Annotated in this window: 48 protein-coding genes (2 of these 48 only partly in view); 32 read left to right on the top strand and 16 right to left on the bottom strand. The window is 66.3% G+C overall.

What is annotated here, in order from left to right; translation table 11 throughout:
• Positions 1–3, bottom strand: the 5' portion of a protein-coding gene (locus tag ESB00_RS00735; RefSeq protein WP_246026384.1) for an LTA synthase family protein. Its footprint begins 2,040 nt before the window's first position; 3 of the gene's 2,043 nt are visible here — the first part of the coding sequence; it begins with the start codon at positions 1–3; its stop codon lies off the left edge, out of view.
• Positions 4–369: 366 nt separating this feature from the next.
• Between ESB00_RS00735 and hisG the strand changes: the two genes are divergently transcribed.
• From hisG to ESB00_RS00690, 9 genes are all read left to right on the top strand, one after another.
• A complete protein-coding gene (gene hisG / locus ESB00_RS00730; protein WP_129045821.1) occupies positions 370–1,272 on the top strand; it encodes an ATP phosphoribosyltransferase in 903 nt (300 codons plus the stop codon).
• A 48-nt stretch (positions 1,273–1,320) separates the two neighbouring features.
• Positions 1,321–2,616 carry a histidinol dehydrogenase gene (gene hisD / locus ESB00_RS00725; protein WP_129045820.1) on the top strand — a complete coding sequence of 432 codons (1,296 nt, stop codon included), beginning with the start codon at positions 1,321–1,323 and terminating at the stop codon, positions 2,614–2,616.
• Positions 2,613–3,677, top strand: coding sequence for a histidinol-phosphate transaminase (hisC, locus tag ESB00_RS00720; RefSeq protein ID WP_129045819.1), 1,065 nt, complete (start codon positions 2,613–2,615; stop codon positions 3,675–3,677). The genes hisD and hisC overlap by 4 nt, the downstream gene beginning before the upstream one ends.
• A complete protein-coding gene (gene hisB / locus ESB00_RS00715) occupies positions 3,670–4,737 on the top strand; it encodes a bifunctional histidinol-phosphatase/imidazoleglycerol-phosphate dehydratase HisB (protein WP_129045818.1) in 1,068 nt (355 codons plus the stop codon). Before hisC ends, hisB begins: the two co-directional genes overlap by 8 nt.
• Positions 4,737–5,333 carry an imidazole glycerol phosphate synthase subunit HisH gene (gene hisH, locus ESB00_RS00710; RefSeq protein WP_129045817.1) on the top strand — a complete coding sequence of 199 codons (597 nt, stop codon included), beginning with the start codon at positions 4,737–4,739 and terminating at the stop codon, positions 5,331–5,333. Before hisB ends, hisH begins: the two co-directional genes overlap by 1 nt.
• On the top strand, positions 5,333–6,058 hold the full coding sequence (hisA, locus tag ESB00_RS00705; protein ID WP_129048246.1) for a 1-(5-phosphoribosyl)-5-[(5-phosphoribosylamino)methylideneamino]imidazole-4-carboxamide isomerase: 726 nt from the start codon (positions 5,333–5,335) through the stop codon (positions 6,056–6,058). The genes hisH and hisA overlap by 1 nt, the downstream gene beginning before the upstream one ends.
• A 127-nt stretch (positions 6,059–6,185) precedes the next feature.
• Positions 6,186–6,953: an imidazole glycerol phosphate synthase subunit HisF gene (gene hisF, locus ESB00_RS00700; protein WP_129045816.1), complete on the top strand. Its 768-nt coding sequence runs from the start codon at positions 6,186–6,188 to the stop codon at positions 6,951–6,953.
• A 123-nt stretch (positions 6,954–7,076) separates the two neighbouring features.
• The gene (gene hisIE / locus ESB00_RS00695) at positions 7,077–7,691 is read left to right on the top strand and encodes a bifunctional phosphoribosyl-AMP cyclohydrolase/phosphoribosyl-ATP diphosphatase HisIE (RefSeq protein WP_129045815.1); all 615 of its coding nucleotides are present in this window, start codon (positions 7,077–7,079) and stop codon (positions 7,689–7,691) included.
• Positions 7,692–7,821: 130 nt separating this feature from the next.
• Positions 7,822–10,665: a M16 family metallopeptidase gene (locus ESB00_RS00690; RefSeq protein ID WP_129045814.1), complete on the top strand. Its 2,844-nt coding sequence runs from the start codon at positions 7,822–7,824 to the stop codon at positions 10,663–10,665.
• A 34-nt stretch (positions 10,666–10,699) separates the two neighbouring features.
• Here the strand turns inward: ESB00_RS00690 and ESB00_RS00685 are convergent, their stop codons facing one another.
• Positions 10,700–11,257, bottom strand: coding sequence for a YceI family protein (locus tag ESB00_RS00685; protein WP_164975965.1), 558 nt, complete (start codon positions 11,255–11,257; stop codon positions 10,700–10,702).
• 66 nt (positions 11,258–11,323) lie between these two features.
• Between ESB00_RS00685 and ESB00_RS00680 the strand changes: the two genes are divergently transcribed.
• Complete coding sequence (locus tag ESB00_RS00680) at positions 11,324–11,797, top strand: Mpo1 family 2-hydroxy fatty acid dioxygenase (RefSeq protein WP_129045812.1); 474 nt, start codon at positions 11,324–11,326, stop codon at positions 11,795–11,797.
• Between the two features lie 48 nt (positions 11,798–11,845).
• On the opposite strand, the gene ESB00_RS00675 is transcribed toward ESB00_RS00680, so the two are convergent.
• The 4 genes from ESB00_RS00675 to ESB00_RS00660 all read right to left on the bottom strand — a co-directional run bounded on the left by ESB00_RS00675 (position 11,846) and on the right by ESB00_RS00660 (position 15,700).
• Positions 11,846–12,310 (bottom strand): hypothetical protein, encoded by a 465-nt coding sequence (locus tag ESB00_RS00675; protein ID WP_129045811.1) that lies wholly within the window; start codon positions 12,308–12,310, stop codon positions 11,846–11,848.
• A gap of 53 nt (positions 12,311–12,363) precedes the next feature.
• Positions 12,364–13,782: a TonB family protein gene (locus ESB00_RS00670; protein ID WP_129045810.1), complete on the bottom strand. Its 1,419-nt coding sequence runs from the start codon at positions 13,780–13,782 to the stop codon at positions 12,364–12,366.
• Positions 13,779–14,915, bottom strand: coding sequence for an energy transducer TonB (locus ESB00_RS00665; protein WP_129045809.1), 1,137 nt, complete (start codon positions 14,913–14,915; stop codon positions 13,779–13,781). The genes ESB00_RS00670 and ESB00_RS00665 overlap by 4 nt, the downstream gene beginning before the upstream one ends.
• Positions 14,916–14,995: 80 nt before the next feature.
• Entirely contained in the window at positions 14,996–15,700 is a 705-nt protein-coding gene (locus tag ESB00_RS00660) for an energy transducer TonB (protein WP_129045808.1), read from the bottom strand.
• A gap of 138 nt (positions 15,701–15,838) precedes the next feature.
• Between ESB00_RS00660 and ESB00_RS00655 the strand changes: the two genes are divergently transcribed.
• The 5 genes from ESB00_RS00655 to ESB00_RS00635 all read left to right on the top strand — a co-directional run bounded on the left by ESB00_RS00655 (position 15,839) and on the right by ESB00_RS00635 (position 23,436).
• Positions 15,839–16,693, top strand: a complete 855-nt coding sequence (locus ESB00_RS00655) for a hypothetical protein (protein WP_129045807.1) — start codon at positions 15,839–15,841, stop codon at positions 16,691–16,693.
• Between the two features lie 147 nt (positions 16,694–16,840).
• On the top strand, positions 16,841–18,370 hold the full coding sequence (locus ESB00_RS00650) for a glycine--tRNA ligase (protein WP_129045806.1): 1,530 nt from the start codon (positions 16,841–16,843) through the stop codon (positions 18,368–18,370).
• 83 nt (positions 18,371–18,453) lie between these two features.
• The gene (locus tag ESB00_RS00645) at positions 18,454–21,822 is read left to right on the top strand and encodes a DEAD/DEAH box helicase (protein ID WP_129045805.1); all 3,369 of its coding nucleotides are present in this window, start codon (positions 18,454–18,456) and stop codon (positions 21,820–21,822) included.
• Positions 21,823–21,831: 9 nt separating this feature from the next.
• Positions 21,832–22,329 (top strand): DUF1643 domain-containing protein, encoded by a 498-nt coding sequence (locus tag ESB00_RS00640; RefSeq protein ID WP_129045804.1) that lies wholly within the window; start codon positions 21,832–21,834, stop codon positions 22,327–22,329.
• Between the two features lie 180 nt (positions 22,330–22,509).
• Positions 22,510–23,436 (top strand): nucleoside hydrolase, encoded by a 927-nt coding sequence (locus ESB00_RS00635; RefSeq protein ID WP_164975964.1) that lies wholly within the window; start codon positions 22,510–22,512, stop codon positions 23,434–23,436.
• Here ESB00_RS00635 and ESB00_RS00630 read toward each other — a convergent pair.
• The 3 genes from ESB00_RS00630 to ESB00_RS00620 all read right to left on the bottom strand — a co-directional run bounded on the left by ESB00_RS00630 (position 23,420) and on the right by ESB00_RS00620 (position 32,761).
• Positions 23,420–30,268, bottom strand: a complete 6,849-nt coding sequence (locus ESB00_RS00630; protein WP_129045802.1) for a beta strand repeat-containing protein — start codon at positions 30,266–30,268, stop codon at positions 23,420–23,422. The genes ESB00_RS00635 and ESB00_RS00630 overlap by 17 nt on opposite strands.
• A 191-nt stretch (positions 30,269–30,459) precedes the next feature.
• On the bottom strand, positions 30,460–31,683 hold the full coding sequence (locus tag ESB00_RS00625; RefSeq protein ID WP_129045801.1) for a hypothetical protein: 1,224 nt from the start codon (positions 31,681–31,683) through the stop codon (positions 30,460–30,462).
• Positions 31,684–31,702: 19 nt separating this feature from the next.
• Positions 31,703–32,761 carry a polysaccharide deacetylase family protein gene (locus ESB00_RS00620; protein ID WP_129045800.1) on the bottom strand — a complete coding sequence of 353 codons (1,059 nt, stop codon included), beginning with the start codon at positions 32,759–32,761 and terminating at the stop codon, positions 31,703–31,705.
• A gap of 162 nt (positions 32,762–32,923) precedes the next feature.
• Here ESB00_RS00620 and ESB00_RS00615 point away from each other — a divergent pair, with 162 nt between their 5' ends.
• Together ESB00_RS00615 and ESB00_RS00610 are read left to right on the top strand one after the other, a co-directional pair.
• Positions 32,924–34,237, top strand: coding sequence for an MFS transporter (locus tag ESB00_RS00615; protein WP_129045799.1), 1,314 nt, complete (start codon positions 32,924–32,926; stop codon positions 34,235–34,237).
• 9 nt (positions 34,238–34,246) lie between these two features.
• Complete coding sequence (locus ESB00_RS00610) at positions 34,247–35,125, top strand: hypothetical protein (protein WP_129045798.1); 879 nt, start codon at positions 34,247–34,249, stop codon at positions 35,123–35,125.
• A 90-nt stretch (positions 35,126–35,215) separates the two neighbouring features.
• On the opposite strand, the gene ESB00_RS00605 is transcribed toward ESB00_RS00610, so the two are convergent.
• Positions 35,216–35,605 (bottom strand): hypothetical protein, encoded by a 390-nt coding sequence (locus ESB00_RS00605; protein WP_129045797.1) that lies wholly within the window; start codon positions 35,603–35,605, stop codon positions 35,216–35,218.
• Between the two features lie 318 nt (positions 35,606–35,923).
• The gene (locus ESB00_RS00600; protein WP_129045796.1) at positions 35,924–37,603 is read right to left on the bottom strand and encodes a putative transporter; all 1,680 of its coding nucleotides are present in this window, start codon (positions 37,601–37,603) and stop codon (positions 35,924–35,926) included.
• Between the two features lie 144 nt (positions 37,604–37,747).
• On the opposite strand from ESB00_RS00600, the gene ESB00_RS00595 reads away from it, so the two are divergent.
• From ESB00_RS00595 to ESB00_RS00555, 9 genes are all read left to right on the top strand, one after another.
• Positions 37,748–38,296, top strand: a complete 549-nt coding sequence (locus ESB00_RS00595) for a hypothetical protein (RefSeq protein ID WP_129045795.1) — start codon at positions 37,748–37,750, stop codon at positions 38,294–38,296.
• A gap of 142 nt (positions 38,297–38,438) precedes the next feature.
• Positions 38,439–39,020 (top strand): DUF4202 domain-containing protein, encoded by a 582-nt coding sequence (locus tag ESB00_RS00590; protein WP_129045794.1) that lies wholly within the window; start codon positions 38,439–38,441, stop codon positions 39,018–39,020.
• Positions 39,021–39,121: 101 nt separating this feature from the next.
• Complete coding sequence (locus tag ESB00_RS00585) at positions 39,122–41,176, top strand: adenylate/guanylate cyclase domain-containing protein (RefSeq protein WP_164975963.1); 2,055 nt, start codon at positions 39,122–39,124, stop codon at positions 41,174–41,176.
• Positions 41,173–41,664 (top strand): SH3 domain-containing protein, encoded by a 492-nt coding sequence (locus tag ESB00_RS00580; protein WP_129045792.1) that lies wholly within the window; start codon positions 41,173–41,175, stop codon positions 41,662–41,664. Before ESB00_RS00585 ends, ESB00_RS00580 begins: the two co-directional genes overlap by 4 nt.
• The gene (locus ESB00_RS00575; protein WP_129045791.1) at positions 41,661–42,800 is read left to right on the top strand and encodes a M48 family metalloprotease; all 1,140 of its coding nucleotides are present in this window, start codon (positions 41,661–41,663) and stop codon (positions 42,798–42,800) included. Before ESB00_RS00580 ends, ESB00_RS00575 begins: the two co-directional genes overlap by 4 nt.
• A 171-nt stretch (positions 42,801–42,971) precedes the next feature.
• Positions 42,972–43,526: a DUF1810 domain-containing protein gene (locus ESB00_RS00570; RefSeq protein WP_218938650.1), complete on the top strand. Its 555-nt coding sequence runs from the start codon at positions 42,972–42,974 to the stop codon at positions 43,524–43,526.
• A gap of 179 nt (positions 43,527–43,705) precedes the next feature.
• The gene (locus ESB00_RS00565; RefSeq protein ID WP_129045790.1) at positions 43,706–44,359 is read left to right on the top strand and encodes a DUF2959 domain-containing protein; all 654 of its coding nucleotides are present in this window, start codon (positions 43,706–43,708) and stop codon (positions 44,357–44,359) included.
• A 309-nt stretch (positions 44,360–44,668) separates the two neighbouring features.
• Complete coding sequence (locus ESB00_RS00560) at positions 44,669–45,349, top strand: hypothetical protein (protein ID WP_129045789.1); 681 nt, start codon at positions 44,669–44,671, stop codon at positions 45,347–45,349.
• A 202-nt stretch (positions 45,350–45,551) separates the two neighbouring features.
• Positions 45,552–46,829, top strand: a complete 1,278-nt coding sequence (locus ESB00_RS00555) for an AmpG family muropeptide MFS transporter (protein ID WP_129045788.1) — start codon at positions 45,552–45,554, stop codon at positions 46,827–46,829.
• A gap of 1 nt (position 46,830) precedes the next feature.
• Here ESB00_RS00555 and ilvA read toward each other — a convergent pair whose 3' ends face one another.
• Positions 46,831–48,057, bottom strand: a complete 1,227-nt coding sequence (ilvA, locus tag ESB00_RS00550; RefSeq protein WP_129045787.1) for a threonine ammonia-lyase — start codon at positions 48,055–48,057, stop codon at positions 46,831–46,833.
• A gap of 220 nt (positions 48,058–48,277) precedes the next feature.
• On the opposite strand from ilvA, the gene ESB00_RS00545 reads away from it, so the two are divergent.
• The 6 genes from ESB00_RS00545 to gndA all read left to right on the top strand — a co-directional run bounded on the left by ESB00_RS00545 (position 48,278) and on the right by gndA (position 53,774).
• Complete coding sequence (locus ESB00_RS00545) at positions 48,278–48,628, top strand: type II toxin-antitoxin system RelE family toxin (RefSeq protein WP_129045786.1); 351 nt, start codon at positions 48,278–48,280, stop codon at positions 48,626–48,628.
• A 13-nt stretch (positions 48,629–48,641) separates the two neighbouring features.
• Positions 48,642–49,547 (top strand): CDP-diacylglycerol--serine O-phosphatidyltransferase, encoded by a 906-nt coding sequence (gene pssA / locus ESB00_RS00540; RefSeq protein ID WP_129045785.1) that lies wholly within the window; start codon positions 48,642–48,644, stop codon positions 49,545–49,547.
• Between the two features lie 196 nt (positions 49,548–49,743).
• A complete protein-coding gene (gene dnaN, locus ESB00_RS00535; protein ID WP_129045784.1) occupies positions 49,744–50,868 on the top strand; it encodes a DNA polymerase III subunit beta in 1,125 nt (374 codons plus the stop codon).
• A gap of 55 nt (positions 50,869–50,923) precedes the next feature.
• The gene (locus ESB00_RS00530; RefSeq protein WP_129045783.1) at positions 50,924–51,805 is read left to right on the top strand and encodes a hypothetical protein; all 882 of its coding nucleotides are present in this window, start codon (positions 50,924–50,926) and stop codon (positions 51,803–51,805) included.
• 79 nt (positions 51,806–51,884) lie between these two features.
• Positions 51,885–52,187 (top strand): hypothetical protein, encoded by a 303-nt coding sequence (locus ESB00_RS00525; protein ID WP_129045782.1) that lies wholly within the window; start codon positions 51,885–51,887, stop codon positions 52,185–52,187.
• An 84-nt stretch (positions 52,188–52,271) separates the two neighbouring features.
• Complete coding sequence (gene gndA / locus ESB00_RS00520) at positions 52,272–53,774, top strand: NADP-dependent phosphogluconate dehydrogenase (RefSeq protein WP_129045781.1); 1,503 nt, start codon at positions 52,272–52,274, stop codon at positions 53,772–53,774.
• Positions 53,775–54,040: 266 nt separating this feature from the next.
• On the opposite strand, the gene ESB00_RS00515 is transcribed toward gndA, so the two are convergent.
• The 4 genes from ESB00_RS00515 to ESB00_RS00500 all read right to left on the bottom strand — a co-directional run.
• Positions 54,041–54,838: a hypothetical protein gene (locus ESB00_RS00515; protein ID WP_129045780.1), complete on the bottom strand. Its 798-nt coding sequence runs from the start codon at positions 54,836–54,838 to the stop codon at positions 54,041–54,043.
• A gap of 27 nt (positions 54,839–54,865) precedes the next feature.
• Positions 54,866–55,564 carry a class I SAM-dependent methyltransferase gene (locus ESB00_RS00510; protein WP_129045779.1) on the bottom strand — a complete coding sequence of 233 codons (699 nt, stop codon included), beginning with the start codon at positions 55,562–55,564 and terminating at the stop codon, positions 54,866–54,868.
• A gap of 211 nt (positions 55,565–55,775) precedes the next feature.
• Positions 55,776–56,102, bottom strand: coding sequence for a hypothetical protein (locus tag ESB00_RS00505; RefSeq protein ID WP_129045778.1), 327 nt, complete (start codon positions 56,100–56,102; stop codon positions 55,776–55,778).
• A 23-nt stretch (positions 56,103–56,125) separates the two neighbouring features.
• Positions 56,126–57,335: the 3' portion of a multicopper oxidase family protein gene (locus ESB00_RS00500; protein WP_129045777.1), read on the bottom strand. 1,016 nt of this gene lie beyond the right edge of the window; only the last 1,210 of its 2,226 coding nucleotides appear in the window; its start codon lies off the right edge, out of view; it ends in the stop codon at positions 56,126–56,128.

The raw sequence follows: 57,335 nt of genomic DNA, 5'->3' as shown, positions 1-57,335 counted from the left end.
CATGAGCATGCCGCATTCTGCCAGCGGGATATGAATACCCCATTAACGGATGATGAATTTCATTTCATCTGCCCGGAGCCGGTTACCCCGGGAAACTGCACCCTGTCGGCAGGAAATGACTTGCCCCGCACCCCTTTCCCGGCCTTTTTCGGATTCTCGAATGAATCTCCACCACCATCACCACCACGTTTGACGCCTTCCCGGCGCGGGAAGGCCACGATGTGCCTTCCTGGGTGATGAAAAGACTTTTGAAACCCCGGCTGGCATGTCCCGCCGGGGTTTTTAATTTCCCGGCATAAGGCCGACCCGCGCTTGGCTCCCCGAAGCCCTCCCTTTTCACTCTCCCTTTCACTTTTTACTTTTCCGCCCATGCCTCCCGCCAATCTGCCCAAAGACCGCCTCCGCCTCGCCGTGCAAAAGAGCGGCCGCCTCCACACCGATTCCATGGACCTGCTCAAGGCCTGCGGCATCAAGATCAAGTCGCCCAAGGAGAAGCTCCTCCTCCACGCCGACAACTTCCCGCTCGATCTGCTCTTCGTCCGCGATGATGACATCCCGCAGCTCGTCATGGACGGCGTCTGCGACCTCGGCATCGTTGGCCAGAACGTCCTCGAGGAGTCCGCCCTCGAGCGCGGCACGGCCAACGCCTACGTGTCCGAGCGCGTGCTCGACTTCGGCGGCTGCCGCCTCGCCATCGCCCTCCCTGAGGAGCGCCCCTACGCGAGCGTCAAGGACCTCGCCGGCCTCCGCATCGCAACTTCCTACCCGCAGCTGACCAAGCGCTACCTCGCGCAACAGGGCGTGTCAGCCGACGTCGTCACCCTCAGCGGCTCCGTCGAGATCGCCCCGCGCCTCGGCCTCGCCGATGTCATCTGCGACCTCGTCTCCAGCGGCTCCACCCTCGAGGCCAACAAGCTCCGCGCGGTCGAGACGATCTTCAAGAGCACCGCCGCCCTCATCCGCAACGCCCGTCCCCTCAACGCCGAGAAGGCCCACGCGCTCGAGATCATCCTCCGCCGCCTCGACGGCGTGCAGAAGGCCGCCGGCACGAAATACATCATGCTCCACGCCCCGAAGGCCAACCTCGCCGCCATCAAGGCCCTCCTCCCCGGCTCGGAGAACCCCACCGTCCTGCCGCTCGCCGGCGACGATTCCAAGGTCGCGCTCCACGCTGTCTGCTCTGAGGACGTCTTCTGGGAAACCATGGACGCCCTCAAGAAAGCCGGCGCGAGCAGCATCCTCGTCCTCCCGATCGAGAAGATGATGCTCTGAGCCCAAAACTGTAGGGCGGGGTCTCCGAACCCCGCCTCTGCCGCCGCCATGAAACCCGTCGTCTGGAAATCCCTAACCGCCTCCGCCCGCACCGCCGCGCTCCAACGCCCGGCGCAGAAGGCGCAGAAGCGGACCGCCGTCATCGTCGCGGGCCTCCTCGCCCTCGTCCGCCGCGGCGGGGACCGGGCCCTGCGGAATATCACAGCGAAGTTTGACGGCGCGAAACTTACTTCGCTGCGCGTGAGCGAGGCCGAATTTGCCGCAGCGGAAATGGCGCTCAGTCCCGCCGACCGCGCCGCCCTGCGCCGCGCCTACGCCAACATCCGCAAGTTCCACCTCGCCCAGCGCCCGAAGTCCGTCCGCGTCGAGACCATGCGCGGTATCGTCTGCGAGAAAGTCTCGCGACCCATCGAGCGCGTCGGCCTCTACGTCCCCGGTGGCAGCGCCCCGCTGTTCTCGACCGCGCTGATGCTCGGTGTGCCGTCGCAGATCGCGGGTTCGCCGGTGCGCGTGCTCTGCACCCCGCCGGGCCGCGACGGCAAGATCAGCCCGTGGATCCTCGTCGCCGCGCGTCTCTGTGGCATCACCGAGGTCTTCAAGCTCGGTGGCGCCCAGGCCATCGCGGCCATGGCCTACGGCACCGAGTCCGTCCCGAAATGCGACAAGCTCTTCGGCCCGGGCAACAGCTTCGTTACCGAGGCCAAGCTCCAGGTCTCGCGCGACGACGCCGCCATCGACCTGCCGGCCGGTCCGTCCGAGGTCATGGTCATCGCCGACGCCTCGGCCGACCCGGCCTTCATCGCCGCCGACCTGCTCTCGCAGGCGGAGCACGGCCCCGACTCCCAAGTCGTGCTGGTTTCATTCTCCGCAAAAATCGCCGCCCGCGTGCAGGCCGAACTCGCCGCGCAACTCGCCGTGCTGCCGCGCGGCGCCATTGCCACCGAGGCCCTGAAGAAAAGCCGCGTCCTTCTCGCCGCTTCGCCGGCCGAGGCGGTCGAAATCGCCAACCGCTACGCGCCCGAACACCTCATCCTTCAGGTGAAGAACCCGCGCGCCCTGCTCCCGCAGATCTCCACTTCCGGTTCCGTCTTTCTCGGCGCATGGACGCCCGAGTCGCTCGGCGACTACGCCAGCGGGACCAATCACGTGTTGCCCACCTACGGCTGGGCGCGCGCCTGCTCCGGCCTCGGGCTCGCGGATTTCCAGCGCACCATGACCGTGCAGGAAGCCAGCCCCCGCGGTCTTAAGCAGCTCGGCCCCGTGGTCGAACGCCTCGCCACCGCCGAAAACCTGATCGCCCACCGCCGGGCCGTGACCGTCCGCCTTCAAAAACTCGCCCGATGAGCCCCGTCGACTCCGTTCTCCAACTCGTCCGTCCCGACATTCTCGCGCTCGCGCCCTACAGCTCCGCGCGCAAGGAGGCCAAGGGCGGTCGTGTCTGGCTCGACGCCAACGAGAACCCCGAGACGCCTTCCGCGCACAAGCCGCTCCTCAACCGCTACCCGGAGCCGCAGCCGGCCGACCTCGTCGCCACGCTCGCCGCGCTCTACGGCGTGTCGCCGGCGCAGTGTCTGGTCACCCGCGGTTCCGATGAAGGCATCGATCTTCTTCTGCGCACCTTCTGCCGCGCCGGGCAGGACGCCATTCTCTTCACGCCCCCGACCTACGGCATGTATGTCGTCGCCGCCGGCATCCAGGGCGCGCGCTGCCTTACGGTGCCGCTGATCCGCGAACAAAATTTCGCGCTCGATACCGCCGCCGTGCTCAAGGCCGTCACGCCGGAGGTGAAGCTCGTCTTCCTCTGCTCGCCCAACAACCCGACCGGCGGCCTGCTCGACCGCGCTGAGGTGCTGTCGGTCGTCAAGACGCTCGCCACCCGCGCCGTGGTCGTGGTCGATGAGGCCTACGTGGACTTTTCCGGTCAGCCGAGTCTCGCGGCCGAGATCGGGGCGAATCCCAACCTCGTCATCCTGCGCACGCTCTCCAAGGCGTTTGGCCTCGCCGGCGCCCGCGTCGGCACGACCATCGCCGACCCGGCGGTCATCGCCGTGCTGCAGAAGGTCCTCGCCCCCTACCCGGTCCCCACGCCCGTGCTGCAGGCGGCGCTGGCGGCGCTTTCGCCGAACGGCCTGGCCGCTTCGCGCGAGTCCGTCGCCGCCATCGTGGCCGAGCGCGCCAGGCTCGCCGCTGCGCTGGCGAAACTGCCCGCCGTGAAGCGCGTCTGGCCGAGCGACGCCAACTACCTGCTCGTTGAGGTCGCCGACTCCGCGAAGACCATGGCCGCCGGCCGCGCCGCCGGCGTCATCTGGCGCGACCGCAGCAAGGATGTCCCGAACACCGTCCGCATCACCGTCGGCACCGCCGCGGAAAACCAAGCCACCCTGGAGGTCATGTCCCGTGTCTAAGAAAATCCTCTTCATCGACCGTGATGGCACGCTCATCACCGAGCCCGCCGACTTCCAGATCGACTGCCTCGACAAGTTCGCGCTCGAACCCGACTGCATCGCCGCGCTCCAGCGCCTGCGCGACGCCGGCTGGACCTTTGTCATGGTCACCAACCAGGACGGCCTCGGCACCCCGAGCTTCCGCGAGGAGGAATTTCGCCCGCTGCAAAACCTCCTGCTCCAAATTCTGCAGTCCCAGGGCATCGCCTTCGAGGCCGTGCGCGTGTGCCCACACACCGTCGCCGACCGCTGCGACTGTCGGAAGCCCAAGGTCGGGCTCGTGCTCGACTACCTGAAGGACACGTCCTGGTCGCGCGAAGAGTCCTACGTCATCGGCGACCGCGATACTGACGTGCAGTTGGCGCAAAATCTCGGTGTGCGCGGCCTGCGCTACAATCCGAAGACCCTCGGCTGGACCGAAATCGCCCGCCAGATCGCCGACGCCCCGCGCCGCGCCGTGATCGCCCGCCAGACGAAGGAGACGAAAATTTCCGTGAGCGTGGACCTCGACGCCGTCGCACCGGCGAAATTCGCCACCGGACTCGGGTTCTTCGACCACATGCTCGACCAGATCGCCCGCAATGCGGGCATCAGCCTGGTCATCACCTGCGCGGGCGACCTGCACATCGACGAGCACCACACGGTCGAGGACGTCGGCCTCGCGCTCGGCGCGGCGCTCAAGCAGGCGCTCGGTGACAAGCGCGGCATCGGCCGCTACGGCTTCACGATGCCGATGGACGAGGCCAAGGCCGAGGTGGCGATCGACCTCAGCGGCCGGCCCTACTTCGTGTTCGAGGCGAACTTCCCGCGCGAGAACGTCGGGCAGTTGCCGACCGAGCTCGTGCCGCACTTCTTCCAGTCGCTCGCGACCACGCTCGGGGCGACGCTCCACATGTCCGTGAAAGGCGACAACACCCACCACATGATCGAGGCCCTCTTCAAGGGCTTCGGCCGCGCGCTGCGACCCGCCGTCGCCCGTGGTGCCGGCAGCGAAATCCCCAGCACGAAAGGAGTGCTCTGATGCTCGCCATCGTCGACAGCGGCGGCGCCAACATCGCCTCGGTGCGCTTCGCGCTCGAGCGGCTTGGCGTCCAAAGCGAACTCACGGCCGACCCCGCGGTCATCCGCGCGGCGGAGCGCGTCATCTTGCCCGGTGTCGGCTCGGCCTCCGAGGGCATGAAACGCCTGCGCGCCAAGGGGCTGGTCGATTGCGTCCGTGGACTCACCCAGCCGGTGCTCGGCGTCTGCCTGGGCATGCAGCTCCTGTTCGAGGAGTCCGAAGAAGACGGTGGCGTGGAGACGCTCGGCCTCATCCCGGGCAAAGTCGCGCTGCTCCCGAATTCGCCCGGCATCACCGTGCCGCACATGGGCTGGAACACGCTCCTCACCGGCCGCAAGCCCGCCCTGCTCGACGGCGTCGAGCCCGAGGCGCGATTTTATTTCGTGCACAGCTACGCCGCCCCGGTGAACGCCTTCACCGTCGCCAGCTGCACCCATGGCACGCCGTTCACCGCCATCGTCCAGCGCGGCAACTTCTCCGGCGCCCAGTTCCACCCGGAGCGCTCCGGCCCCGCCGGCGCGCGCCTGCTCCAGAATTTCGTGGAGGGCCGCGTATGATCATCTACCCCGCCATCGACCTTCGCGGTGGGCGCGTGGTGCGCCTGACCGAGGGGAAATTCGACCAGGAGAAATCCTACGGCGACGACCCGCTCGCGGTCGCAAAGGAGTTCGCCGCGGCCGGCGCCACCTGGTTGCACGTCGTGGATCTCGACGGCGCCAAGGATCCGACCAAACGCCAGACCCCGCTTGTCGAAAAGATCGCCCGCGGCAGTGGCCTGCGCATGCAAACCGGCGGCGGTATCCGCGAGGAAGCCCAGATCGCCGCGCTGCTAGCCGCCGGCGCCCAGCGCGTGATCGTCGGCAGCGTCGCCGTGAAGCAACCGGCGCTCGTTCACGACTGGCTGCGAACGTTCGACCCCGAGAAAATCATCCTGTCGCCCGACGTCCGTCTCGACGCGGCCGGCGTGCCGCGCGTGGCCGCCGCCGGCTGGCAGGAGAGCACGGGCGTCGCGCTCGACGATTTCCTGAACGGCTTCCTCGCCTCCGGCCTGAAGCACATCCTGTGCACCGACATCAGCCGCGACGGCAAGCTGACGGGACCGAACACCGCGCTCTACGCCTCGCTCGTGCAGAAATTTCCCTCGCTTCAGATCCAGGCCTCGGGCGGCGTGTCGTCGCTCGACGACCTCCGCGGCCTCAAGCCGACCGGCAGCTCCGGCGTCATCGTCGGACGCGCGCTCTACGAGAAAAAATTCAACCTGCAACAGGCTTTGGCCTGCTGAAGAAATCCCAAACGCCAAAGGTCCAGATGCCAATGTATCCTCAAAGCAGCGGAACCACGCCCATTCTCGAAATCTCTCGTTTCGGATTTCTTTGGCGTTTGGCGTCTGGCGTTTGGAATTTTCCCCCATGTTAGCCCGCCGCATCATTCCCTGCCTCGACGTCCGCGACGGTCGCGTCGTCAAGGGCACGCAGTTCCGCGACCACGAGGACGTGGGCGACATCATCGAGCTGGCCTCGCGCTACCGCGACGAGGGCGCCGACGAGCTGGTGTTCTACGACATCACCGCCAGCAGCGACGGCCGCACGGTCTCGACCGAGTGGGTCACGCGCGTGGCCAAGGTCCTCGACATCCCCTTCTGCGTGGCCGGTGGCATCCGGTCGCTCGACGGTGCCCGGGAGATCCTCCATGGCGGCGCGGACAAGATCTCCATCAACTCCCCCGCCCTCGAAAACCCCGCCCTCATCGGCGAGCTGGCCCGCGAGTTCGGCTCGCAATGTGTGGTCGTCGGCATCGACAGCCGCACGGAAGACGGTGACTACTTCGTGAAACAATACACCGGCGACCCGACCAAGACGCGCGCCACCCGCTGGCGCACGCTCGACTGGGCCGTCGAGGCGCAGAAGCTCGGCGCCGGCGAGGTCGTGCTCAACTGCATGAACCAGGACGGCGTGCGCCGCGGCTACGACCTTGTGCAGCTGAAGGCCCTGCGTGCCCTGCTGCACATTCCGCTCGTGGCCTCCGGGGGTGCCGGCGAGATCAGCCACTTCAATGATGTGTTCCGGATTGCCGGCGTGGACGGTGCGCTGGCCGCCTCCGTCTTCCACAAGGGCGTCATCGCCATTCCCAAGCTCAAGGAACAGCTCATCGCCGACGGCATCCCGATCCGACCATGACCCAAGCCTCCCGTCATCCTGAGCGCGGCGAAGAATCCAGCGGATCATCCGCCCGCGGTCATTTCCTGGATCCTTCGCTCCGCTCAGGATGACACGCATCGTGTTTTTAATTTTTCCGTTCCCATGAAACTCCCGAAAATCGACTGGAAGAAGACCAACGGCCTCGTGCCCGCCATCGTGCAGGACGCCGCCACCCTGCAGGTGCTCATGCTCGGCTACATGAACGCCGAGGCGCTGAAGAAGACCCTGCGCACGAAGAAGGTCACGTTCTTCAGCCGCACCAAGGACCGCCTCTGGACGAAGGGCGAGTCGTCCGGCCACTTCCTCAAGGTCGTGAGCGTCGAGGTGGACTGCGACAACGACACGCTCCTCGTGCAGGCCAACCCCGTGGGCCCGACCTGCCACCGCGGCACCGTGAGCTGCTTCGGCGACGGCGCGCTCGTGGGCGGCGTGGGCTTCCTCGGCCACCTCGAACAGTTCCTCGACGAGCGCATCAAGGGCGGCGACACGAGCAGCTACACCGTGCGCCTCGCCAAGGAGGGCGTGGGCCGCGTCGCCCAGAAGGTCGGCGAGGAGGGCCTCGAGACCGCGCTGGCCGCCGTGGCGGGCAAGCAAAAGGACTTCGCCGGCGAAGCCGCCGACCTGCTCTACCACCTCATCGTGCTCCTGCGCGTGAAGAAGCTGCGCCTGGCCGACGCCATCGCCGTCCTCGAGAAGCGTCACGCCCCGAAGAAGTGAGGAAAGCCGCGGGCCGGGTCGCCCGCGCCCCGGGGTTTGGGTCAATGCAGCCCCGGCCCCTGCGCCGTGGTCCCCAAAACCCGGAGTTGCGCCGGGACGCGAGTCGCGCACCTTCAGGGCGTTCCGCCCCATGAAGTCACCGTTGTTGCGAACGCTGCTCCTGCTCTGCCTGCTGACCGGTTCGATCCTTGCCGCGGTTGACCCGCGCGCCGGACGCTGGGCCCACGAGGGCACGGCGCACAAGCCCGATGAGCGCGTCGTCTGGGGCCGGCTCGACAACGGCCTGCGCTACGCCCTCCTCCCGCACCGCGGCGTGCCCGGCCAGGTGTCGATGAAACTGGTGGTGCTGGCCGGGTCGGTGGACGAGCGGGAGGATGAGCTCGGCATCGCCCACTTCACCGAGCACATGGCCTTTCACGGCAGCGCCGAGATGAACGAGCTGCAGATGCTGGCGTTCTTCCGGCGGCTGGGCGCGGAATATGGCTCCGACATCAACGCCTTCACGACCTTCGACAACACGATCTACAGCCTCGATTTTCGGGAAAACGAACCGCGCTTCCTCGCCGACGGGCTGCGGTTCTTCCGCGGCGTGGCCGGCAGCATCACCTTCGAGTCCGCCGTCATCGACCGGGAGCGCCGGGTGATCTTCGCCGAGAAGCGCAACCGCGGCGGTCTCTCGGAACAGCAGGTGGACGCCACCATGCCGGTGATCTTCCGCGGGGTGAACTTCGCGGAACACTCCCCCATCGGCACCGACGAGACCCTGCGGAGCCTCCGCCGCGAGCAGTTCCTCGATTTTTATCAGCGCTGCTACCGGCCCGACCTGATGACCGTGGTGGTCGCGGGCGACTTTGACCCGGTGGCGCTCGAGGGCGTCATCCGGGAAAAATTCGCCTCGTTGGTTAAACCCGCGACGCCGATTCCGGCGCGTCCGCCGGGCAAGCCCGAGCTTCGGGCGTTGCGCGCCGGGGTGTTCCGGGTCTCGGGCATCGGCTCGGCGGAAACCCTGGCCGCGAGCGCCGGCCCGCTTCCGGCGAAAATGGATCCACGCGAGGCCGTGCTCCACCAATGGCGCAACTCGGTCGCGCTCGAGCTGTTCGCCCGGCGCCTGGGCCACCAGGTTCCCGGCGCGGGCAATCCGCAGGCGTCCTACGAAACCATCATGGGCTTCGAATCGGTCGTCGCCTCGGTGCAGGTGCCCGGCGACGCCTGGTCGCAGGGCCTGCTCGGCGTGGACCAGGCGGTGCGCGATGTCGTGAAACGCGGCTTCACCGCCGCCGAGGTCAACGAGCTGCGCACGCGCTACCTGGAATACACCCAGCACCAAATCTCCCTGCTGCCGGTGATGGAGCCGGCGGAGCTTTGCTCCGACCTCGCCGACTCGATCGCGGAGGGCGCGGTGTTCTTCGGGCCCGCCACTGAACTTGCCTGGACCAGCGAGTGGCTGGCCGGTCTCAAGCCCGACGAGCTGAACCGCGCCTTCCGCTCGCTCTGGAACCTCGACGCCATGGCCTTTCACGTCGGTGGCGACGTGGACATCGAGCTGAAACCCGCCGAGGTGCTTAAAACCGTGCAGAAACACCGGCGCGGCGAGTTGTCCTACCTCCTGCCGCCCGCCCCGAAGGACGAACCCTTTGTGCTGAAGAAACCGGGTCCGGCGTCCACCATCGCCGAGACCCGCAGCGTCCCGGAACTCGGCGTCGAGCTGCTGCGGCTTTCGAACAACGTTCGCCTGAACTTCATTCCCACCAAACACGAACCCGGCCTCGTGCAGGCCATCGTGCGCGTGGGCGACGGCCTGCTCACGATGCCCGGCAAGCAGCCGGCGCTGAAGGAATTCGGCCTCAACACGCTCATGGGCAGCGGCACGATCTACTACCAGACCGACCAGCTGGCGCAGATCATCGACCGCAAGCTGCTGAACTTCAGCTTCGACCTCGCCGACAACGACGCCTTCGCCTTCCGCGGCCTCATGGCCACCGCCCAGGTCGAGACCTTCCTCGGCATCGTCACCGAGATCATCCGCAGCCCGAAGTTCAACCCCTACGCCCACCAGGAGCAGCGCGCCCTCGCCGCCATCGGCCGCATCAGCTCGATCATGGGTTTCCAGGAAGGCCTGCGGCAGATGAACGACCACCTGTTCCAGGGCGACGCCCGCTTCATGTCGGGCACGTTCAAGGATTTCGCCTCGCTCGGCGCCGCCGACGTGCAGCGCTGGATGGAGCCGCCGCTGACCACCGGCTATGTCGAGGTGACCGTCGTGGGCGACGTCTCGCGCGACGCGCTGCTGCAGTCCCTCGGACGCACCCTCGGCACCCTCGGTCCGCGGGCCGCGGCCAAGGACCGGTCCCTCGCCCCGCAGCCCGTGAAGGTGTCCGCCCCCGCCGGCGTGAAGCGCTTCGAGTTCATCGGCGAGCTCAACCTCGGCCTCGTGCAGGGCAACTGGCCGGTCACCGGCCGCATCACTTCGCGCGACAATGCCGCGCTCCAGGTGCTCAGCAAGCTCCTGGAGTTCCGCATCCGCGAGCAGGTGCGCGACGGCTACGGTTTCTCCTACGGCCCGAGCGCCAGTTTCAACCCCTTCGGCGGCTTCGAGAACTTCGGCCTCATGGAAGCGACCGTGGACTGCACGCCCGCTGACGTGCAGCAGGTCGCGCAGGTGGTGGAGGCCACCGCCGCCCGGCTCGCGGCCGGCGCGACCGCCGAGGAGTTTGCCGGCGGCGTGGGCATCGTGCGCAGCCAGCTCCGCCGCGGCTTCAAGGACAACGGATTTCTTCTCAGCCTGTTCAAGCGCGCGCAGGAGAAGCCGGGCCGCGTGGACGAGATCCTCGCGCTGCACAACGGTCTCGTGGAGCAGCTGACGCTCGAGGAAGTCAACGCCTGGGCCGCCCGGGTGCTGCCGGCCGCCAACGCCCGCACCGCGATCGTCGTGCCCAAGCCCTTTGTGGGCGTGTTCGAAGGAACGAAGATGTGAAGGGCAGGATCTGCCGGCTGACCGGCCCGGTCGCTTACTTGGCCGCTTCGCCCGGCGTGCCGGTGAACTTGAAACGGATCTTCACCTCGGGGTCCACGGTCAGCACGCCGAGCTTGCGGTATTTCTTCAAGCCCCAGTTGCGGTGATCGATCGTCGCCTCGCCCGTGATCACATGGGCGCCCTCGGCCTGGACCACGTTGACGGGAAATTCCACCAGGTGCGTCTGGCCATGAAAGGTGAGGTTGCCCGAAGCCTGGCCCTGGCCGGACGGCGTGAGCGCGAGGATGCCCAGTTCGAAGCGGCCGGTGGGGTCGCCGCCGCCGAGCCAGGCGATCATGCCGGTGTCGCGTTCGGCCTTGCCGGTCTTGAGGTCGGCAAAACGAAACGTCAGGACCGCGGTCTTGATGCGATCCTTGTTGTCCACGGTGGCGCGCAGATCATAGGCGTCGAGCCGGGCGGTGAAGGAGTCCACGGTGGCCTTCACGTCCACGTCCACGTAGGAGCGGGTGCGGTCCACCTTCAACGGGCGCTCCGCCGCCACGAGGGCGAGGGGCAGGAGCAGCAACAGGGCGAGCGTGCGGATGCTTCTCATGGGCGGGCAATATGGCGCTCGCCCCTCCGACCGCAAACGCGCAGTTTGGTGCGCCCCCCGCCCGCCATGAGCCGTCCCCGCAAGACCGCCGACCAGTGGTTCGCCGATTATGGCGACAGCCATCAGCACGACACCAACGAGCTCATCCACTGGATCTGCGTGCCGGTGATCTTCTTCTGCGTGGTGGGCTTCATCCGTTCGCTGCCCGTGCCGGGGGCTTGGCCGGCCTGGTTCACGTGGGACTTGCCGGCGGCTTTGGGCGTCCTGGTTTTCTATCTGCGTCTGTCCCCGCCGCTGGCCGTGGGCCTGCTGCTGTTCATGGGGCTGTGCCATGGCCTGCTCCAATGGCAGGCGGCGGTTTGCCCGGTGCCGCTGTGGAAAACCTGCCTCTTTCTTTTCGTGGTCGCGTGGATCGGCCAGTTTATCGGCCACAAAATCGAGGGAAAGAAGCCGTCGTTCTTCAAGGACCTGGTCTTTCTGCTCATCGGGCCGGCGTGGCTGCTCCACTTCGTCTACAAACGGCTCGGACTGAAATATTGAGTTCATTCTGGCCACCGGCGCGGTGGCCATCCCGCCTCGCGGTCTTTTTCAGCCCCGGCCGCCGCGCAGCAGGAAGACATGGGCGAGGTCGTTTTTCTCGAACTCGGCCCAGTAACGGTCCTCGATCTTCTTGAGCTGTTCGTCGCGCGATGGCGGGGGCTCGACGCCGGGGGTCTCCATCGTGCGCTTGGTCTGCTCGCCCGCGAGATCGCGGTCGGCAAGGCGCTGCACCAGCTCGTGCCAGAAGACATCGTTCTGAAACTCGCTCTGGATCTCGCGCACGCGGTCGTCCTCGGCGAGCTTGGGCGCGGGCTGGAGCGTGCCGTCGGCCCGCTCTTCCACGAGATCGGCGCAACCCATCGCGGTCGCCATCTCCATCAGGCGCTGGTCGAGGGCGAAGTAGCGCTTCGCGGCGGCGGTATCCTCGCCCTGGTAGGCGGTGACGGTCCACATGCCGAGATGCACCAGCTCGAGGAGCTGGCGGTATTCCTTCGCGGTGAACGAGGCTTTCATGGTCTTGCCACGCTTGCCCCGCCCGGCGCACCCGCAAGCGCGAAGTGGGCGGGTTATTTTTCCGGCGGCTTGAAGCCCACGGGAATACGCACCCGGACATCCGTCGGTTGGCCGTTTCTCACCGGCGGCTCGAACACCCACTGGCTCACGGCGGTGGCCGCCGCCCAGCCGAAGGCCTCGTCGGTGGCGGACACCACCAGGGGCAGGCGCGCCCGTCCGTCGCGATCTATGATGAACTCTATCAGGGCCTCGCCCGACGGTTTCCGCTCCAGCAGGGCCTGCGGATAAACCGGAAAGCCGCGCCAGAGCGGCTGCAGTTTTCGCTCCAGCCCGGCTGGGCCGGCAATGCCCTCGGCGCCCGGCTTCAACCGGGCGCCCAAGCGGAACTCCGCCAGGTCGGAACGCTGGGCAAACTCATGAACCGCGCGGATCCGGACGGCCACCGGGCCCTGGTCGTTTTGTGCCGGCTGGAAGGCCCAGGCTTCGATGGCGGCGGTGAAGGCGCCGCCGAAGTCCGGATGGGTGGCGTTCAGGATTGCGATCTCGCGCGGAGTGCCCTGGGCATCGACGGTGAACTCCGCTGTGCAGCTTCCGCTTTCGCCCGCCAGCCAGCGCCCCTGTGGAAACACCGGCGGAATGAGCATTTTCAACTGGGGCTGTCGCACCAGAGATTCACCGCCCATCACCGTCAGCCCGTTGGCAGCCAGGACATCCGAGGGTTTTGCCCCCATGCTGCCGAAGACCACCGGATACTGCACGCGGGACGACTTCACCAAGGGTCCCTGCCGGGCCGGCGTGAAGCCCGCCCGGGCGATGGCGCGAAGCGAGGTCTCCACGAAGGCCGGATGGGTCGCCCACAGGACGCGCGGCTGACTCACCGCGCCCGCGGCATCCACCGTGAACTCGATGTGCACCTCGCCGGGCAATCGCCGCTCCTCGAGCTCGGCGGGATATTCGGGCTCGATGCTGCGGTCCGCTGCGGCCGGGGTCTCCTTGACCGGGACCGGCCACAACACCTGCGGCGGGAAAAGCGGGGCGTTTTTCTGTTTCAGCTGCGCGAGTTCGAACACCACCGGCACCCGCATGGCCGAGGCGACCGGCGTGCCGTGCTCCAACGCGGGCTTGAACTTCCATTTTTGCACCGCCGCCAGCGCGGAGGCGTTGAACCGCGGGTCCGCACTCTCATGAACCGTTTCCCGCGAAACACTGCCGTCCACCTCGACGACAAACTCAACCACCACGGTGCCCTCGGCCTTGGCCTTGCGCGCCTCGGCCGGATATTCCGGCCGCACCCACTCGGTCATTAGGGCGGGGCCGAAGTCCGCGGCCGCGGGTGCCGTCTGCGCCCGGAGTGGGAGTCCCACCAGGCAGGCCAGCCCGATCAGGCCGGCCCAAAGACCGAGCGGAGCGAAAACGGAGTGCAGGCGCAAAAGCACGGGCCGGTTGCATCCTGGCCGGGCGGGCGGGTTCATGGGGTTTGGTCCGGAGTCGGTAGGTTTTCCGGCGGCGCTTCATTCGTTGAGGCCGGGGCAGTTTCGTGGGTAAATTCAATCGGGATACGCACCCGGGTGATGACGGGTTTGCCGGCTCTGCGCGGCGGTTCAAAGCGCCAGGTAGCGACCGCCTGCGCCGCTGCATAGCCGAACTCCGGCAGCGTGCTGGAGACGATGCGCGGCAGCTCGGCGTCGCCGTTGGGCGCAATGAAGAACTCGATCACCGCCTCCCCGGGCTGGCCCTTGCGCCGCAACGCGGACGGGTAAACCGGCGGCCGTCGGGAAAGTGGCTTGGGCATTGCGTCCAATTGGTTGGATGGGACGATGTCCCCGGGCTTTTTCTCGAGCTTTTTCAGGATCGTGAGCGCCTCCTCGGTCAGAGGCACGTTGCCATAATTGTTGGGCCTGAAATCATGCCGCATGGTGAGCGCGGCGTAACAGGGCTGTCCCTCCTGGTTTTTCGGCGGGGTGAACCGCCACGTATCGATCATCGCCTGCGCCGCCAGCCCCAACTCCGGCAGTCCGGCCTGCAGCACTTGGCTGGCGCTGACCCGACCGTCGGGACCAATGATGAACTTGATCTCGCTAACGCCGGATTTGCCGGCCTGCAGGACCTCGAAAGGATAAACGGGAAAAGCGGTGGTGACCGGCTGGGGTGCCGTCGTCCAGCGCAGCTCCGGCGGGAGTTCCTCGGGATTTTTCAACCTAGGCACATACCACAGCCCGGCCGGCGTGTCGCCGTCATCCAAGGTGAATTCCAGGCGCTGACGGGCCAGCGCGTTAACCTTCTTGCCGTCCATCTCTCCGGGGTGGAACCGCCACTTCAGGATCGCTTCGATGGCCGGTCGCTCAAACCAAGGGTTGTTGGAACGCATCACCACCGGGTTAACGACGTGCCCCTCGGTGTTGATGACGAAGGAAACCTCGACCAGTCCCTCCAGACGTGACCGCTCCATGTTTGTCGGATAAGGCGGTGCCTCGCGCTTGATCGGGCGTGGCAGCGTGCCTTTCTCGATCAGCTCCTTGACGGGCACGATGCGGTCATCGGCAAACGCCGCGAGCGCAAGGCTCACCAGCAGGAGGGTAGTTTTAAACGGGCGTGATACGGTCATGGTAAACCTGGCCCGTTTACGTGGGAATGGCTAAACCTGCCTCGCCCACACGAGGCAAGAGCAGACCGCGGCAAAACCGCCTACTTCTTCTCCGCCGGCGCAACAGCCGGGGCCGCGGGCGGGAGCTTGGCGCGCACGGCGGTGAAGGCGCCGAGGCTCGGGCGGGGCGCCACGCGCCACATCCAGTCGGCTTCCTTTTCATCCACCGAAAAATTGATGGCCACGCGCCAGCGCGACTCGACGGCAGCGCCGTCTTTCTGTGCGGGGGCAAACTGCCACTGCTGCACGGCGGCGAAGGCCGCGTTGGCAAACTCCGGGTGCGAGGACCGCAGCACGGACGCCTGCTTCACCGCGCCGTCGGCGCCGATGACCAGTTCCACAATGGCACCGCCGACCGTGCCGCTGGCGGCGAGGTTTTCCGGATAGGCCGGCAGCGGGGCCGCCTTGAGCGCGGGCTTGGGGGCCTCGTTGGCCGCGGCACCTTCGTCGCCCTCGACCGGGAAATTGAAGGGGGCGCGGGCCTTGAACTTGACCGGCTTGCCGTCCTTGCCCGTGCGCGGGGCCTGTTTGACCTCCTCGGCGAGCCGCAGCGCGATCTGGTCGAGCACGCGCGCGCCGCTCGGGTCGTCGCTCGACACCACCTTGCCCTCCTCGGCGACGCCCTGCTCGTCAAAAGTGATCTCGACCACCACCTTGTAACCGGGGGCGACCGCGGTTTGGGCGCGGGCCGTGAGCAGGCTCGACGCAATGGCAATCAGGAGGAGGAAACGCAGGAGAGGTTTCATGGGGGTGACGTTGACTGACAGCTGAACGGAGCAACCGCAGCTGGCAATGGGATACTTCGCCGGACGGGTCCCGCCTTGCCACGCCCGCGGGAACCACGGACCATGCGGATGGTCTGCATCTGCTGCCCACCCTGCCCCATGCGCCGCGTCACCCCCGCGTTTGTTCTCCTGTTCCTGTCTCCTGCGATCTGCGGCGCGGGCCTCTGGGACCTGATCCGCAGCCACCGTGAGCTCGAGGTCATCACGGTGACCGAAGTCTCGACCGAGAGCGGCTTCCGGCCCGCCGCCAGCCGTGACCAGCCGCATTACTACGTCGCCGCCAGTCTCGGTTACCGCGATCTGGGCGGGCAGATTGCCGGGTTCAAGCAGCCGCCGACCGAACTTGTGTTGCGCCTGATCTCGGCGGAACTGGCCAAACAGGGCTACCTGCCCAGCACCTCCCGCTCGGGCCCGCCCACCCTGTTGCTGTGCTACACCTGGGGCACCCTCAACGCCGAACGATTCTACGGCCCCGACCCCTCTCGCCCGCCGCTCCAGGTCAACCGCGGCCAGATTGTCCGGTTTCTCGGCGGCCACAAAATCGGTCTCGACCAGGCCTTCTTCAACCCCCTGACCGCCCCGATGGTCGGCCTCACGGCCAACAGCTATGACGCCCGGAACCTGCTGGAGGTGGCGGAGGAGGATTTCTACGTGATTGTCGTGTCGGCCTACGATCTGGATGCCGCGCTGGAAATGCGCCGCAAACCGCCCCTGTGGACCACCCGCATCGCCGCCCCCTCCTTGGGTTTCAGCCTGGCTGACGTCATGCCGGCCATGCTCGCCATCGGCGGACAGCAGTTCGGCCGCGAGACCCCGCGCCCGGTCTGGATCAACGCCGACGACAAGTTCACCCCCAACGTGAAGCTCGGCGAACTGCAGCTGGTCGAATACCTGAAGAGCGACCCGTTGCCCGTGACCGACGCCTCCGAGACGAAGGTGGAAAAGAAGCCCTGATCGAAACCCATGGTCGGTGGCGGAGCCGTCGCGGCTCAGGTTTTCCTGGCCAACCGCGCGCCCAAACCCCGGCATTGACCGGCCCCGGGCCGCTCTCTTTGCTGACCAACTGCTCCCCACATCCAGTTGGGGGCGCTCCTTACCACCATGTCCACTCCCTCCGCCGAAAACCCGAATCTCATGGAAGCCCTCGTGTCGCTCGCGAAGCGCCGCGGCTTCATCTACCAGTCGTCCGAAATCTACGGCGGCCTCAACGGTTTCTTCGACTACGGCCCGCTCGGCGTGGAGCTCAAGCGCAACATCCGCGACTGCTGGTGGCGCGACATGGTCCACCGCCGCGACGACATCGTCGGCATCGAGACCTCGATCATCATGCACCCCAAGGTCTGGGAAGCTTCCGGCCACGTCGCCGGCTTCACCGACCCGCTCGTGGACTGCAAGGTGAGCAAGCAGCGCTACCGGGCGGACCAGCTGTTCTGGTCGCCGGTCGTCGTGGACGGCAAGGTCGCGGGCTACGTCTCCGCGCTCGAAAGCGAGAAGACCGCCGAAGACCTCCAGGCCGCCGCCGAGTCGTTCAAGCGCAAGAAGGCCCTCCAGGGCGCGCTCGCGCCGGTCGTCGCCAAGGACTTCACCGAGGCCGCCGAAACCGAGATCCCGCTGATCCCCTCCCCCGCCACCGGCGAGCCCGGCAGCCTGACGCCGCCGCGCGCGTTCAACATGATGTTCGAGACCAATGTCGGCGCGCTCAAGGACGCCTCATCGGTCGCCTACCTCCGCCCCGAGACGGCGCAGGGCATGTTCGTGGACTTCAAGAACGTCATCGACACCACGCGCGTGAAGCTGCCCTTCGGCATCGCCCAGGTCGGCAAGTCGTTCCGCAACGAGATCACGCCGCGCAACTTCATCTTCCGCTCCCGCGAGTTCGAGCAGATGGAGATGGAGTATTTCATCCACGAGCACGCCGACTGGGCCAAGGCCCACGAGGAGTGGATCACCTGGTGCGAGAAATGGCTCAAGAGCATCGGCCTGCCCGAGTCGCACCTCTCGCGCTACGCCCACCCGAAGGAGAAGCTCGCGTTCTACTCACGCGGCACGGTGGACATCATGTTCAAGTATCCCTTCGGCGTGCAGGAGCTCTGGGGCATCGCCGCCCGCGGCAACTACGACCTCACGCAGCACGCCAACGCCAGCGGCAAGCCGCAGGAGATGTTCGACGAGGCCACGAAGAAGAAGTTCGTCCCGCACGTCATCGAGCCCGCCGTCGGCACCGACCGCATCTTCCTCGCCGTGCTCACCGCCGCCTACGCGGAAGAGGACGTGAAGGACGAGAAGGGCAACGTCGAGAAGCGCACCGTGCTGCGGTTCTCCCCGCGCATCGCCCCGGTCAAGGTCGCCGTGCTCCCGCTCCTCAAGAACAAGGAGCAGCTCACCGACCGCGCCAAGGCCCTCTACGCGAAACTCAAGCGCAACTACGCCGTGCAATACGACGACGGCGGCGCCATCGGCAAACGCTACCGCCGCCAGGACGAGGCCGGCACGCCCTGGTGCGTGACCATCGACTTCGACACCATCGAGAAGCCCGGCGACACCTTCACCCTCCGCGAGCGCGACAGCATGAGCCAGAAGCGCATCACCGAGGCTGAGCTGTTCGCCCTTCTCGCCGAGCAGGTTTACTGAGAGGTGGAGCGCGTTGCCCGTTCGACGAGCTCAGGGCCTTGAGCCTGCCGAAACGGCTCCCCAACGCGCTTTCGCCCTCGCCCATGCCGCCCAATCCCCGTCAACCCGCCGTGCGCTCGGTCCGCACGCCGCAGGCGCTCACCGCGCTGCGCGGCTGGCTGGGCACGTTTCCCGCGGAGACGCGCGAGGTCGGCGGCGACCTTTACCGCCGCAAGGCCGTGAAGGAGGTCTGGTCCGAGGCCGACCACTTGGTGAAAGCCGAGGTGGACATCGGCAGCGAGTTGCTCGGGATCACGTTGTTTCTCACCCGCGGCGCGTGGACCTCGCGCTGTTCGTGTCCGGTGCTGGACCGCTGCGAACACGTCTATGCCGCCGGCCTCGCCTGGCTGGCCGCGGTCGAAGCCGGCCAGCTTGACGGCCGCCGCCCGACCATTCCCCTGCTGCCGGCGGACCGTGCCGCCGAGGCGAAACCTGCCGCTCCGATCACGCCCAGCAGCGAACCCGTGCTACCGGCCGGTCTCGCCGCCTGGTTGCGCGCCCTGCCCGCACCGGGTGAAAAACCCGCGGGCGGGCCGCTGCAACAGATCGCCGGCCTGCGCGTGCGGCTCGAACCCACCGGCAAGTGGCAGCTGGAAGTCCGCGTGGCCGACGAGCCGCGCTGGAAACCGCCGGCCAAGCGTCTGCTGGCCGATATCGCCGCGTCGCGCCCGGCAGATTTCGAGCACCTGCCGCCGGCCGAGGCCGCGCTTGGCGCCGCCTTCGCCGCGGAATGCCGCCTCGACGCCCGCACCCTCACGCCGCGCCTGTCGCTCTCCGAGGAAACTGTCGTCGGTCTCCTGCGCACCACGGCCGCGCGCGCCGCCCTCGTGCTGCCCGACGGCAGCCCCTTCGCCGTGCAGCCGGAACCGCTCGCGTTCCAGGCCAGCGCTGCGCCGGGCAAGGCCGACCGGCTCGACCTGCATCTCGTCACGCCCGACGGACGCGTCGCCGCGGGCGCACGACTCATCGCGCCGCGCCCGGAACCGCTTTACCTGTTCGACGGCTTCGTCTGGCGCGGTCCGCCGCCGGCCCCCTCCTCCCAGCTGCCGACCGCCGCTCTCAACGACGCCCGCATTTTGCCCCGCCTGCGCGCGGCGGGCATTCGTCTGCCCGCCGGCCTGTCGGCCGAGATCCGCACCGTCGTGCTGCGTCCGCGCCTGCGCTGCTGGCTCACACCCGCCTACGAGGAGAACGAGCGCGACTTTCACGCGCAACTCGTCGCCCGCGCCGAGAACCCGCCCTGCGAACAGCGTTGGACTGAGAACGCCGGCTGGCAATGGAGCCCGCAAGGCCTGCCGCCACCACGCGGCCCGGGGGAGCCACTGCTCGAGTTCGATCTCTCCAAGGCCCAGGTCGTGAGCGGGAGCTTCGCGTCGTTTCGCCTGGTGTGGGACGGCTGGGCCGAGGCGTGGACGCGGCCCGTGTCGGACAGCTTTCCCGACGAGTTCATCGACTGGCACGAGGCACTGCCCGATGACGTCGAGCTCGATGTGTCGCCGGAACTCGCTGCGTTGCTCGGCGCGCCGTTGCGCGCGCACCTGAAACTCGGCGTCGCCCCCGCCGGAGGAAACAAGGAGGACTGGTTCGACCTGTCCGTCGGCGTGAAGATCGAGGACACCACGCTCACGCCCGAGGAAATCGCCCTGCTGGTGAAGGCCCGCGGCAAATGGGTCAGCCTGCCGAAACACGGCTGGCGCCGCCTCGACCCGTCTCTCGCCATCGATCCTCTTGCCGCCGTCGCGCTCGAACGCCTGGGCTTGAGCCTCGACGAAGTCATCGCCACGGGGCGCGCGACCAACCACCGCCTGCACGCCCTGCAGCTCGCCGCCGCGTCTGAGCCATTCGTGGGTGAGGACGCGCTGGTCATTCATCAGCTGAAAGAGCGCCTGACCCGTCTGGCCGCGTTGCCACCGCCGGCGCTTCCGGCCGGACTGCGCGCCGAGCTGCGTCCCTACCAGCGCGAAGGCTTCCAGTTTCTTGCCCACCTCTCCCGCCACGGCCTCGGCGGCATCCTCGCCGACGACATGGGCCTCGGCAAAACCGTGCAAACCCTCGCCTGGCTCCTCCACCTCGTGGAAACCGCGAATGTTCGTATTACGAACATTGTCAGCTCGCGTCCGCCCGAGGAAACCCAACCCAATGTTCGTAATACGAACATTGGGCTGGAGGGCATGCGGCCGTTCCGTTGCCTCGTGGTCTGCCCGAAGAGCGTGACGCACGGGTGGCTGACGGAGGCGGCGCGTTTTGCGCCGGAGTTGGAGACGGTGGCGTTTGACCCGGTGAACCCGCGGGCGGTCGCCGAGGCGATTGATGCGCCCGGGCGGACGGCGCCGCGCGTGCTCGTGGCCAATTACGCGCAGCTGCGGCTGCACGCCACGGCCTTCCGCGGGGCGGAATGGGACGCGGTCGTGCTCGACGAAGGGCAGTTCATCAAGAACCCCGGCAGCCAGGTGGCCATCGTCGCGCGTTCGCTGCAGGCGCAGCACCGCCTTGTGCTCACCGGCACGCCAATCGAGAACCGGCTCACGGACTTGTGGAGCTTGTTCGCTTTCGCGCAGCCCGGCCTGCTCGGCGACCAGCCCGGTTTCCGCCGCCAATACCCGGAGGTCGAACCGGCCGCCCTCGCGCGACTGCACCGGCGCGTGCAACACTTCCTGCTGCGCCGCACCAAGGCCCAGGCCGCGCCCGACCTGCCCACGCGCACCGAGGACGACATCATCGTGGACCTCGAGGGCGAACAGCGCGCGCTCTACGACGCCGAGCTGAAGCGCGCCCGCGCGCATCTGATGGGCGTGAAGACGCCCGGCGAGCTCGGCGCGGTCCGCTTCCACGTGCTCGCAAGCCTGCTCCGCCTGCGCCAGATCTGCTGCCATCCCGCGCTCGTCGATCCGGCGCACGCCGCGCTGCCCAGCGCGAAGCTCGACGCCCTGCTTGAGCGCATCGAGGAACTCGCCGACGAAGGCCACCAGGTGCTCGTGTTCAGCCAGTTCACCGGGATGTTGGAACTCATCCGCGCCCGTCTCGTGGAGGCGAACATCGGTCATCTCATTCTCACCGGTGCGACGGAGAACCGCGCCGAGCTGGTGGATCAATTCCAGACCGACAAATCCAAGACCGTCTTCCTGCTCTCGCTCAAGGCCGCCGGCTTCGGCCTCAACCTCACGGCCGCAAGCTACGCGTTCCTCTACGACCCGTGGTGGAACCCCGCGGCCGAGGCCCAGGCCATCGACCGCATCCACCGCATCGGCCAGACGCGCCCCGTGATGGCCTACCGCCTGATCGCCGACAATTCCGTCGAACAGAAGATCCGCGCCCTGCAGCGCGAGAAGTCCGCCCTCGCCTCCGCCGTCATCCAGGAAGAATCCGTCGCCACCGTGATGGACCTAGAAAGCCTGCGGGAGATTTTGAGCTGAGGCCGTTCCATGGAAAACCCCTGCACCTTCTCTCCCGACCGGCGGCACCGCTATTCGCTTGTGCACCGGTGGAATCCGCTCTTCGGCGACCGGCTCATCCTGTGGATCGGGCTCAATCCCTCGACCGCCGACGAGCAGCAGCTCGATCCGACGCTCACGCGCATCCGCTCGTTCTCGCAGCGCGAGGGCTTCGACGGGTTCTGGATGGCCAACCTCTTTGCCCTGCGCACGCCCTACCCGAAGGAAATGATGGCTGACCCCGACCCGGTCGGCCCGGGCAACGATGCGTCCCTCCTCGAGGCCGCGGACCGCTGCGAACGCATCGTCGCCGCCTGGGGCGCCGGCGGGGATTTCCAAGGGCGCGCGACCGCCGTGGCGAAACTCTTCGCCGGCCGCGAACTCTGGTGCCTCGGCACCACGCAGGACGGCCAGCCCCGCCATCCGCTCTACGTGGCCGCCAAGGCGCCGCTGGTGCGGTGGCTTTCTCCGCTACAGGTTCAGCCGTAGCCGCGCTGGAGCGCAGTCCCTCGACAGGCTCTGGACCTTGAGCGTGTCGAAACGGCGACAGCGTGGTTTCTATCCGCGCCACGCTTTCGCCCCGCGATGGCGGGACTCAAGCGCAGCTACAGGCTGAACACATCCGGCGCGGGTGCTTGTCGCGTCCGTGATTCCGTCCATGCTTCCCGCATGAAACTGCTCCTGCTGGAATGCCTGCTGTTCGGTTCCTTGGTCGCCGCACCCATCCCCGTCCTCCTCGACACGGACATCGGCACCGACATCGACGACGCGTATGCGCTGGCACAGGTGTTGCGCAGCCCGGAGCTGGAACTGCTCGGCGTGACGACGGTGTCGGGCGACGCCGTGGCCCGGGCGCGACTGGCGGCGAAACTGTTGACTGTCGCCGGACGCAGCGACGTGCCGGTTTACGCCGGCCTCTCCACCGCGACCCAATACATGAAGCAGGTCGAATGGGCGGCCGGCTTCACTTCGCCGGCTTTGCACTCATCCGGCGGCATTGAGTTTCTGCGTCAGCAGATCAACGCGCGCCCGGGTGAGATCGTGCTGATCGCCGTCGGCGAGCTGACCAACGTCGCCGCGCTGCTTGAGTCCGAGCCCGGCATCGGGAAAAAGCTCAAGGCCATCGCCCTGATGGGCGGCTCCATCCGGCGTGGCTACGCGCCGGGGTCCAAGCCCGAACCCGAGTGGAACATCAAGTCCGCCGCCAAGGCCGCGCAGGTCGTTTTTTCCTCCGGGGTGCCGCTGCTCATCGCGCCGCTGGATTCCACCTCCGACCTCAAGCTGACTACCGAGCGGAAAACCCGGCTCTTTGCGCACGGCACCCCGTTGACGGATGCGCTCGCGGCGCTCGACTTCGTCTGGACGCACACGAACACCTGGAGCGCCAAGCTGCCCACCTTGTTCGACAACCTCGCCGTCACTCTCGTCGCAACGCCTGACCACGTGCTGCTCACCGCACTGCACCTCGTCGTCGAGGCCGATGGCACCACGCGTGAGGTCGCGGATCGGCCGCCCAACGCCCGCGTGGCGCTGACTTCAGATCCCGCGGCGTTTCTCGACCACTTCGTGGCGCGGCTTGTCAGTCCCGTCCGTTGAAGCGCCGGCGCCAGCGGGCCAGGCCCGCCAGCAGGCCGCCGAGGCCGAGGAGGGCGTAGGTTGAGGGCTCGGGCACGGGGCTGAAGTTCAGCAGCAGCTGGTTGCCGGACTGGACGAGCGAGAAGCTGTAATTGCTGCCCCAGTTGGTGGAGAAGCCGGCGGTGTTGAGCGTGAAGTTCTCCGGCGCGAAGCCGCTGACGAGGCCGGCTGACACCACGAGCAGCGAGTAGCTCGCGTTGGGATCCGAGAGCTGGAGCTGACCCGCGTTGCCCGCGCCATCGAGGGAGAGGATGTTGATCACAAACGGCGTGCCCGGGGTGGAGGTGACAAAGAGCGTGCCGCCGACCGAGAGGGTGTCGTAGCCCGCACCGGCCAGACCGGTGGGGTCCTGGATCTCGAAGTCGAGGAAGCTGGCGCCGGCCAGCGTGAGGTCGGAGGCGAAGGTCATCGTGCCGGGCGAGTTGCCGGGCGACAGGCCGGCCTGGGCGCCGAGGACGACGGGGCCGCTGAAGGTCGAGGCACCGGAGAGCAGGCCGCCCGAGGCGCCGAAGCTGATGGGGTTGGGGATCGTGACGCCGCGACCAAAGGCGAGTTCGCCGCCGTTGAGCGTGATCGCTCCGGTGCCCAGGGCGGTGGCGTTTTCGGCCAGGAGCACGCCCTGGGTGATGGTGGTGCCGCCGGTGAAGGTGTTGGCGCCGTGGAGCGTGACCGTGGATAACCCGTCCTTGGTCAGGCTGCCCGCGCCCGTGATGGTGCCGTGGTAATCATTGGTTTCGTAAACAAAACCGGAGTCGTGCGCCCCGAGGCGGAGATTCACGCCGTTGTCGATCTGCACGGTGCCACCGGCATCGGGATCACTCAGCAGCGCACCGAGCACAGGACTGCCGGCACTGAAGTGCGCGGTGGCGCCGCTCCCCTGAAGGAAGAGCCGGTTGTCGGTGCTGCCGCCGACGGCGGCGGCGTTGGCAAACTCGAGCACACCCTGCTCGACGAGCATGTCGCCCACGAAACTGTTGGTGCCGGTCAGGCGAATGGTGTTGGCGCCCACTTTCAGCAGGTTGCCAGAACCCCCGATCTGGCCGGACAGGGTGCCCACGGACTGGGTGGTGGCGAGGCGGAGGTCGATGCTGTAGTTTTCGAGGAACAGGTTGTTCGCCACGGACGGCGTGTTGAGCAGAAGCTGGTGGACCTTGAAATCGTTGTAGTAGGGAATCCTCACCGTCAGCGTGCCGGTGCCGAGCGCATTGGCGTGGCTGAGAACCAGCTGGCCGCCGGAAAAGTAGGTGCCGCCGGTGTAGGTGTTGTTCCCCGCCAGCTCGACCGTGGGAAGCGCGCCATGGACCTCGGTGAGGGTCCATTGCTGCTTTTCATTGCCGATGCGGACGATCCCGCTGCCGCCAAGGGTCGAGTTGACCGTGAGCCGGCCGGTGCGGTAGGCGGCGAAGTTGTAGCCGCTGTTCAGGGTCGGCCACGTGATGGTGCCGTCTATGATCGCACTGGTAGCCGTGCCGAGATAGATGTCGGTGCTGGTGTTGAAATAGGAAAGGTCCGGCGAGGTGATGGTGCGGGGAGCCTGGACGTCCACGGAGTCAAACCCCACGACCGCGTGGGTGGTGCTGGGGGAGAAGTGCGACAGGAAGCTGCCCACCGTGATTGCGGGATCCTCGTAGCCGAAGTAGGCGCCGATCGAGGGGTGCGGGGCAAAGTGCTGGCCCGCCGGCAGGGAGGCCGCGGTGGCGAAGATCACGCCGGTCCCGTTGACCGAGGTCTGGCCGGTGTAGGTGTTCGTGCCCGTAAGCCGCAGCAGCAGGGGCGCCGAGGTGTTGTCCATCCGCAGCTGGCGGTCGCCAGTGAGGGCGGAAGCCACGGTGAGCACCCCGCTGCCGTTGCCGGCAAAGCGATACACGTCGTCAAACGGGGTGATGGTGCCCGTGAGGATGGCCGCGGTGGACGAGCTCAGGTAGGGATAACTCAGCCCACGCAGATCAATGTTGGCCGAGAAAACCTGCGGTGCGTTTACGTCCGGACTGTCGAAACCGATGACCTGGCCGTAACCTTGGCTGAACCGGTCGATGTAGGCCGTCTGGAGGTTGGCGGCCGGCGTGGCCAAGCCGATGTAGCCTTCGGAATAGTTGCTTAACTCACCGATGGTCGGCAGCGAGGCGAGAGAGTCAAAGATCACCTGCCCGTTGCTTACCGTGGTGCCACCCGTGTAGGTGTTGGCGCCGGCCAGCCAGATCCTCGTGTTGTTGTCGTTGCCCATCTCGAAGATCAGCTCGGCGTCGCCGCTGATCCCGCCGTTGAAACGCAGGAGCGGCAGCGTCGGCCGGTCGTCGGAGGTGTCGGAAACGTAGGCGTAACCGAAGGTGGTGTTGATCGAGACGGGGCCGTTGAGGGTGAGGCTGTGGTTCCCGGCCACGCGCAACCGGGGGGCGTCGTAGGATTCCGCGTCATCCAGCAGGGTTATGGAGTTCGCCAGCGTGCGCGGCCCCCCGGAGGTGTAGAGCTGGGCGTCCGGATGAATACTGAATGAGCCAGAGCCGAGGGCGTTGTCGTGCCCGAGGCCCAGGGTGCCGCTCCGGAAAACCGTGCCGCCAGTGTAAGTGTTGGCCGCGGTCAGGGTCAGGAGATCGCCCGCGTTGCGGTCGATGAAAAGTGTGCCTGCGCCGGAAATCGTGCCGGCGAGGGTTGTGTAGTTGTCACCAACCAGGGCCAGAGAACCGTTCAAGACGATGTTTTGGGTGAATTTCGCGCCCTGCTCGAACGGCTCGAACCGCGGTGCACCGTGGATTGGGTCCTGCGGCGTGGGAAACGAATTGGGCTGGACGGTCAGCGGCCCGGAGCCGAGAGAACGCGGCCGGGCGGAGAGGGTGCCCGCGTTCAACACGGTGCCGCCGGTGTAGGTGTTGAGACCGGTGAGCGTAACCTTCGAGAACTGGTCTTCGTCGTGCGGTGTCCGCATGGTGCCGAAGGACGCCGGGTCGCCGATCACGACCTGCAGGGAGCCGGTGAGATTGGAATCCACGGTGAGGCCGGCCCCTTTGTAGGCCGCGAAGCGGTAGGCGGACGCCCCGACGGGCAGGGTGATCGGGCCTCGGAGGGTGGCGGTGGTGGCGGTGCCCAGATAGAGTCCGGCTCCGAAGGCGCTGAGGTCGATGGCTCCACCCACCACCCGCCCGTAACCCACGAGGTCATCGAAACCCACCATGCCGGTGTTGGTGCCGGGGGCGAGCTTGGCCAGAAATGCCGCCGGGGTGAACTGCTGTTCGGCGCTGCCCACGTAGCCGCCCGTGCCGAGTTGCAAGCCACTGATGTAGTCGGCGGCATGTACATCGAAGATCACGGCGGAGTTCGTCGCCGTGAGCGGGCCGCCAAAATAATTGCTGTTCTGCAACCAAAGCGTGAGCGGTTGCCCGGCGGGCGAGTTGACGTCCACGGATTTCAGCGCGTCGGTGAGGGTGGATTTGACCACCAGCGTGCCGCCGCCGCCGCCGAACAGATAGTCACCGTTGGGCGTGATCGTGGCGCTGGATTCGAAGGTGCCGAACGTGGCCGAACCCAAACGCAGGCCGGGAGCGAAGCCGGTGAGGTTCACCTCGTCGGTCACGCTGTCGAACCCGTCCACACCCAGCGTGCCGGTGGAGGCCGGGTCGACCCGGGTGGCAAAGCTGGACCAAGGGCTATCGGCGCCGGAGCTCACACCGGCGTAGGCGCCGGAAGCGACATGGATGCTTCCGCTTGGGTTCGTGGTGAGGGCCGTTTCTTCGTCGAAAACGATACCGCCGGCCGTGATCGTCGTGCCGCCGGTGTAGGAGTAGGTTCCGCCGGCCAGCGTGAGATAACCGGGGCCGCCCTTGATCACCCGCGCGCCGGGACCGGAGATGCCGCCCATGAACACGGCGTCGATCGGCTGGTTGACCGTGAGGGTGGAGTTGGCCGCGAGCTGCACGTTACCCGCGCCGTAGTAGTTGGCGGCCCTGAGTCCGCCGATGGTCGGGGCGGCGGTGGTGAAAATCGCCGTGCCGCCGCCCGCCTCGCCAAAATCAAGCAGGCCGGTGCCGGCGGCCTGGTTGTGCGCAAAGATCATCGTGCCTTGGTTGATCTCCACGCCGCCGGAAAACGTGTTGGCGCCGGTGAGGGTGACGGTGTTGTCGGAATCCTTGAACAGCGAGCCAGAGCCGCTGATCGTCCCGCCCAGCGTGAAGTTGCGGTTGCCGGGCGAGTTGTAGTCGTCGTAGCCAAACCAAATGTCGCCGCGCAGCTCCAGCGGCCCGTCCAACACGAGGGGGTTGTTCAAGGTGATGTCAGGCGCCAGGGCCGTCAGTACGCCGCCCTTGGCTGTGACCGTCACCGCCCCGGAGCCGATGGCCGCACCGTGGATGAACCCGACGGCACCTCCGGAGAGCGTTGTGCCGCCCGTGTAGGTGTTGGTGCCGAGCAGGGCGGCGTCGATATCTTCGATCCTGACCGAGCCACCGCCGCTGAGGGTGCCCTCGATCTTATGCGCGAGCGGGCCTTCGCCATAATTGTTGGAGAGCAGGCCGAGCGTCGCCCCGGTGGCAATCTGCACGCCGGTGCCGGGATCCGTTTCCAGCCATTTGATGTCCGTGTTGGCGGCGATCGTAATATTGCCGCTCGTGAGGGTGACGCCCTGGGCCAGTGCGTTCGGGCGGTTGTAAACCACCGCGCCCCCGGGGGCGGCCTCGATGTCGAGCCAGCCCAACGCGCGGGCGGTGCCGGCGAAGGTCAGGGTGCCGGCGCCAAGATAGAGAAAACCGCCGCCGTAACTGTAACCGCTGAGGAGCGTGCCAGTGAGCGTCAGATTCGCGGTGGAACCGGCGGTGCTCAGTTTCACCGGGTCGTAATTCTCGAACCGGAAATCGTTGTTCAGGGTGAAGTCACCGGTGTAGGTCAGGCTGGTGGCGTATTCCCCGACCAACAAACGGCCGGTGCCGAGGGCACTGGCATGGCCCAGGATGAGGTCGCCGGTTTGCCACCGCGTCCCTTGGGTGAAGGTGTTGGCTCCGTTAAGCCGAACGGAACCGCGGATGCCGATGGGAGCATCCGACAGACCAATCAGCAGCCCGCCGATCGTGGCGTCGGTGAGCACCGAATCCACCGTGAGCTGGGCGCCCTTCAGGCCCGTGAGTCCCAATGCGGTGGTTCCGGAGGTAAGCGTGCCCGTGAGCGTGGCCCCGGTTGCGGTGCCGATAAATAGATGTTCGTCGCTGTTCAGCCCGGCCAGCGCACCCGTGAGGTCGATGGCATCGGCGAGGGTGCGCGGGGCACCCGGATTGGTGGAATCTACCCCGAGCACGTGCTCGGTGGTCTGGAGATCGAGCCGGCCGAGGAGCGCCTGCGGAGAAAGCGCGGAATTTTCGGTGACGCCGGCATAGGCGAAGACGTGACTGCCGGAGCGCTGGTCGAGATGGACGGTCACCCCAACGGGCAGGGCGTTCGCGCTGTCGAATATCACCACGCCGCTGTCCACGTTGACGTCACCGTTGAAGGTGTTGTTGCCCTGCAGGACAACGGTCGTGGGCGTCCAGTAGCTGGTCGTGGTGATGTCCACGCCGACGTTGTCGGTGAGGTTCGAGGCCACGGTGAGCTTGCCGCCGCCGTTGCCGAAGCCGTAGTTGGCGGTGCCGTCGGCGGCAGTGAAGATGTTGCCGGTGAGGATGGCCGAGGTGGTGGTGCCAAGGCCGAGCGGTCCGACGAGGCTGGTCAGATCGATGTCTTCCGCAAAAGTCTGCGTGGCGCCCAGCGAATCGAAGCCGATGGTGCCGGTGTATAGCTCGTTGTTGAGGCGGTTGAGAAACGCGGTCTGCACGCCGGTGGTGAAGGCCACGCCGGCGTAGGCGTTGGTCTCGGCGCGGATCTCACCGGCCGTCGGCACGGACGCGGCGGTCTCGAACAGCAGCGTGGCGCGGTTGGCTCCCTCCACGACCGTTTCACCCGTGTAGGTGTTGGTGCCCGACAGTCGCACGGTGCCGTGGGTGATGTTGAGTTGGGTGCCCGGCGTGAGTTCGCCGATGTTGCCGGTGACGATGAAGCCGCCGCCCATGCCGGTGAGACCCCCCAGCGTGATTGGACCGGTCAGGGTGAGCTGGTTGGTGTTGGACCCAAAGGAGCCCGAAACCTGCATGGGGTTGTTGAGGACGTAGCCTTCCGCCGCCTGGATCGAGGTGTCGGTCAGATAAAGCGGACCGCCCGCCAAGGCGCTGACGTGATTGAGCACCAGGTTGACGTTGTACGTCTCGAAACCGCCGGTGAAATTGCCGGGGCCGTTCAGCGTGAGGGTGCCGGTATTCCATGATGGCGTTGCATAGTAGGAAAGAGGCAGGAAGCGGAATCGCCCTGCACCACCGGCTGCACCATTGAAGGTGACATACTGGGCTGTCCAATACTGGTCGGTGGCGAAATTCAGCATGATGCCCGCATCAAAAATGAGCGTGCGGGCGTAGCCGCTGTTGTTGCTGGTCTGGCCGTAGGACCCGCTGGTCGGCGAGAAAGTCAGCGTCGTCGCCCCGGCGCTGCCAAACCGGTAAGTTGTGCCTGGATACGACGCGTCTAAATTGAGCGAGTTGAGTGTCAGGCTCCCGCCGGGAAGTGTGATCAGCTCGGTGCCGTTGGAGACCGGAAGGTAAAGCCGGGCGTTGCCGTCGTTGAGCGGAACGGTGCCGCCAACCCAGTTGGCGGTGTTGTTGTAGTTGTCGTCGGTGGCCCCGCCAGTGGTGATCCAAGTATAGGTGACTACTTGAGCGCCCGCCGTGGCCGCAGCGACCAGCCATAGAATTGCGCGCAGCAGCGTGTGCAGTGGTTTGCTGTGCATGACTTTGTAGTAGGGAAATATCGGAATGAATACAAGTTGCAGTTACTGGCCCGAATGGGCTAACCCGCGCACCCTCAATGCGTGGCAAAATGGCTTGGGGAGGCCATTTAACCCCGAAACGCAGTCCCTGCCCTCCTCCGGCCACACCTCGTTCATCAGGACGATTCCGCCAGACCGGCTGCGGGGATGGCTTAATCGGTGCCCCGCTCCAGTTTCGCGCGGAGTTCGGCAATGAGGGCGTCGGTGTCCTGGATGAACTCACCCAGCTTCACCAGGATCGGGCCGAGGTGCTCGGGCTTGATGAGCTTCTCTTCGTGGCATGATTCCACGGCGCGCAACGCATCTTCCAGGTAACCGCGGGCGCGTTTCAGACGGACGATGGTGTGCGCGCAGAACTCGATCTCCGGCGGCCAATATTTTCCGTTGAGCGCGCCGGCCAGCTTGGGCCCGGCGATCAACGTGGCGTCGAGCAGCTCGGTCACGGGGTGTTCCTGGCCCGCGTCCTCCGGGCGCCACCCTTCGGCCTGGGCGGCTTCGCGCAGTTGCAGGGCAAATTCCGTGACGCGCTCCACCAGCGGATGTTCAAATTCCAATTCTTGCTCCAACTCGGGATCGGGGTTGGTCAACGCCTCCTCGCCGGCGCGGTTCATCTCCTCGATCCACTCCGCGTTGCGGGCGAGCTGCTCGGGTGTGGGTTCGGGCCGGCCTTCCTCGCGGTGCAGGCGGTCGATTTCCTCCTCGAGTATCCGGTCATAGGCTTCTTCGCCCTCCTTGCGCAAACGCGCCTCGATGCGGTCGGCGAGCTTGTCGCTCCGGGCCTGTTCGGCCTCAGCTTCCTCCTCGGTCTGGGGCCGTTCATCCCACTCGGCCGGGGTGTCGTCCACGATCTCGCGCTCCGCCGCGCCCGCCGCTGCGGCCAGGCGGTCCATAAAGCCGGTCAGCGCCGCGCCGTTGGCCTTACGCTGCACCTCTTCCTCGGCCTCGGACATCTCCCAGGCGGGTTCGCCGACGATTTTCAGGTCGAAGGTTGCCGTCTCGATGACGACGCGGCCGTTGCGCTCGCTGATCCATTCCAAGTAAAGCGCGTTGCCCCAGTGCCAGGGCATTTCCCGGCCGGTCTTGTAGTAGAGGTGCAGATCGCTGAGCGGGACGTCGGGCACCTTGACTTTGCGCGAGGCGCTGATGTCGCCGACGGTGCCGCGTTGAAGCGGTGCGAGTTTATCCAAAGCGCCGGGCTTGGGCTGCGGATTCGTGAACTCCAGCCGCCGCCCCGCCAGATCGCGCCAGCAGTTGCCTTCCAGCTCGAGCACGACCGGCTCGTCGCGACCGACGAACCAAAGGCGTCCCGTCACGCGGCCGCGCGTGCGATTGTCGATCTCGCCGCGCACCACCGCTTCGTCAATCCGCCAGGCCATGATGGGTCGGCCCGCTGGTTTACCGCAAAGGCTGCGGGGCGCGGAGCCACTCGATCAGCTGCTTGCCGGTGACGAAACGCACCTCGGGTTTCGTCAGCGCGTAGGTGACAAAGTCCTCCATGGCCTTGCGGCGGTCGGGCTTGTTGGCCGGGTAGAGCGCGGTGTGGCCGCCGACCATGAAGGGCGCGCGGTTGCCGGCGAGGCGGAGGTCGAGAGTGTATTTGAGGATGGCGAGGAACTCCGGGCCGTCGCACTTCGCGGCCTCGAGCACGTTCCAGTCGAGGCCGGTGATCTTGTCGGTCGGCTCCCCGGAGCCACCGCCGTAGCCGACCTTCAGCGCCGCGCCGATGCGGGCGCGCAGACCGGGCTTGGCGCCGTAGCGCGCGCAGTCCGTGTCCGACGGGATCATGAAGACGTGGATCGGTATTTCCCAGAGGCCGGGGTGGTTGCCCACCCGCTTGGGCGAGCCCACGGGGTGGTCGGCGGCGTTGCCGGGGCTGCCGTGGTCGAGCGTGTAGGGCCAGAGAAAGTTGGTGCCGTCCTGGCCGGGCTGGTCGCCCTCCTCAATGGAGCTGTCGTAGAGCTGTCCCTCGGCGGCGAGCGCCTCGAAGGTGGCCGCATTGTAGGCGAGGTAGGGTGTGCGAAAACCCACGATGCCGGCGGCAGGGATGCCGGTCTCGTTGAAGGTCGCTTCGCAGGCGGCCATCTCGGCGCGCCACTTCGCGGTCGTGAAGGCGCTGCCGTTGTCGTGGTTCTGGGTGTGGTTGGCGATTTCGTGGCCCTCGTTGAGGGCGCGGTGGTGGATGGAGATGAGCGTGCGATCGTTCCAATACTTGCCGTTGCTGAAGAAGATCGCGCGCACGGGATTGCCGCCGGCATCGCGCTTGTCCTTCAGGGTGTCCACGAACCACGTCATCGGCTCCGTCTGCGGGTTGTCGTCGAAGCCGAGGAGAATGAACTGCGGCGCCTGTGCGACGGCGAGGCCGCCGGGCGGCTGGGGCGCGGGGGCGAGCGAGTCGGCGGCGGCGTAGGCGGAAAGGGCGGTCATGAGCAGAAGGGGCAGGAGACGGAGGTTCACACCCGACAGGGAATCCACGACCCCGCGCCGGAGCAAACGTGTTTCGTGATTCGCGCCGCTCTACCGTTTGCGCAGGGGCGTGCCGACGGTCGGCTTGCGTTCGCCGCCCCCGCCGGTCTGGATGCCCGCGCCCCGTTACCCTTCCCCACTCCGTTTCGCTCCATGAGCAATCCTGCCGCGCCCGCCTCCACCCCTGTTCGCAATCCCTGGCTTTGGGTCCCGTCGTCCTACCTCGCGGAGGGCATTCCCTTCGCGATGGTCATCTGGGTCGCCGGCACGATGTTCAAGGACCTCGGTCACACCGACGGACAGATCACGGTCGCCACCGCGAGCATCGGCATCGCCTGGTCGTTGAAGCCGTTTTGGGCGGCCTTCCTCGACATGTATCGGACGAAGAAGTTCTTCGTTCTCCTCATGGAGGTGCTGATGTCCGGCTTGCTCGCCGGCATCGCGGTGTGCCTGCCGCTGCCCAACTACTTCCAGATCACCATCGCAATTCTGTGGGTGCTGGCGTTCATGTCGGCCACGCAGGACATCTGCGTGGACGGCATCTACCTCACCTCGCTCGACGAGAAGAAGCAGGCGGCGTTCATCGGCGTACAGGGCGTGTTCTGGAACGTCGGCAAGCTCTTCGGCACCGCGCTCATCGTGTGGGCCGCCGGCTCACTCAAGGAAGACCATGGCTTGTCCGTCACCGCCGCCTGGAGCTGGGCCATCGGCCTCTCGGGGGTGACCCTGGCTCTCCTCGCCGTCTACCACTGGTTCATGCTGCCCACGGGTTCGATCACCGAGCGTCCCAAGGGCGTGGGCGATATCGCCACCACGTTTCTGGACACCATCGTGGATTTCTTCAAAAAGCCCAGCATCTGGGGCATGCTGGCGTTCGTGTTTCTCTACCGCAGCTCCGAGGGCTTGCTGCTGCTTGAGGGCCGCCTGTTCCTCCAAGCCACGCCCGAGCACGGCGGCATTGGCCTTTCGCTGAAGGAGCTGGGTGTCATCGACGGCACCATCAGCACCTTCGTCAGCCTTGGCGCGGGCCTGCTGGGCGGCGCGTTCATGGCGAAGTTCGGCCTCAACCGGAAGACGCTCATCTTCATGGCGCTCTGCCTGAACCTGCCGCACATCACCTTCGTGATCATGTCGCAGCTCGCCGGGCCCGGTCACACGCTGTCGCTCTGGACCATCGGCACGCTCGTGACCATCGAGAAGTTCGGCTATAGCTTCGGCTTCGTGGCCAACATGCTCTACATGATGCAGCAGATCTCGCCGGGCCGCTACCACATGACGCACTATGCGTTCTGCACGGCGCTGATGAACCTCATGCTTGTGCCCACGCAGGCGATCAGCGGCCCGCTGGCCGATCACTTCGGCTACAAGACCTATTTCATCATCGTGATGTTCGCGGCGATCCCCTCGGTGGCGGCGGCGTGCTTCGCACCTTTCCCGCGCAAGCCCGACAACGGTCATCCGGTCTGAGCAAAATCCATGCGCGCCTTTTTGCTCGCGACTCTGCTGACGTTCGCCGCCTCGACCTCCGCCGCCGATTGGCGAAAAACCAAATGGCAGGGCGAAGCCGCTTGGGAATCCTCTTCTGCCGGCTGGCGGGCGGTGGTGTCCGTGGTCCGCGCGCGGCTGATGCACTTTGGCCCCGACGGCAGCGACATGAACCTCCTGCTCGCGCCCGCCACGCGCGCCAATCCCAACCGCCTCGGCGGGCACCGCGTGTGGCTCGGGCCGCAGGCCGAATGGCCCGGCGGCTGGCCGCCGCCCGCGGCGTGGGAATACCGCGAACCCGCCAGCATCGGGGTCGAAGACGAGACGCTTCGTTTCGTGATGCCCGCCACCAACGACGCCTGGCCGCAGCTCACGCGCACCTACCACTGGGACGGCGCGGTGCTCGTGTGCGGGGCGGAGTTCACGGGCGGCACCCGCCCGGCGCAGATCGTGCAGATTTTCCAGGTGCCACCCGGTATGACCGCGGAGGCCGCGGTGCGCCCCGAGGCGGCATTCCCCGCCGGCTTCGTGCGGCTGCCCTCGACGGCCGGTCCGTTTGCCGCGCGCTTTGCACCGCCAGCCCACGCTTCGCTTGCAGGCGACATGCTGACGCTCAAGCACACCGGTGTTGTCGGCAAATACGGGTTTCGTCCGCAGGTACTAATCGGCCGGCTCGACGGTTATGCGCTCACGGTGAGCCGCGGCGCGCAGACCGGCGAGATCGTGGGCGAGCCCGACGAAGGGTTTCACACGCAGGTGTATCTCAGCGGCGCCCACGAGGCCTTCGGCGAACTGGAGCAGCTCTCGCCGCTCTTCGCGGCCGGCAAACCGGCTCGTTTCGAGGTGCGCTTGAGCGGACGAATGCCCTAGTGCCCCACCTCTCGTAGCCGCGCCTGAGTCCCGCAACGCGGGGCGAAAGCGTGGACGCCCGGACCGCCTTGTCGCCCGGCTTCAAGGCGGCTACTCGCGATGCGCCACCTCGGCCAGTATCTCCCGCAGCTTGGTTTTCTCGGGGCGGTAGTCGGCGCGCGGCGTGAAATTCTCCCGGGTGAGCGCGAGACCGCTGATGCCGGCGACGAGGAAGCTGCACCAGCCCGGCGGCGGCTCGCTGCGGCTGCCACCCGCCACCTGCCAGGCCAGCAACACCACCGTGCCATCGCGCAGGCGCCCGAGGGCGTGCGGTTCCACGAGGCGCACATGGTCGTGGTAAATGAACTCCAAATGGCGGCGCGCACGAAGCGCGGTGCGGATCACGGTTTCAGGATCACGCGCCGGCTCCTCCGCCGGACCGCGCACGCCGAGTGCCAGTCCGGCGACGACTGCGGCCCAGAGGAAGCCGCGCCGGTTCATGCGCGGGAGTATTCGACTTGAAAAGAGGCCTTCAAGCCGGGAGATTTTTTAACCCCTAAATGGATTCCGCAAAGGAGTAATCCTTGGCGGTGTGTGGTGACTGATCGTCACCATGGATTGTTTCCCGGGCCGGCTTAGCGCCGGCTTTGCATGGTCGGCAATTTCAGCCACAACGAAGGTTGGGTGACTGATCCTGGGCTGCCAGCAGGCAGCAACAGGAAGCAGACCCCAAATACAAATCCGGAGGCGATCAGCCGGAGGGGACAGAGTGGGTTCCGCCGTTGGCGGAACCTCATTAGTGGTTACAAACCTTCGTTCTCACCCGCCCGCCGCCTGGTAGAGCAGGAACACGATGAGCTGCGCGGAAAACACGCGCAGGAGCATCACGAGCGGATAGACGGTCGCGTAGGAAACGGCCGGGGCGTCGCTGCCGGTGCTCTGCTGGGCGAAGGCGAGCGCGGGCGGGTCGGTCATGCTGCCGGCCAGCAGGCCGCAGAGCTCGGCGTAGTTGAGTTTCTTCCAGGCCCGGGCCAGCAGGCCGATCAACAGCAAGGGCACGGCGGTGATGAGCGCACCGTAGAGCAGCCAGGAGAGACCGTTGCCGCCCAGGAGCACCTCGACGAACTTGTCGCCCGACTTCAGGCCGACGGCCGCGAGGAAGAGCGTGATGCCGACCTCGCGCAGCATGTGGTTGGCGTTGGTCGGCAGATACCAGACCAGCGGGCCGGTGTTGGCGATGCGCGAGAGGAGAATGGCCACGACCAGCGGGCCGCCGGCGAGGCCGAGCTTCACGGCCGCGGGCAGACCGGGGATCGCGAGCGGAATGGCGCCGACAATCACGCCGAGCGCGATGCCGAGGAAGAACGGGATCGGCTGCGGCGAGTTGAGCGCCTTGTTGGAATTGCCGACCGCGGCGGCCACGGCGTCGATCCGCGGCTCCTCACCGACCACCATGAGCACGTCGCCAAACTGCAGGCGGAAACCCGGCGTGGCCGTGAACTCGATGCCGCCGCGCGTGACGCGCGTGACCACGACGTCCTGCTCGGCGAGCACTTCCAACTCGCCCAACTCGCAGCCATAGACGTCGCTGCGCGTGACGATCAGCCGGCGGTTGGTGACCGCACCCGGCATCGTCTTGAGATCAATGCCCGCATCGGCGCCGACGACCACGCGCAGCTCGTCGAGTCCTTCCTCGGGACCGACGGCGTGCAGGATGTCGCCGATCCGCAGGAGGGTTTCGGGTTTCGCGACCTCGACCTTGCCGGAGCGGGAGAAGCGCGACACGACCACGCCAGAGCCGGCGAGACCGGGCACCTTGCCGAGCGGGCGGCCGACGAGGTTGGGATTGCGCACCTCGAAGTTGCGGGTCGCGGGCTTGGGGCGGGCCGGGGCGTGCGCGGCCTCGGCGGCGGCGACCTCGGCCTTCACATCCACACGGAAAATGGTCCGCACCAAAATCATCGTCAGGATGATGCCGACAATGCCGAAGGGATAGGCGACCGCATAGGCGAGGCCTTGCACGGCGGCGGCGGTGTCCGCCGTGCCGACCTGTTTCAGCGCCTGCTGGGCCGCGGCCAGACTGGGGGTGTTGGTGGTGGCGCCGGAGAGCAGGCCCACGCCCGCGGGCAGTTCGACGCGGCCGGTCTTGATCAGGACCACCGCAACCACGGCACCGAGCAGCACGATGGCGGCGGCAAAGCCGTTGAGCATGAGCCCGCGCGACCGCAGCGAGCCGAAGAAGCCCGGACCGATCTGCAGGCCGAGCGTGTAAACGAAGATGATCAAGCCGAACTCGCGCACGAATTCCAGCACGTGGTGGTCCACCGTCAGCTTGAAGTGCCCGAGGAGCAGGCCGGCGAACAGCACGCCGGCCACGCCGAGGCTGACACCCCCGACGCGGATCTTGCCGAGCGCCGACCCGGCGGCGCCGGCCACGCCCAGCAGGATGACGGTGCGGGCGACGGATTCTTCGGTGAGCAGGTGCGTAAGCCAGTCCATGGTAAAGGCCGCTAGGTTACCAAGCCCCGGCGGCGGGCACAGCTCATTTGTTGGTGTTTTCCACGCAACCCGGGCGGGCCGCGCCTGTCATCGAGTCATAACCCCCGGCTGGAAACCCGCCGATTTTGTGTCATGTTACCCGCCATGCACCTCTCCCGTTTGCTTCCGTCCCTCATTTTGGCCGGAGGGCTGGCCTGGCTGACCGGCTGCGAATCGGCGTCCTCACCCAACGCCATCATGGACCGGGTGGATGCCAACCGCGACGTCTATGAGTCGTGGCCCATCGAGATCAAGGACGCCGTCCTCTCGGGCCAGGTGCAACGTGGCATGACGACCGACATGGTCTATGTGGCGCGCGGCAAACCCACCGAACGCATCGAGCGCGGCAACGGGGACGAGATCTGGGTGTATCGCATCCGCTCCGGCAACGACGGCGGGGGCGGCGTGCTTGGCGGGGGTGGTATCCTGCCCCGAGGCACCACCGTGAGCGTGGGCACCGGTGGTGGAGCCGGCTATCCCGGAAGCTATCCGGGAACCTACCCGGGCACGTATCCCGGCACCTACCCAAGCGGCGGCACGGGTGTCTATATCCCGCCGGTCGTGCTGGGCGGGGGCGGCAGTTCCGAACCCGACCTCGAAGAACAGATCGTCTTCCGCAACGGCAGGGTCACCCACGGCGACGGGGTGAAGTGAGCGAGGGGGGCGGAACCCGCGCTCCGCGCAGGCTCGTTTGAGCAAGCCCGCGCGAAGCGCCGGCTCCATCTTCCCACCCCATCCGAACTTTGGTGTTTTTTGTGCTTTTTGTGGCTGTCCCGCCGCCTGCATCCTGCCGCCCATGAGCTTTGCCCGCGCCCGCAAACTGATCGACGCCGCCCACGCCGGCGATCCCAAGAAGACGGCCGACGGCCGTCCCGCCGAACTCGTCTATGCCGACCGCATGGAAGCGTGGGTCGTCCGCGCCGCCGCCGAGCCCACCGACCTCCTGCGCCTCGCCGCCCGCTGCCAGCACCTCGAACGTTGGCTCGTGCCGCGCGCCACTTTTCCCGAGGGCAAGGCCGGCTACCTGAAGTGGCGCCAGTCGCTCTACAAGAAACAGGCCGACCGCGCCCGTGAACTCCTGCTGCAGGCCGGCGTATCCGCCGCCGACGCCGACGCGGCGGCAACCTGGGTTTCGAAGACGGCGATGAAGACCAATCCCGGCACCCAGGCGCTCGAGGACGCCGCCTGCCTCGTCTTCCTTGAGAACGAAATCGGGGACTTCGCCGCGCAGCACACGGAGTATCCGCGCGAGAAGTTCGTGGAGATCATCCGCAAGACCTGGAAAAAGATGAGCCCGCGCGGCCAGGACTTGGCGAAGACCATCCCGCTTCCGCCCGCCATCGGCGCGCTGGTGACCGAGGCGATCACAGGGGCGTGAAGCTGTGGCGGCGCTCTATGAGCGCCGACCCCGGGCGCCGGCGGGCACGGACCTCCGCTACAGCTTGCCTCGCGGCGGCGGAGCGGGTCGAATCCCCCGCGGTGGCCGACCCCGCACACTCCGATTTCTCCCTCCGCTGGCGCTGGCTGCTGCCGGTGGTCGCGCTCGTCGGGCTGTTCCACCTCTCGCCGCTCTCCGACGCCCTGAACCGCGGGTTCTTCGACGCCGCGAGCCGGCATCCGCTGAAGGCCCCACCGCTGCCGGACAATTCGGCGCTGGTGCTGGTGGACGAGAAAACCATGGCGGCCATGAGCGCGCAGGGGGTGCGCTGGCCGTTCCCGCGGCTCATCTTCGCCCAGCTCATCGCCTCGCTGCACCTCGCCGGCGCGGAGAAGGTCGTGGTGGACTTCACCTTCTTCGAGGAATCCGATGCCATGCAGGACCAGCTGCTCGCCGGCCTCGCCGCGGCCGCCCCTTCGGTCGTGCTCGCGCGCACGGCGGAACGGCCGCCGGTCTTCTGGAGTGAGGAGTTTGTGGCGGCGCACCCGCAGTTTTTTGGGAACAAGATGCGCACGGGATTGGTGGAGTTTCCGGCTGACGCTGACGGTGTGGCCAGGCGCTACGACCTGCCTCTTTCCCTTGCGGGCAGTGCAGATGGTGAACCAAAACGCCCGAAAAACGCCCAGGGCGGTCTCCTCCGCTGGCACGGGGGATTGCGGTCCATCGAGACCAAGGGCGTGAAGGTTTACTCGGCGGCGGACTTCATCGCGGTTGGCCGCCCGATCATCGAACGTCTGGCCAACGCCGCGCCCGATTTGGACGCGCCCGGCCTGGCGGCAGCACTGGCGGCAGAACCTGCCTTGCAGGGGCCGCTGGCCGACGCCGTGCGGGGCAAGGTCGTCTTCGTCGGCGCCAACGCCAGCGGCACTTTCGACGTGAAGCCTTTGCCCGTGGGCAAGGTCGAGCCGGGCGTCCTGATTCATTGGACCGCGTGGACCAATCTCGTGACCGGTGGCTTCATCACGGCGCTGGCCTGGCCCTTTGGGCTCGGGGCCACGCTGCTCGCCGGCGCCGCCGTCTTGCTTGCAGGGTTGAACCGCACTTCCATCATTGCGCCGGTCGGCATCGCAGTGGTGCTGACCGCGGTGCTCTTCGGCGGAGCCTATGCCGGCCTGTCGGCGGGTTGGTGGCTGCCACCCGCCACACCCGCAGCGGGCGTGGCGCTGGTGCTGCTCGGCGTGGTGGTGGAAAACTTCTGGCGCGAACAGCGGCGCAAACGCGAGATCCAGGCGATGTTCGGCGCCTACGTGGACCCGGGCGTCGTGGAAGAGCTCGTGCGCAACCCGGCGGCCATCCGTCTCGGGGGCGAGCGGCGCGAGGCCACCGTGTTCTTCTCCGATCTCGCCGGTTTCACCGACCTTTCCGAAAAACTCCCCGCCGAGCAGATGGTCGAGGTCGTCAACGCCTACCTTGAGGAAACCAGCGAATGCCTGCACCGCCACGGCGCGTACGTGGACAAGTACATCGGCGACGCCGTCATGGCCGTGCTCGGCGCGCCGCAGCAGCTGCCCGACCACGCCGTCGCCGCCTGCCACGCCGCGCTTGAGGCGCGCGCCGCTTTGGCCGGTATCAACGCCCGCTACGCCGCCAAGGTCGGCGTGACGCTGGAAGTCCGCATCGGCCTCAACACGGGCGACATGGTCGTCGGCAACCTCGGTTCCTCGCGGAAAAAACAATACACCGTGATGGGCGACACCGTGAACCTCGCCTCGCGGCTGGAGGGCGCCAACAAGGCCTTCGGCACCGGCATCCTGCTCGGTGAGGAAACGGCCCGGCGCGTGCAGAGCGCGATGGTAACGCGTCCGCTCGCCCGCCTGCGCGTGAAGGGCAAGCTGCAGGCCATCGAGGTCCACACCCTGCACGGCGTCGCCGGCACCCTGCCGGCCGAAGAAAAGGAGTTTGTCGAAATCTACCGCGCAGGCTACACCGCCCTCTGCCAACGGCGTTTCGCCGAGGCCGCCGCCGCGTTCACCCGGGCGCTGGCGCTGCGGCCCGGCGACCTGACCACCCGCCGCTGGCAGTTCGAAGCCACGTCCCTCACCCAATCCCCGCCCCCGCCCGACTGGGAACCTGTCATTTCCCTGGATTCCAAATGAAAAGAACCCTCCCCGCCGCGGCCCTGCTGGCCGCCCTCGCCACCGCCTCGGCGCTCTTCGCCTTTGAGGCCGGCGGCTTCGCCTTTACCAAGCGCGCCGAAACCAAACTGCTTGCCGAGCCCAAGCCCCTAGCCGAAGCCGCGGGCACCCTGCCCTTCGGCCGGCAGGTGAAGATCGAGGAAATGCAGGGCGCGTGGCTGCGCGTCAGCGAAGGCGACACCGCCGGCTGGGTCTTCAAGGGCAACCTGGCCCTCACCAAACCCGAAGAGGTCAAAGGCCTGCTCGATGGTGTGCCGCAAGCCGCCGCCCAGACCACGGCCACCGCTGCGGCCCGCCCGCTCTCGAACGTCGTCAACCAATACGCTTCCGCCCGCAGCCTCGCTTCCGCGCAAGGCGATCTTGAGTGGGTCATCCACGAGTGCGCCGCACTCACCACCGAGGAAGTGGACGCCTACCTGCAGGCGCAGAAGAAGGGGGAATACCAATGAGCCCGCGCCGTATCATCCTTTCCCTCGCCGCGAGTCTCGTGCTCGCTGCCGCGCCGCTTTCCGCGCAGCTCGACTTCGGCAAGCTCTCCAAGGGCCTCGACAAGCTCAAGCAGGGCGTGGACACGGCCAAGGATGCCTCGAAGGTCGCCAAGGGCGTGACCGGCATCGGTCCCGAGGAGGAGCGCCAGATCGGCGACGCCGTCGCACTCGAAATCATCGCGAAATACGGCGGCGTGGTCCGCGAATCCGACGTGATGCACCGCGTGAACCTCGTGGGCCAGGCGCTGGCCCGCTACTCCGACCGGCCCGACCTCGAGTGGCGTTTCGCCGTGCTTGCTTCGGACACGGTCAACGCCTTTTCCGCGCCCGGCGGCTGGGTCTTCATCACCCGCGGGCTCTACGAGCGCGCCGACAGCGACGACACCCTCGCCGGCATCCTCGGCCACGAGATCGCGCACATCACCAACCGCCACGCCCTGAAGATCGTCGAGCGCAACGAGGCCGCGGCCGGCGGCAAGAGCCTCCTGCTCAAGCGCAGCAGCGAGGCCCGCGAGCTCAACGCCCAGGTGCAGCAGATAAACGCCCAGCTTGGCGTGGACATCGGCGGACTGGTGAAAGCCATCGTCGAAACCGGCTTTGACGCGCCGACGGAATACGAGGCCGACAAGGACGGCCGCCAACTCGCCGTGACCAACGGTTTCGCCCCCGGCGGCCTGCGCGCGGTGCTCGCGAACCTCAAGCAGACGGGCGAGAACCGGAAGACGATGTTCTCCACGCACCCGCCGCTGGCCGTGCGCATCCAGAAGCTGCCCGACGAGCCCGCGCCGCCGGCGGCGCCGAAGCCGCTGCCCGCCAAGCTCGATCCGGCCGGCAACGCCGGCATCCTCGCCCGCCTTGGCGGCGCGGTCGTGCGCTCGGTCGCGACGGATGATGCGTCTGCGTGGCACCAACACGGCGAAGGCGAGGTGCTGTTGCAGGCCCTCGGCGCCGCCGTGCAGGTCGAGTTCCGTGAAGGTGCCGTCGTGCTCGCGCCCGGCGAGTTCGTGCTCGTGCCCCGCAACCGCGAATTCCGCCTCGTCGCCCCCGCCGGCTCGCGCGTGCTCGCGATCGCGCCCGGTGCGGTGGCGTTTGACTGAGGCCTCCGCAGTTTTGGTCAGCACCGCCACGCTAAACGCCATGTTGGTTTAACCAGCAGGAGATAGCGGGCCATTCTCTCGTTGGCTCTCCATCATCCATCTCGGTCAAGTTCAGTCAGATTCAGGTCCTGCTGCCAAGTGGCTCCGGGAAAGACCAACCCTTAATCAATCATGTCCCCGTCCCTCGATCTTAACGCCAAGCTCGCACGGCTCCGCACCCTTCAGCCGATTCAGAACTCCGCAACCCTGGACGCTCTTTCCGGCATGGTCGCCGAGTGCGGACTTGAGCGTTTCGTGGATGCCCAGTCTGGATCCCTCGGCCCCCGGTTTGGCGACTATGCCCAGGCGCTACAGGAGCTCCTGGCGGGCCAGAAGCGAACGCACTGGATTTGGTATGTCTTACCCCAGTTGCGTGGCATGGGAACAAGCGAGATGTCCTTCCTGTTTGGCCTGGAATCGCGCGAGGAGGCGAAGGCCTATTTGGCACACCCGCTGTTGGGTAAGCGACTCCATGAATGCGTGAATGCGATCCGGCTGCACAAGGATGCAGCCCCCGAACGGATCCTTGGCCCCATCGACGCGATCAAGTTCCAGTCCTGCCTCACCCTGTTCAAGTCGGTAGCCGGACCGGAGTCGCTCTTTGCCGAAACCCTGAAGGATTTCTATCAGGGCCAGGACGACGGGATCACCCTCAAGCTCCTGGCTGAAGGCCGAATGCTTCTTTGAAGGCTTGGAAATCCGGCTCCACACCATCCGCCGACACGGTCGCACGGAGGTTGCCCGGCTGGTGAGCGACCAGCTCGTTTAATGAAGCAGCGGAGGCAGTGAGACCGGCCAACTCCGCTATCCCGGATTTGCTGTTGCGCCGTGGGCAACGTTGGCCGGACTTTGGTGTCATGGGCAAGATGCCATCCTTTCCTTCCTTCCTGCTGCTGGGCCTGAGCCTGGTGCTCGGCGGCTGCGCCGGTACCTACTACAAGACCATGGAGAAGCTCGGCGTGCCGAAGCGCGAGATCCTCGTGGACCGCGTGGAGGAGGCGCGCGGGGCGCAGCAGGCGGCGAAGGAGCAATTCGCCAGCGCGCTGCACGAGTTCCTCGCCGTCACCAAGGTGCCGGCCACGGATATCCAGAAAGCCTACGACGGCCTGAAGGACCAGCTCGACGACTGCGAGTCGCGCGCCACCGCCGTGCGCGACCGCATCGAGGCCATTGAGAGCGTGGCGCAGGCCCTCTTTGTCGAGTGGGGCGAGGAGCTCGCCCAATACAACAACCCCAACCTGCGCGCGCAGAGCGCCCGGCAGCTTGAGACCACCAAGCGCCGCTACGCCGAGCTGCGCCGCGTGATGGACCAGGCGGCCGCGCGCATGGAGCCGGTGCTCGTCACCTTCCGCGACAACGTCCTCTTCCTTAAACACAACCTCAACGCCCAGGCCGTGGCCTCGCTCGACAGCACCACGCGCGCCCTCCAAGGCGACATCGGCCGCCTCGTGGCCGACATGGAAAAGGCGATCAAGGAAGCCGACGCCTTCATCTCGGCGATGAAGACCGCCGGGCAGTAGGTTGGCCGCTTTAGTAGCCGCGCTGGAGCGCAGTCCCTCGACAGGCTCGGGACCCCTTCGGCTGCTGCTCAGGGCCTGAGCTTGTCGAACGGCTTGAGCTTGTCGAAACGGCGAAAGCGTGGTCCCATGCACCCACGCTTTCATCCCGCATCGGCAGGATTCAAGCGCGACTACTGCCCAAGTCCGCGCGTTGACGTGTCTGCCCGCGCTTGGTTACATGGCCCGCATCAGGTTTTCCCGGGAATTTTACCGCGCCCTGCGAAACCCGCCTCCCCGTTGCCGCCGTCTCCCGTGGAAACCACCCACCTCATGAAGACCTCCTCCCGTCTGTCCCTGATCCTCGCGGCGCTCGGCGCCGCTTTTCTCCTGACCGCCGTCCCGTCTTACGCCGCCGAGAAGAAAACCAAGGTGAAGGAGCGCGAGGGCACCTGGTCCAACAGCAACGGCAAGTCCGGCACCTTCGAGGGCACGACCACCCGCGAGAAGGGCAAGAAGACGCGCGAGGGTTCGGTCACCAACCAGGACGGCGAAACCGCCACGCGCAAATCCGAGCGCACCTGGGACAAGGCCACCGGCACCGGCGCCTCCACCCGCACCACCACCGGCCCCGAGGGCAAGACCGCCACGGTGAACAGCACTTCGCAGAGGAGCGAGGACGGCTCCGTCAGCACCTCGGGCAGCCGCACGGGTTTCAACGGCAAGAGCCAGACCTTCGAGAACACGACGACGAAAACCGAAAACGGTCGCACCAGCACGGGCACCGTCACCAACGCCGCCGGCAAGACCGCCACAACGACCGGTTCGGTTACTCACGAAAACGGGACCACGACCAAGACGCAAACCGTCACCGGTCCGCAGGGCAAGACGACCGAGCGGGAGGTTGCTTCCAAGAAAAACGAGGACGGCACCGTTACGCGCACGATCCAAGTCACCGCCCCCGACGGCGCCGTTTCCACGCGCACGGAGACGGTCACGGTGACGAAGCCGTAAGGCTGGCTTGCTGTAGGGCGGGGTCTCCGAACCCCGCCTGTTTGTGTAGGGAAGCTGCTTGCGGCGACCTCGTGCGCAAGGTCGGCGCAAGCGCCGACCCTACATGGGAATTGGCGGGGTTCAGAGACCCCGCCCTACAACCGATCGCCCGCGTGCTCCAACATTGCGCGCACGCCGCAAACCCGCACGCTGCGTCGCACCGATGGAGCCTTCCCCCCAACCGAGTTCGTGGCGCGCGTGGACGTGGGTGCCGTCGCTGTATTTCTGCCAGGCAATCCCCTACGTCGCCGTCGTGGCGCTGTCGGTGCCGATGTATAAGCAGCTCGGCGTCTCCAATGCCGAGATCACGTTCTACACGGGCTGGCTCTACCTGCCGTGGGTGTTCAAGGGCCTGTGGTCGCCGCTGGTGGACCGTTACCGCACCAAGCGGCTTTGGGTGTGGTCGCTGCAATTTTTCCTCGGCGCCGGACTGGCCGCGGTGGCGCTGAGCGTGCCGGGACCGGATTTCTTCCGCTGGACGCTCGCGCTGTTCTGGCTGCTGGCCTTCGCCTCGGCCACGCACGACATCGCGGCCGACGGTTTCTACCTGCTCGCGCTGCCGCCGCACCAGCAGGCGGCGTTCGTTGGCGTGCGCAGCACGTTCTACCGCCTGGCCAACCTCGCGGGTCAGGGCGGCCTCGTCTATCTCGCCGGCGCGCTGGAGGAATCCACCGGCAGCGTGCGCACGGCGTGGGCGTGGGTCTTTGTGCCGCCGGCGGTCCTGGTCGCCGTCGCGGGGCTTTATCACGCGCTGACGCTGCCCAAGCCCCCGGGAGACCAGCCGACCCGGGTCGTGGCGTCCGCGAGCGGGGACTGGCTCGCGACGTTCCGGACTTTTTTCGCGCGGCCCGGCATCGGCATCATCCTCGCGTTCCTGCTGCTCTACCGGCTGGGGGAATCGCAACTCGTGGCGCTCGCGCGTCTGTTCCTGCTCGATGAACGCGGCGACGGCGGCCTCGGCCTGACCACGAAGGACGTCGGCCTCCTTTACGGCACCTACGGCGTCGCCGCGCTGACCATTGGCGGCATCTTGGGCGGACTCGCGATCGCGCGGTGGGGATTGCGCCGGGTGCTCTGGCCGATGCTGGCGTGCATGCACGTGCCCAACCTCGCCTACGTGTGGCTGGCCGCCGCGCAACCGGCGTCCAACGGACTCATTGGTGCGGCCGTCGTGGTCGAGCAGGCCGGCTACGGCTTCGGGTTCACCGCCTACATGGTTTACATGATGCTCGTCGCCGATGGCCCGCACAAGACGGCGCACTACGCGCTCTGCACGGGGTTCATGGCCGCCGGCATGATGTTACCCAGCCTGCCCAGCGGCTGGCTCCAGGAACAGATGGGTTATCCGTGGTTCTTCGTCTGGGTCTGCCTCGCGTGTCTCCCCTCGGTCCTCGTCATCCCCCTGCTCAAGGTGGACCCGGCGTTCGGGAAGAAAGCGTGAGTTATTTCGCGACCGCGGGTGTAAATCCGTGTTTCCGCAAGGCGCGGTGCAATTCGCGGATGTGGGCGCGGTCGCGGGTTTCGACGGTGCAGACGGCGTTGACGGCGTGCATGTCGGGCCCGCTGAAGGCGCGGTCGTGGGCGATGTCCTTGATGCTCGCGCCGCAACCGGCGATGACCTGCGCCAGCGCGGCGAGGCCGCCGGGGCGATCGCTGATGCGCACGGTGAAACGTGTGAGGCGACCGTCGTGCACGAGGCCCTGCTCGATCACGCGGCTGAGGATGGCCGGGTCGATGTTGCCACCGCAAACGACCAGCACGACATTCTTGCCCCGGAGTTCCGGGAGCTGACCGGACATCAGCGCGGCGAGGGGCGCGGCCGCGGCGCCTTCGACGACGGATTTTTCAAGCTCGATCATGCGCAGGATCGCGAGCGCGATGGCGTCCTCGCTCACACGCACGACCTTGTCCACGTGCCGCCGCGCCAGTGCGAACGCGTTGGCGCCGACGGTGAGCGTGGCGAGACCGTCGGCCAGCGTGGCGCGCCGCGGGCGCAGCACGGGCTTGCCGGCACGAAGCGCGGCGGTGAAGTTGCCCGTCTCGGTGCTCTCGACGCCGACGACCTGCACGCGACGGCGCGCGGATTTCACGGCCAGCGAAAGGCCGGCGATGAGGCCGGCGCCGCCGACGGGGCATACGATGGCATCCACGTCGGGCACCTGTTCGAGGATTTCGAGACCGAGCGTGCCCTGGCCGGCGATGATGGCGGGGTCGTCGAAGCCATGGATGTAGGCGAGTTGTTCCGCCGCCACGAGGGCGTTGGCCCGGGCGCGGGCCTCGGCGAAATCGCGGCCGTGGATGAGCACGCGGGCGCCGAGGCGGCGGCAGGTGCTGACCTTGATCAGCGGCGCGTAGTCGGGCATGACCACGGTGACCGGAATGCCGAGCAGCCGGCCGTGATAGGCAAGGCCGAGCGCGTGGTTGCCGGCGGAGGCGGCGATCACGCCGCGTTTCTTCTGCGCGGGCGGAAGCTGGAGCAGCGCGTTGCGCGCACCGCGTTCCTTGAACGAGCCGGTGCGCTGGAGGTTGTCGAGTTTGCACCAGAGGCGGGTGCCGGTGATCTCGGACAACGGGATGGATTCCGGGCAGGGGGTTTCAACCACTCCGCCGGCGATGCGGCGGCGGGCCGCGCGGATGTCGGCGGGGGTGACGACTGAATCCTGGGGCATGGCCGCAGCATGCGCCAACAGCGGGCGGGGGCAATCTCGATGGCGGGGTGAGATCACGGTCTCGCTTGTCGAATGGCGGGCCGGGCTGCGGCCGGCGAATAGCGTTGCTGTCAGGGGGCGGTGGGTTACAGACCTGCCGTTCACAACGTTCGGAACCGGGCTGATGACTGCGGGTCAGGCGCGCCGGGTCCCGCCACCACACCGCCTAACTTTCTCCACCATGTATCAGGTCACTTTCTCCGATCAAAGCATGCGCGAGCTGAACCGGCTCGACAAGCTGGCCCAGCTGGAGGCGATCGAGCCCATCAGCAAGGTCCGCCCCGCCGATCTGGCCAACCCGCGCGAGCCGCTCGGCCGGTTCACCCGCGGGGAACACACGTTCTACCGCCTGCGGGCCGGCGAGTTTCGGTTCTATTTCACGGTTTCCGACGACAAGCTTCACACGCACTACATCCTGCACAAGGACTCGCTGGAGGACGCCCTCTTCCGCATGAAGCTCCCGGTGAGCGAGAAGCAGCTTTTTGAACAGGATTCCAAGTTCTGGAAATACCTCGAAAGCCTGACCAAGTAAGGCGCGCCCGGCCATGTCCGACCTGCAGCAACGCGAGAATCCCTACAACGTCACGCAGGCGAGCCGGATTTATTTTCTGCCCAACCTGATGACGGCGGGGAACCTGTTTTGCGGGTTCGTCGCGGTCATCAAGTGCATCCAGGCCCGGTTGATGACGGATGGCGGCGAATACGCCCTGCTGCACCCGGGTTTGTCGGCGCTCGAGCTCTACACGCAGGCGGTGTGGTTTATCCTGCTGGCGGTGGTCTTTGACTCGCTGGACGGCCGTCTGGCCCGGTGGGGCGGGCGCACCTCGCTCTTCGGGGCGGAGTTTGATTCCCTGGCGGATGTGGTGTCGTTCGGCATGGCGCCAGCATTGATGACCTTCTTCCTGATTCTGGCGCCGCGCGGTGACTACCAGTGGTTCCGCGAGCTGGGCTGGTTCATCGCCTTCATCTACCTGCTTTGTGGCGCGGTGCGGCTCGCGCGTTTCAACGTCATCACCAATCCCCTCCTTCACCGCAACGATGCGGAATCGCACAAGGATTTCGTGGGCCTGCCCATCCCCGCGGCCGCCGGCACGGTCGCCTCGCTCGTGCTCCTGCTGGTCAATCTGGCCAAGAACGAGCGCGAACTCCGCCAGCTCACCGTGGCGCTGCCGCTGCTGCTGATCCTCGTGGCGTTCCTGATGGTCAGCACCATTCGCTACCCGAGCTTCAAGCAGGTGAACTGGGAGACCAAGACGCGCTTCCGCACCTTTGTGCTCGTGGTCATAATCGCGGGCCTGGTCGTCAAGCTGCGGGAGGTTGCACTGGTGTTCCTGTTCCTGGGTTATATCGCCTACGGACTCTTCGCCCACTACCAGCGCGCCGCCCGCCACGCCCAGATGCGGGCTCTTCGCCGGAAGGTTGTGAAAATGAAGCAGGGCGAATCCGAATAACTTTATCCTGTGAACAAACGGCGTGTTGTCCCCAAGCTATCCGAAATCATTCACAGCCACGAATGCCGTGTTTCGGGAGGGAAAACGCCGGTTGTTCGCATATTCGGCCCCCATAATAAGACTGATACTCTTTCATTATTGAATCCCTCTTCAATCAGCCTTTGTTAATTCCAACCCCCCGAGCGACTTTCGAACGATGAAATTCAAGATCAACCGCGATCACTTCAGCAACGGCCTGGCCCAGGTCCTCAACGTGGTGGGCTCCAAGGCCGCCATGCCCATCCTGAGCAACGTGCTCATCGAGGCGGAGAAGGACCACATTTCCCTCACGACCACCAATCTCGACCTCGGCATCCGCTGCCGCATCAAGGCCGAGGTCAAGGAAGGCGGCTCCATCACGCTGCCGGTCAAGCGCCTCGCCACCATCGTGCGTGAGCTGCCCAACGTGGACGTGTCCTTCGACGCGACCGCCAACCACCAGGCCAAGATCGCCTCGGGCGGATCCAACTTCCGCATCATGGGCATCGGCGCCGAGGAATTCCCCAAGCTGCCGGATTCCAGCGACGACAAAAAGCACACCCTCAACCAGGGCGAGCTGGCCACCATGCTCGGCAACGTCGCCTACGCCCAGTCCACCGACGAAACGCGGTACATCCTCAACGGCGTCTATTTCAACTTCAAGGATGGCAAACTCGCGCTGGTGGCGACGGACGGACGCCGTCTTGCCCTCGTGAGCAAGGAAATGGAAGTGACCGCCAACGGTTCCGGCGCCATCATCCTGCCCGCCAAGACCGTGGCTGAGCTGCTGCGCCTGCTCGGAAAGGGTGAGAAGCTCACCATCGCGTTCAACGATCGCCGGGCGGCGTTCCAGATCGAGACTGGCAAGGAAGCCGGCGGACTGACCGACAGCATCTACCTCTTCTCGAAAGTGGTGGAGGGCAACTACCCGAATTACCAGCAGGTCATCCCCAAGGAGACCCACCAGCGCATCAAGCTGGAGCGCGAGCTGTTCCTCCAGTGTGTGCACCGTGCCGCCCTCGTGACCTCCGAGAAGTCCAACTCGGTCAAGATCAAGCTCACCTCGAACCTGCTTGAGATCACGGCTTCGTCGCCCGATTTCGGCGAGGCACACGAGTCGATGGCGATCTCCTACAGCGGCCCCGACCTCCAGGTGGCCTTCAACCCGCAGTTCGTCATGGATCCGCTCCGCGCGCTGACCAAGGACGAAGTGTTTTTCGAGCTGAAGGACGAGGTCAGCCCCGGTGTCTTCAAGACGCTGGAAAGCTTCGTCTGCGTGATCATGCCCGTGCGGCTGAGCTGACGCACCCATCCCCGTGGGCGGGGTGTCCGCACCCCGCAAAACCACCAACCCGATCATGTCCGAGACACTGTCGCTGTTTCTCGCTCCGGCGGTCGCGCTCCTGCTGCTGTTGTTCTACATCAACCTACGGTTGGCCTCGCCGCTGCTGGCGATCCCGATCCGCTGGCTGCGTTGGATCCTCTTCGCGCTTTTCGCGGCCCAGGCCAACGCCCAGCTGGGCTGGATCGACCGGCCCGTCTGGGTGATTGGGCTCGCGGCCTTCCTTCTCTGGTTCCTCATCGAATCGGCGTTCAACTGGTTCAAGGTGAGTGCCATCAGCCTCAGTCCGTTGCCGCTCTTCCCGCGCTATGTGGTCAACACCAGCGGGGACGAGTGGCCCACGCAAAAACGCCTGCTCAAGGTGCGCGACTGGCTGCGCGACAACCGTTTCACTCCCGTGCAGGCGCTCAAGGCCGAGCTCGGCGGCGGCATCTGGCTCCGCACTTCCGTTCATCACAGCCCCGATCTCGGCACGCGCCTCCACACCCTGTTCGTCCCGCAGGAGAGCGGAGCCATCACGGTGTGCTTCAGCCTGGTGAGCAAGACGCAGTCGGGCCGGCGCTACGTGACCGACAATCTCTACATCCCCTTCGGCGGCTTCTACCCCGAAAACTGGCACGTCGAGCGCACGCCCTGGCGGCGATCGCTGGCGGGAATGGTGGCCCGCCACCACCGGCGGATGGAAGAGGCCAACGAGCATCCGGTGCCTTGGGACACCAGCCCGCTGGACGACATCAACCAGCAGCAGCAGCAGATGGAGGTCATCAACACGGAGCTGGGTTATCTCCTCCCGCACGCCGATCGCGAGGAATACGGCAAGATCACCCCCGAGGGCCGGTTCCGGGTATGGCGCGAGGCCTGGCTGCTCGATTACCTTGGATTGGCGCAGCGCTACTGACCCCAGCAATCGGTTGTGAAAACCCGGGCCGGCCTCAAAAAGACTCGTCACCGGCCAACGCCGCATTAACTACCGGGGCATGTTCCTGTTCGCCGTCACCGCCATCGAGAAGCTCCAGTCGCTGAAACCCGACGTCTGGATGAAGATCGGCATCGTCGTGGGCTCCTTCATTCTGGCGATCCTGCTCTGGCGCCGGATCATGAAGATGAACAAGATCGTGGCCGGCGTGGTGGTGTTCGTGGTGGTCACCGTCGTCTTCTTTTCCTGGGTCTATAACCGCAACGAACCCAGGTTCCTGACCCCGCTCGTGAACAAGATCGCCCCCTTCTTCCCCAGCGCGGGCGCTTACGACGCCAAGCAGAAGACCACGCCCAAGCCCTGAGGGCCAGCGGGTTGGGTTATTACGCGCGCCTGCCCAAAAACGGGTTGGTGTTTGGGGGAGCCGATGCTAGATACGGCGTTCCCTATGGCTAAAACCCACTCTGACATCGGACTCATCGGTCTCGCCGTGATGGGTCAGAATCTCGCTCTCAACATAGCCGACCACGGCTTTCAGATCTCGGTCTACAACCGCACCGTCGAGAAGACGGACAAGTTCGTCGCGGAAAACCCGAACACGCCCGGCGGTCTCGTCGGCACGAAAACCCTCGAGGAATTCGCCGCCTCCCTCTCCAAGCCCCGCAAGGCGATCATTCTCGTGCAGGCCGGCAAGGCCACCGACGCCGTGATCGACGGCCTCGTGTCCGTGTTCGAGCCGGGCGACATCATCATCGACGGTGGCAACGCCCTCTGGACCGATACCATCCGCCGCGAAAAGGCGCTGAAGGAAAAAGGTCTCCGCTTCATCGGTTCCGGCGTGTCCGGCGGTGAAGAAGGCGCGCGCTTCGGCCCGGCCCTCATGCCCGGCGGCGACCCGGCCGCCTACAAGGAACTCGCCCCGATTTGGAACGCCGTTGCCGCGAAGGTGGACGCCAAGACCGGCAAGCCGCTCACCGGCGCCGCCCCCGGCAAACCCATCGTCGGTGGCGTCCCGTGCGCGACCTACATCGGCGAGAACGGCGCGGGCCACTACGTCAAGATGGTCCACAACGGCATCGAGTACGGCGACATGCAGATGATCTGCGAGGCCTACGCACTGATGAAGGGCCTGCTCGGCCTCAAGCCCGCCGAGATGGGCGCCATCTTCTCCGAGTGGAACGAGGGCATGCTCGGCTCCTTCCTCATCGAGATCACCGCCGACATCCTCAAACAGAAGGACCCGGTCACGAAGAAGCCCTTCGTGGACATCGTCCTCGACACCGCCGGCCAGAAGGGCACGGGCAAGTGGACGTCGGTCAACGCGCTCGACATGGGTGTGCCCGCCCCGACGATCGCCGAATCCGTGTTCGCCCGCTGCATCTCCGCGGTGAAGGAGGAGCGAGTCGCCGCCTCGAAGATCCTCAAGGGCCCGAAGAAGAAATATCGCGGCTCCAAGAAGGCCCTCATCCAGGCCATCCACGACGCCCTCTACTGCTCGAAGATCTGCTCGTATGCGCAGGGCTTCCAGCTCATGCGCACCGCGCAGCAGGAATACAACTGGAAGCTCAACTTCGGCGAGATCGCCCAGATCTGGCGCGGCGGTTGCATCATCCGGGCGACCTTCCTCCAGAAGATCACCGAGGCCTACGCCCGCAACCCGAAGCTCGCGAACCTGCTCCTCGACTCCTACTTCAACAAGACCGTGAAGAAGGCGCAGGAGAACTGGCGCAAGGTCGTCGCCCTCGCCGCCGAGTGCGGCGTCCCGGCCCCGACCTTCGCGTCGGCGCTCGCCTACTACGACAGCTACCGCTCGGCCCGCCTGCCGGCCAACCTGCTCCAGGGTCAGCGCGACTATTTCGGCGCGCACACCTACGAGCGCACCGACAAGCCCCGCGGCAAGTTCTACCACATCGACTGGCCGGAACCCACCCGCCCGCAAATCGAAGCCTGAGCCAAATGGCAGGATGTCTCCGGATAATTCAAAACGTCACTGGTGATAATCAAAACGTCACCAGTGACTATTGAATCGTCACCACGGAGAATACAGTGGAGCTCTCGCCGCGCGTAGGCGGAAGTGGGTAAACAGTATTTAAGCAGCCAGAATAACCCGGAAACGTGAGTATTTGGGGTTCAATGCCCCGGAAAGTGTAACCCCCTCAGGGGGCAAGCGTTTCAGAGCAGGAAAAGCGCACTCGTGCCCCACCCAGTCAGGCGTGGTCAAAACTGATAGAGCGTGTTCAGCGAGAATCGCCCGCGCGCAGTTCGCGCTGGGATCTCTGACCAAGCCGAACTCTGATTGGCAGAGCCGCGCAGGCCGATTTCCCCCTGCACGCCCCAGCGCAAACCGAACATCCGACGAAGCCCAAGGACAGCCCCATAGTAGATGTAACTGTCGTGCAGGGTGACACTGGCGGTGTCGGGCAAAACGTCCCGTGCGTTCACCTGTCCACCATATACCCGAAGCGTCCACGCCCCCGCCCGAGTCAAGAGTTCGCGTTCTACCGACAGCTCGACAGCGGTCGAACGATAGCGGATGTCGTAAGCGGCTTCGAGGGAGGGATTCCATCGTCCGGCCGTGATCGAGAAAAGGCGGATCACACCCTCGAAGGAGTGAGCAGGCGCGCTTGCAATCGACTGATCCACATACCAGAAGTGGGTGCCGGTGACCTCAAGCGCGGCCGTCTTGCTCAATTTCCAGCCGTGGCCGAGGGACGAGCGCACCTCCTCCACGCCATCAGCATCAAGCGGTCTGCCATACCATACGCGGCCCTTCCACCCCGACACGGAGCCATAGACGGAGGATTGCCAACTGGTGCCTGCCCGCTCGATCCCCCGATCAACATGATCTGACGCAAGGCCGGACGAAAGCGTGAGCGACACGGCATCGTCCGATGCTCGCAAGGGAGGCACCGATGAGACCCAGGCCAGCGCCGCTATACCGAAGATTCGGCCTGCGTTGAAGGCAGAGCGCATGGAGTGCAGCGCTTGCGTGAACTTGTAAGCCGAGACGGCCATCGGGGAAAAGGTGCGGACAAAGGGGGGCTATCGGGCGGAGAGGACATCCCCATCAGGCCGTTGCGGAGTGGCGCGTGGAGGTTTATATGCCCGATACAATGACAGGCTGCCGCAGGGCGTGGCCAAGCGTTTTGTTTCTTCCGTGCCGACGAACCCAGCCTGCGCGATAAGTTCCGGCAGCCGCCCGGCAACATTGTCCCGCGTCGTATTGAAGCCATCCAGGAGCTGCACACTCAGAAAGGCTGCACGCATAAGAGGGTTCCTGGGTCGGCCCCAGTCGGCGATATGCAGCTCTCCACCCGGTTCCAGTATCCGCCAAATTTCGGCCAGCGCCCGCCCCTTGTTCTCAAGGCTCAGGTGGTGGAAGAACAGGCTGCTTACCACCGCATGAAAGCGCGCGTCCGGAAACGGCAGGTTCAGCGCCGAAAATTGGACCCAAGCAAGATCAAGGCCGGCGCGCCGGGCCTTGTCTCTCGCGATGGTCAGCACGGCGGCATCCCCGTCCAACCCCGTAACCTCGGCCCCCGGAGCGGCGAGCTTCAACTGCACCGCGAAACTGCCGGTGCCGCAGCCGACATCCAGAATCCGGTGACCATCTTTTGGTGCGACCTGGGAAAGCAGCGCATGGCGAAATACGGTCTCCCTGGTCGTCCAGCGCACCACCACGTCATACCAGCGAGTCAGGAATGCGTAGGAGAGCGCCGGGATGTAAGTCGGCTCAGCCATGTGTCCGGTCAGTTTGGCTTGGGGAGATTCCTTGATGAGCTGTGGATCAGGCGGAACGTCCACCCGTCCTGCGTTCGCCTGAGGACGCTGGTCGAGAGTCCCTGCTTCTTGATGACTTTTTCCCGGCATGGAGCGCCCCGGCCAGAAGGAGCGTCCCGCTGATGACGGCCAAGGTGCCGACATTCTTGGGAAAGTTCATGGCATGTGGGATTCAGGATTTGGTTGTATGGGCCTCAGGCGCGGAGGACTTCTCCGCCGGCGCCGGGGCCAGCTTCTTGAGGTAGCGGGCCGGGTCTTTCAGGAATTTCTTCTCGCAGGGCTTGCAGCAGATTTTGATCTCCTGGCCCTCGTAAACGAAGGTGCGCTCGTCGCCCATCGAGCCGAGGTCATTGTCGGTCACGATGCAGACGTTCAGGGGGTATGGTTTGACCGCCTCCTTCGGTTTTTCGGCCGCATGGATCGCGGGAGCAAGGAGCGCGAAGAGCAAGCTGAGGACAAGCGACGCAAGGACACTGGATGTGTTGGATTGAGGTTTCATGGTTGGTGAAATGAATGCAGTGGCTAGAAGCGGAACCCGACCCCGGCGCCGAGGCCGTAGTCCGCATCGTAGGAGCCGATGAGCGACAGTCGCTTGGAGACCGTGTAACTTACTCCCGCCTGCCAGGCGAATTCCTCGGCGGTATCATACTGGGCGTTCACCAGTAGGCTCAGCCGGCTGGTGAGGGGGATTTCACGACCGACGCTCACGCGAGCCTCGCCAGCGCTGTGGATGGAACCGGTGAGCGCGAACAGGTAGGGTAACAGGTAGGTCGCACCGGCGATGGCCCCTTCACGCACACCGCGCGAATTGGTAGCGCGATACCCGGTGAAGGCGGTCCAGCGGGAGTTAAAGTAATGAGAATAGGTGGCCTCGATCTCGTAGGTGCTACTGGGCACGCGCTCCCAGCCGAGCTCCCAGGCGAGGTTGAGGTTGTCGCGACCGCGCTGGATCGTGGCCAGGCCCTCGCTGAGGTGTGATTGCACGCTGCCGTCGATCCAAGCGTAGGTGTGCGGATGGGCATGCTCGCCGAGCATGGGGCGGTAGGCGGCACCGGTGGGCTTGAGCGATCCCGGCGCTCCCATCGCCGCCCCCGTTGCGTCCTTTGCCGACATGCCAACGCCCGCCGGGTAGCTAAACACCCGGGCCATCCCGGACATCATGTGGTAAAGCAGATGGCAGTGAAACAGCCAGTCGCGGTCCTCGTTGGCGTAGAATTCGATCACCCGGCGGCTCATCGGTGGCACGTCCACCGTGTGCTTCAGCGGCGCGAATTCGGCCGGGGCGCCGTCGGGCATGAGCAGACGGAAAAAATGCCCGTGCAGGTGCATGGGGTGGTGCATCATGGTGTCGTTGACCAGCACAACGCGCAGCACCTCGCCCTTCTTCACCGGAATGGTGCTCATTTCGTCGATCGACCGGCCGTTAATGGACCACAGGTAGCGCCACATGTCGCCGGTGAGACGGAGCGTGATCTCGCGGGTCGGCGCGGCCGGAGGCAAAGCCGTAGGCTGGGTGGCGCGAAGACGCTTGTAAGGCGGCAGCGGCCGGTCGATTTCCGACGCCAAGGCCTCGGCGTCGCTCACGGTGCCGGACTCGTCCATTTCGTTGAGCACGGCTCCGAGGGCCACCTCCATGCTGTAGGCGTTGAGCATGCCGGGGGCCGGCGCGGGGTGCTCCAAAGCACCGCTTTCCCCGAGAAACAGGGAAGCGTGTCCGGAGTTGTCCTGAGCG

Source organism: Oleiharenicola lentus (assembly GCF_004118375.1).
Lineage (GTDB): Bacteria > Verrucomicrobiota > Verrucomicrobiia > Opitutales > Opitutaceae > Lacunisphaera > Lacunisphaera lenta.
The sequence above is the reverse complement of the archived record's forward strand: the minus strand, read 5'-3'. Positions and strand labels throughout refer to the sequence as shown.

Bases quoted from the DNA above. Each gene is read 5' to 3' on its own strand.
- hisG (WP_129045821.1), top strand. From the start codon at position 370: ATGCCTCCCGCCAATCTGCCCAAAGACCGCCTCCGCCTCGCCGTGCAA.
- hisD (WP_129045820.1), top strand. From the start codon at position 1,321: ATGAAACCCGTCGTCTGGAAATCCCTAACCGCCTCCGCCCGCACCGCC.
- hisC (WP_129045819.1), top strand. From the start codon at position 2,613: ATGAGCCCCGTCGACTCCGTTCTCCAACTCGTCCGTCCCGACATTCTC.
- hisH (WP_129045817.1), top strand. From the start codon at position 4,737: ATGCTCGCCATCGTCGACAGCGGCGGCGCCAACATCGCCTCGGTGCGC.
- hisF (WP_129045816.1), top strand. From the start codon at position 6,186: ATGTTAGCCCGCCGCATCATTCCCTGCCTCGACGTCCGCGACGGTCGC.
- hisIE (WP_129045815.1), top strand. From the start codon at position 7,077: ATGAAACTCCCGAAAATCGACTGGAAGAAGACCAACGGCCTCGTGCCC.
- ESB00_RS00690 (WP_129045814.1), top strand. From the start codon at position 7,822: ATGAAGTCACCGTTGTTGCGAACGCTGCTCCTGCTCTGCCTGCTGACC.
- ESB00_RS00685 (WP_164975965.1), bottom strand. From the start codon at position 11,257: ATGAGAAGCATCCGCACGCTCGCCCTGTTGCTGCTCCTGCCCCTCGCC.
- ESB00_RS00680 (WP_129045812.1), top strand. From the start codon at position 11,324: ATGAGCCGTCCCCGCAAGACCGCCGACCAGTGGTTCGCCGATTATGGC.
- ESB00_RS00675 (WP_129045811.1), bottom strand. From the start codon at position 12,310: ATGAAAGCCTCGTTCACCGCGAAGGAATACCGCCAGCTCCTCGAGCTG.
- ESB00_RS00670 (WP_129045810.1), bottom strand. From the start codon at position 13,782: ATGAACCCGCCCGCCCGGCCAGGATGCAACCGGCCCGTGCTTTTGCGC.
- ESB00_RS00665 (WP_129045809.1), bottom strand. From the start codon at position 14,915: ATGACCGTATCACGCCCGTTTAAAACTACCCTCCTGCTGGTGAGCCTT.
- ESB00_RS00660 (WP_129045808.1), bottom strand. From the start codon at position 15,700: ATGAAACCTCTCCTGCGTTTCCTCCTCCTGATTGCCATTGCGTCGAGC.
- ESB00_RS00655 (WP_129045807.1), top strand. From the start codon at position 15,839: ATGCGCCGCGTCACCCCCGCGTTTGTTCTCCTGTTCCTGTCTCCTGCG.
- ESB00_RS00650 (WP_129045806.1), top strand. From the start codon at position 16,841: ATGTCCACTCCCTCCGCCGAAAACCCGAATCTCATGGAAGCCCTCGTG.
- ESB00_RS00645 (WP_129045805.1), top strand. From the start codon at position 18,454: ATGCCGCCCAATCCCCGTCAACCCGCCGTGCGCTCGGTCCGCACGCCG.
- ESB00_RS00640 (WP_129045804.1), top strand. From the start codon at position 21,832: ATGGAAAACCCCTGCACCTTCTCTCCCGACCGGCGGCACCGCTATTCG.
- ESB00_RS00635 (WP_164975964.1), top strand. From the start codon at position 22,510: ATGAAACTGCTCCTGCTGGAATGCCTGCTGTTCGGTTCCTTGGTCGCC.
- ESB00_RS00630 (WP_129045802.1), bottom strand. From the start codon at position 30,268: ATGCACAGCAAACCACTGCACACGCTGCTGCGCGCAATTCTATGGCTG.
- ESB00_RS00625 (WP_129045801.1), bottom strand. From the start codon at position 31,683: ATGGCCTGGCGGATTGACGAAGCGGTGGTGCGCGGCGAGATCGACAAT.
- ESB00_RS00615 (WP_129045799.1), top strand. From the start codon at position 32,924: ATGAGCAATCCTGCCGCGCCCGCCTCCACCCCTGTTCGCAATCCCTGG.
- ESB00_RS00610 (WP_129045798.1), top strand. From the start codon at position 34,247: ATGCGCGCCTTTTTGCTCGCGACTCTGCTGACGTTCGCCGCCTCGACC.
- ESB00_RS00605 (WP_129045797.1), bottom strand. From the start codon at position 35,605: ATGAACCGGCGCGGCTTCCTCTGGGCCGCAGTCGTCGCCGGACTGGCA.
- ESB00_RS00600 (WP_129045796.1), bottom strand. From the start codon at position 37,603: ATGGACTGGCTTACGCACCTGCTCACCGAAGAATCCGTCGCCCGCACC.
- ESB00_RS00595 (WP_129045795.1), top strand. From the start codon at position 37,748: ATGCACCTCTCCCGTTTGCTTCCGTCCCTCATTTTGGCCGGAGGGCTG.
- ESB00_RS00590 (WP_129045794.1), top strand. From the start codon at position 38,439: ATGAGCTTTGCCCGCGCCCGCAAACTGATCGACGCCGCCCACGCCGGC.
- ESB00_RS00580 (WP_129045792.1), top strand. From the start codon at position 41,173: ATGAAAAGAACCCTCCCCGCCGCGGCCCTGCTGGCCGCCCTCGCCACC.
- ESB00_RS00575 (WP_129045791.1), top strand. From the start codon at position 41,661: ATGAGCCCGCGCCGTATCATCCTTTCCCTCGCCGCGAGTCTCGTGCTC.
- ESB00_RS00570 (WP_218938650.1), top strand. From the start codon at position 42,972: ATGTCCCCGTCCCTCGATCTTAACGCCAAGCTCGCACGGCTCCGCACC.
- ESB00_RS00565 (WP_129045790.1), top strand. From the start codon at position 43,706: ATGCCATCCTTTCCTTCCTTCCTGCTGCTGGGCCTGAGCCTGGTGCTC.
- ESB00_RS00560 (WP_129045789.1), top strand. From the start codon at position 44,669: ATGAAGACCTCCTCCCGTCTGTCCCTGATCCTCGCGGCGCTCGGCGCC.
- ESB00_RS00555 (WP_129045788.1), top strand. From the start codon at position 45,552: ATGGAGCCTTCCCCCCAACCGAGTTCGTGGCGCGCGTGGACGTGGGTG.
- ilvA (WP_129045787.1), bottom strand. From the start codon at position 48,057: ATGCCCCAGGATTCAGTCGTCACCCCCGCCGACATCCGCGCGGCCCGC.
- ESB00_RS00545 (WP_129045786.1), top strand. From the start codon at position 48,278: ATGTATCAGGTCACTTTCTCCGATCAAAGCATGCGCGAGCTGAACCGG.
- pssA (WP_129045785.1), top strand. From the start codon at position 48,642: ATGTCCGACCTGCAGCAACGCGAGAATCCCTACAACGTCACGCAGGCG.
- dnaN (WP_129045784.1), top strand. From the start codon at position 49,744: ATGAAATTCAAGATCAACCGCGATCACTTCAGCAACGGCCTGGCCCAG.
- ESB00_RS00530 (WP_129045783.1), top strand. From the start codon at position 50,924: ATGTCCGAGACACTGTCGCTGTTTCTCGCTCCGGCGGTCGCGCTCCTG.
- ESB00_RS00525 (WP_129045782.1), top strand. From the start codon at position 51,885: ATGTTCCTGTTCGCCGTCACCGCCATCGAGAAGCTCCAGTCGCTGAAA.
- gndA (WP_129045781.1), top strand. From the start codon at position 52,272: ATGGCTAAAACCCACTCTGACATCGGACTCATCGGTCTCGCCGTGATG.
- ESB00_RS00515 (WP_129045780.1), bottom strand. From the start codon at position 54,838: ATGGCCGTCTCGGCTTACAAGTTCACGCAAGCGCTGCACTCCATGCGC.
- ESB00_RS00510 (WP_129045779.1), bottom strand. From the start codon at position 55,564: ATGGCTGAGCCGACTTACATCCCGGCGCTCTCCTACGCATTCCTGACT.
- ESB00_RS00505 (WP_129045778.1), bottom strand. From the start codon at position 56,102: ATGAAACCTCAATCCAACACATCCAGTGTCCTTGCGTCGCTTGTCCTC.